The sequence below is a fragment of the Candidatus Pelagibacter sp. PS_37 genome, from assembly GCF_059417825.1.
On the sequence record NZ_CM182067.1, the window covers coordinates 1 to 57671 of the forward strand.

Annotated in this window: 53 protein-coding genes and 3 tRNA genes (1 of these 56 running past the window's edge); 31 read left to right on the top strand and 25 right to left on the bottom strand. The window is 28.8% G+C overall.

Going from position 1 to position 57671, the window contains the following annotated elements; translation table 11 throughout:
- Both dnaA and dnaN read left to right on the top strand, forming a co-directional pair.
- Positions 1–1413, top strand: a complete 1413-nt coding sequence (gene dnaA / locus AC5SL9_RS00005; RefSeq protein ID WP_494574065.1) for a chromosomal replication initiator protein DnaA — start codon at positions 1–3, stop codon at positions 1411–1413.
- On the top strand, positions 1403–2515 hold the full coding sequence (dnaN, locus tag AC5SL9_RS00010; RefSeq protein ID WP_020169004.1) for a DNA polymerase III subunit beta: 1113 nt from the start codon (positions 1403–1405) through the stop codon (positions 2513–2515). Before dnaA ends, dnaN begins: the two co-directional genes overlap by 11 nt.
- On the opposite strand, the gene AC5SL9_RS00015 is transcribed toward dnaN, so the two are convergent.
- The 3 genes from AC5SL9_RS00015 to argH form a co-directional block, all read right to left on the bottom strand.
- Positions 2512–3213 carry a lysophospholipid acyltransferase family protein gene (locus AC5SL9_RS00015; protein WP_011281690.1) on the bottom strand — a complete coding sequence of 234 codons (702 nt, stop codon included), beginning with the start codon at positions 3211–3213 and terminating at the stop codon, positions 2512–2514. The two genes, dnaN and AC5SL9_RS00015, sit on opposite strands and share 4 nt — an antisense overlap.
- Before the next feature lie 12 nt (positions 3214–3225).
- The gene (gene lysA / locus AC5SL9_RS00020) at positions 3226–4440 is read right to left on the bottom strand and encodes a diaminopimelate decarboxylase (RefSeq protein WP_020169006.1); all 1215 of its coding nucleotides are present in this window, start codon (positions 4438–4440) and stop codon (positions 3226–3228) included.
- A 117-nt stretch (positions 4441–4557) separates the two neighbouring features.
- Complete coding sequence (gene argH, locus AC5SL9_RS00025; protein ID WP_020169007.1) at positions 4558–5946, bottom strand: argininosuccinate lyase; 1389 nt, start codon at positions 5944–5946, stop codon at positions 4558–4560.
- 24 nt (positions 5947–5970) lie between these two features.
- Between argH and AC5SL9_RS00030 the strand changes: the two genes are divergently transcribed.
- Positions 5971–6486 (top strand): TlpA family protein disulfide reductase, encoded by a 516-nt coding sequence (locus AC5SL9_RS00030; RefSeq protein WP_006997492.1) that lies wholly within the window; start codon positions 5971–5973, stop codon positions 6484–6486.
- On the opposite strand, the gene AC5SL9_RS00035 is transcribed toward AC5SL9_RS00030, so the two are convergent.
- Entirely contained in the window at positions 6483–6686 is a 204-nt protein-coding gene (locus AC5SL9_RS00035; protein WP_018413748.1) for a twin transmembrane helix small protein, read from the bottom strand. The genes AC5SL9_RS00030 and AC5SL9_RS00035 overlap by 4 nt on opposite strands.
- 50 nt (positions 6687–6736) lie before the next feature.
- Here AC5SL9_RS00035 and AC5SL9_RS00040 point away from each other — a divergent pair, with 50 nt between their 5' ends.
- Together AC5SL9_RS00040 and AC5SL9_RS00045 are read left to right on the top strand one after the other, a co-directional pair.
- Positions 6737–7393: an alpha/beta hydrolase gene (locus AC5SL9_RS00040; RefSeq protein WP_494574066.1), complete on the top strand. Its 657-nt coding sequence runs from the start codon at positions 6737–6739 to the stop codon at positions 7391–7393.
- Positions 7394–7444: 51 nt separating this feature from the next.
- Entirely contained in the window at positions 7445–8011 is a 567-nt protein-coding gene (locus AC5SL9_RS00045; protein ID WP_006997489.1) for an HNH endonuclease, read from the top strand.
- On the opposite strand, the gene AC5SL9_RS00050 is transcribed toward AC5SL9_RS00045, so the two are convergent.
- Genes AC5SL9_RS00050 through AC5SL9_RS00060 form a run of 3 tightly spaced genes read right to left on the bottom strand, consistent with a single transcriptional unit; the run spans position 8012 to position 9612 of the window.
- Complete coding sequence (locus tag AC5SL9_RS00050; RefSeq protein ID WP_006997488.1) at positions 8012–8545, bottom strand: demethoxyubiquinone hydroxylase family protein; 534 nt, start codon at positions 8543–8545, stop codon at positions 8012–8014.
- On the bottom strand, positions 8529–9008 hold the full coding sequence (locus tag AC5SL9_RS00055; RefSeq protein WP_006997487.1) for a disulfide bond formation protein B: 480 nt from the start codon (positions 9006–9008) through the stop codon (positions 8529–8531). Before AC5SL9_RS00055 ends, AC5SL9_RS00050 begins: the two co-directional genes overlap by 17 nt.
- A gap of 7 nt (positions 9009–9015) precedes the next feature.
- Positions 9016–9612 (bottom strand): YqaA family protein, encoded by a 597-nt coding sequence (locus tag AC5SL9_RS00060; RefSeq protein ID WP_006997486.1) that lies wholly within the window; start codon positions 9610–9612, stop codon positions 9016–9018.
- A gap of 68 nt (positions 9613–9680) precedes the next feature.
- Here AC5SL9_RS00060 and AC5SL9_RS00065 point away from each other — a divergent pair.
- Both AC5SL9_RS00065 and AC5SL9_RS00070 read left to right on the top strand, forming a co-directional pair.
- Positions 9681–9765: transfer RNA gene (locus tag AC5SL9_RS00065), tRNA-Leu, on the top strand.
- A 7-nt stretch (positions 9766–9772) separates the two neighbouring features.
- On the top strand, positions 9773–11479 hold the full coding sequence (locus AC5SL9_RS00070; RefSeq protein ID WP_041185772.1) for an AMP-dependent synthetase/ligase: 1707 nt from the start codon (positions 9773–9775) through the stop codon (positions 11477–11479).
- A 356-nt stretch (positions 11480–11835) separates the two neighbouring features.
- Here AC5SL9_RS00070 and AC5SL9_RS00075 read toward each other — a convergent pair whose 3' ends face one another.
- The 6 genes from AC5SL9_RS00075 to AC5SL9_RS00100 form a co-directional block, all read right to left on the bottom strand.
- Entirely contained in the window at positions 11836–12750 is a 915-nt protein-coding gene (locus tag AC5SL9_RS00075) for a CarD family transcriptional regulator (RefSeq protein ID WP_006997483.1), read from the bottom strand.
- Complete coding sequence (gene fdxA / locus AC5SL9_RS00080; RefSeq protein ID WP_006997482.1) at positions 12692–13018, bottom strand: ferredoxin FdxA; 327 nt, start codon at positions 13016–13018, stop codon at positions 12692–12694. Before fdxA ends, AC5SL9_RS00075 begins: the two co-directional genes overlap by 59 nt.
- Positions 13015–13440 carry a tellurite resistance TerB family protein gene (locus tag AC5SL9_RS00085; RefSeq protein WP_006997481.1) on the bottom strand — a complete coding sequence of 142 codons (426 nt, stop codon included), beginning with the start codon at positions 13438–13440 and terminating at the stop codon, positions 13015–13017. The genes fdxA and AC5SL9_RS00085 overlap by 4 nt, the downstream gene beginning before the upstream one ends.
- Positions 13440–15920 carry a helicase-related protein gene (locus AC5SL9_RS00090; RefSeq protein WP_018413755.1) on the bottom strand — a complete coding sequence of 827 codons (2481 nt, stop codon included), beginning with the start codon at positions 15918–15920 and terminating at the stop codon, positions 13440–13442. Before AC5SL9_RS00090 ends, AC5SL9_RS00085 begins: the two co-directional genes overlap by 1 nt.
- A gap of 129 nt (positions 15921–16049) precedes the next feature.
- Positions 16050–16475, bottom strand: a complete 426-nt coding sequence (locus AC5SL9_RS00095; protein WP_026225041.1) for a PaaI family thioesterase — start codon at positions 16473–16475, stop codon at positions 16050–16052.
- 122 nt (positions 16476–16597) lie between these two features.
- Positions 16598–16674 (bottom strand) — tRNA-Arg (locus AC5SL9_RS00100).
- 75 nt (positions 16675–16749) lie between these two features.
- Between AC5SL9_RS00100 and AC5SL9_RS00105 the strand changes: the two genes are divergently transcribed.
- The 4 genes from AC5SL9_RS00105 to AC5SL9_RS00120 all read left to right on the top strand — a co-directional run bounded on the left by AC5SL9_RS00105 (position 16750) and on the right by AC5SL9_RS00120 (position 23273).
- On the top strand, positions 16750–17937 hold the full coding sequence (locus AC5SL9_RS00105) for an acetyl-CoA C-acetyltransferase (RefSeq protein ID WP_494574067.1): 1188 nt from the start codon (positions 16750–16752) through the stop codon (positions 17935–17937).
- A 130-nt stretch (positions 17938–18067) separates the two neighbouring features.
- Positions 18068–21106 carry a pyruvate dehydrogenase (acetyl-transferring), homodimeric type gene (aceE, locus tag AC5SL9_RS00110; protein WP_494574068.1) on the top strand — a complete coding sequence of 1013 codons (3039 nt, stop codon included), beginning with the start codon at positions 18068–18070 and terminating at the stop codon, positions 21104–21106.
- 1 nt (position 21107) lies between these two features.
- Entirely contained in the window at positions 21108–22379 is a 1272-nt protein-coding gene (locus AC5SL9_RS00115) for a 2-oxo acid dehydrogenase subunit E2 (protein ID WP_494574390.1), read from the top strand.
- A 6-nt stretch (positions 22380–22385) separates the two neighbouring features.
- On the top strand, positions 22386–23273 hold the full coding sequence (locus AC5SL9_RS00120; RefSeq protein ID WP_027306820.1) for a DMT family transporter: 888 nt from the start codon (positions 22386–22388) through the stop codon (positions 23271–23273).
- Here AC5SL9_RS00120 and AC5SL9_RS00125 read toward each other — a convergent pair.
- Entirely contained in the window at positions 23270–24040 is a 771-nt protein-coding gene (locus tag AC5SL9_RS00125) for an undecaprenyl-diphosphate phosphatase (protein WP_494574069.1), read from the bottom strand. The two genes, AC5SL9_RS00120 and AC5SL9_RS00125, sit on opposite strands and share 4 nt — an antisense overlap.
- Before the next feature lie 184 nt (positions 24041–24224).
- Here AC5SL9_RS00125 and AC5SL9_RS00130 point away from each other — a divergent pair, with 184 nt between their 5' ends.
- Genes AC5SL9_RS00130 through AC5SL9_RS00140 form a run of 3 tightly spaced genes read left to right on the top strand, consistent with a single transcriptional unit; the run spans position 24225 to position 31046 of the window.
- Entirely contained in the window at positions 24225–25664 is a 1440-nt protein-coding gene (locus AC5SL9_RS00130) for an NAD(P)-dependent oxidoreductase (protein ID WP_494574070.1), read from the top strand.
- Positions 25664–30169: a glutamate synthase large subunit gene (gltB, locus tag AC5SL9_RS00135; protein WP_494574071.1), complete on the top strand. Its 4506-nt coding sequence runs from the start codon at positions 25664–25666 to the stop codon at positions 30167–30169. Before AC5SL9_RS00130 ends, gltB begins: the two co-directional genes overlap by 1 nt.
- Before the next feature lies 1 nt (position 30170).
- Complete coding sequence (locus tag AC5SL9_RS00140) at positions 30171–31046, top strand: Rossmann-fold NAD(P)-binding domain-containing protein (RefSeq protein ID WP_494574072.1); 876 nt, start codon at positions 30171–30173, stop codon at positions 31044–31046.
- Here the strand turns inward: AC5SL9_RS00140 and AC5SL9_RS00145 are convergent.
- The gene (locus AC5SL9_RS00145; RefSeq protein ID WP_041185775.1) at positions 31017–31772 is read right to left on the bottom strand and encodes an alpha/beta hydrolase; all 756 of its coding nucleotides are present in this window, start codon (positions 31770–31772) and stop codon (positions 31017–31019) included. The two genes, AC5SL9_RS00140 and AC5SL9_RS00145, sit on opposite strands and share 30 nt — an antisense overlap.
- A 42-nt stretch (positions 31773–31814) precedes the next feature.
- On the opposite strand from AC5SL9_RS00145, the gene AC5SL9_RS00150 reads away from it, so the two are divergent.
- The 8 genes from AC5SL9_RS00150 to lepA are packed head-to-tail and all read left to right on the top strand — an operon-like array spanning position 31815 to position 41374.
- Entirely contained in the window at positions 31815–32969 is a 1155-nt protein-coding gene (locus AC5SL9_RS00150) for a glycosyltransferase family 4 protein (RefSeq protein ID WP_271625619.1), read from the top strand.
- The gene (gene thrS / locus AC5SL9_RS00155; RefSeq protein WP_494574073.1) at positions 32970–34886 is read left to right on the top strand and encodes a threonine--tRNA ligase; all 1917 of its coding nucleotides are present in this window, start codon (positions 32970–32972) and stop codon (positions 34884–34886) included.
- Positions 34887–35432 carry a translation initiation factor IF-3 gene (infC, locus tag AC5SL9_RS00160; protein ID WP_006997463.1) on the top strand — a complete coding sequence of 182 codons (546 nt, stop codon included), beginning with the start codon at positions 34887–34889 and terminating at the stop codon, positions 35430–35432.
- A 53-nt stretch (positions 35433–35485) separates the two neighbouring features.
- Positions 35486–35692 (top strand): 50S ribosomal protein L35, encoded by a 207-nt coding sequence (rpmI, locus tag AC5SL9_RS00165; RefSeq protein WP_006997462.1) that lies wholly within the window; start codon positions 35486–35488, stop codon positions 35690–35692.
- A gap of 1 nt (position 35693) precedes the next feature.
- Positions 35694–36050, top strand: coding sequence for a 50S ribosomal protein L20 (rplT, locus tag AC5SL9_RS00170; protein ID WP_006997461.1), 357 nt, complete (start codon positions 35694–35696; stop codon positions 36048–36050).
- 43 nt (positions 36051–36093) lie between these two features.
- Positions 36094–37161: a phenylalanine--tRNA ligase subunit alpha gene (gene pheS / locus AC5SL9_RS00175; protein ID WP_494574074.1), complete on the top strand. Its 1068-nt coding sequence runs from the start codon at positions 36094–36096 to the stop codon at positions 37159–37161.
- Positions 37158–39566 carry a phenylalanine--tRNA ligase subunit beta gene (gene pheT / locus AC5SL9_RS00180; protein WP_494574075.1) on the top strand — a complete coding sequence of 803 codons (2409 nt, stop codon included), beginning with the start codon at positions 37158–37160 and terminating at the stop codon, positions 39564–39566. Before pheS ends, pheT begins: the two co-directional genes overlap by 4 nt.
- 2 nt (positions 39567–39568) lie before the next feature.
- A complete protein-coding gene (gene lepA / locus AC5SL9_RS00185) occupies positions 39569–41374 on the top strand; it encodes a translation elongation factor 4 (protein WP_494574076.1) in 1806 nt (601 codons plus the stop codon).
- Positions 41375–41387: 13 nt separating this feature from the next.
- On the opposite strand, the gene AC5SL9_RS00190 is transcribed toward lepA, so the two are convergent.
- Positions 41388–42272: a hypothetical protein gene (locus AC5SL9_RS00190; protein WP_494574077.1), complete on the bottom strand. Its 885-nt coding sequence runs from the start codon at positions 42270–42272 to the stop codon at positions 41388–41390.
- 45 nt (positions 42273–42317) lie between these two features.
- Here AC5SL9_RS00190 and AC5SL9_RS00195 point away from each other — a divergent pair.
- Positions 42318–42407: transfer RNA gene (locus AC5SL9_RS00195), tRNA-Ser, on the top strand.
- 5 nt (positions 42408–42412) lie between these two features.
- Here the strand turns inward: AC5SL9_RS00195 and AC5SL9_RS00200 are convergent.
- Positions 42413–43183, bottom strand: a complete 771-nt coding sequence (locus AC5SL9_RS00200) for an FkbM family methyltransferase (RefSeq protein ID WP_494574078.1) — start codon at positions 43181–43183, stop codon at positions 42413–42415.
- A gap of 151 nt (positions 43184–43334) precedes the next feature.
- On the opposite strand from AC5SL9_RS00200, the gene AC5SL9_RS00205 reads away from it, so the two are divergent.
- Both AC5SL9_RS00205 and AC5SL9_RS00210 read left to right on the top strand, forming a co-directional pair.
- On the top strand, positions 43335–45392 hold the full coding sequence (locus AC5SL9_RS00205) for a DNA gyrase subunit B (RefSeq protein WP_011281715.1): 2058 nt from the start codon (positions 43335–43337) through the stop codon (positions 45390–45392).
- Between the two features lie 2 nt (positions 45393–45394).
- Positions 45395–46675, top strand: coding sequence for an ActS/PrrB/RegB family redox-sensitive histidine kinase (locus AC5SL9_RS00210; RefSeq protein WP_494574079.1), 1281 nt, complete (start codon positions 45395–45397; stop codon positions 46673–46675).
- Here AC5SL9_RS00210 and AC5SL9_RS00215 read toward each other — a convergent pair.
- Genes AC5SL9_RS00215 through AC5SL9_RS00225 form a run of 3 tightly spaced genes read right to left on the bottom strand, consistent with a single transcriptional unit; the run spans position 46672 to position 49972 of the window.
- Entirely contained in the window at positions 46672–48480 is a 1809-nt protein-coding gene (locus AC5SL9_RS00215; protein ID WP_271741896.1) for a cobaltochelatase CobT-related protein, read from the bottom strand. The genes AC5SL9_RS00210 and AC5SL9_RS00215 overlap by 4 nt on opposite strands.
- On the bottom strand, positions 48481–49455 hold the full coding sequence (cobS, locus tag AC5SL9_RS00220) for a cobaltochelatase subunit CobS (RefSeq protein ID WP_494574080.1): 975 nt from the start codon (positions 49453–49455) through the stop codon (positions 48481–48483).
- A complete protein-coding gene (locus tag AC5SL9_RS00225; RefSeq protein ID WP_006997453.1) occupies positions 49445–49972 on the bottom strand; it encodes a J domain-containing protein in 528 nt (175 codons plus the stop codon). The genes cobS and AC5SL9_RS00225 overlap by 11 nt, the downstream gene beginning before the upstream one ends.
- A gap of 25 nt (positions 49973–49997) precedes the next feature.
- Here AC5SL9_RS00225 and AC5SL9_RS00230 point away from each other — a divergent pair, with 25 nt between their 5' ends.
- A complete protein-coding gene (locus AC5SL9_RS00230) occupies positions 49998–50258 on the top strand; it encodes a BolA/IbaG family iron-sulfur metabolism protein (RefSeq protein WP_494574081.1) in 261 nt (86 codons plus the stop codon).
- Here AC5SL9_RS00230 and aroB read toward each other — a convergent pair.
- Entirely contained in the window at positions 50247–51353 is a 1107-nt protein-coding gene (gene aroB, locus AC5SL9_RS00235) for a 3-dehydroquinate synthase (protein WP_494574082.1), read from the bottom strand. The two genes, AC5SL9_RS00230 and aroB, sit on opposite strands and share 12 nt — an antisense overlap.
- The gene (locus tag AC5SL9_RS00240) at positions 51340–51852 is read right to left on the bottom strand and encodes a shikimate kinase (RefSeq protein ID WP_494574083.1); all 513 of its coding nucleotides are present in this window, start codon (positions 51850–51852) and stop codon (positions 51340–51342) included. Before AC5SL9_RS00240 ends, aroB begins: the two co-directional genes overlap by 14 nt.
- Before the next feature lie 58 nt (positions 51853–51910).
- On the opposite strand from AC5SL9_RS00240, the gene AC5SL9_RS00245 reads away from it, so the two are divergent.
- The 5 genes from AC5SL9_RS00245 to truA are packed head-to-tail and all read left to right on the top strand — an operon-like array spanning position 51911 to position 56033.
- Positions 51911–52087, top strand: coding sequence for a hypothetical protein (locus AC5SL9_RS00245; protein ID WP_011281722.1), 177 nt, complete (start codon positions 51911–51913; stop codon positions 52085–52087).
- On the top strand, positions 52062–53822 hold the full coding sequence (locus tag AC5SL9_RS00250; protein WP_494574084.1) for a hypothetical protein: 1761 nt from the start codon (positions 52062–52064) through the stop codon (positions 53820–53822). Before AC5SL9_RS00245 ends, AC5SL9_RS00250 begins: the two co-directional genes overlap by 26 nt.
- 26 nt (positions 53823–53848) lie before the next feature.
- A complete protein-coding gene (gene def, locus AC5SL9_RS00255) occupies positions 53849–54367 on the top strand; it encodes a peptide deformylase (protein ID WP_494574085.1) in 519 nt (172 codons plus the stop codon).
- Positions 54368–55300: a methionyl-tRNA formyltransferase gene (fmt, locus tag AC5SL9_RS00260; protein WP_494574086.1), complete on the top strand. Its 933-nt coding sequence runs from the start codon at positions 54368–54370 to the stop codon at positions 55298–55300. It begins immediately after the preceding gene.
- The gene (gene truA / locus AC5SL9_RS00265; RefSeq protein WP_027306798.1) at positions 55293–56033 is read left to right on the top strand and encodes a tRNA pseudouridine(38-40) synthase TruA; all 741 of its coding nucleotides are present in this window, start codon (positions 55293–55295) and stop codon (positions 56031–56033) included. The genes fmt and truA overlap by 8 nt, the downstream gene beginning before the upstream one ends.
- On the opposite strand, the gene AC5SL9_RS00270 is transcribed toward truA, so the two are convergent.
- The 3 genes in view from AC5SL9_RS00270 to dapE are tightly spaced (at most 31 nt apart) and all read right to left on the bottom strand, a layout consistent with a single transcriptional unit that may run on beyond the window.
- Positions 56023–56502: an SET domain-containing protein gene (locus tag AC5SL9_RS00270; protein ID WP_006997444.1), complete on the bottom strand. Its 480-nt coding sequence runs from the start codon at positions 56500–56502 to the stop codon at positions 56023–56025. The two genes, truA and AC5SL9_RS00270, sit on opposite strands and share 11 nt — an antisense overlap.
- 31 nt (positions 56503–56533) lie before the next feature.
- A complete protein-coding gene (locus tag AC5SL9_RS00275) occupies positions 56534–57463 on the bottom strand; it encodes a histone deacetylase family protein (RefSeq protein WP_494574087.1) in 930 nt (309 codons plus the stop codon).
- On the bottom strand, positions 57460–57671 hold the 3' portion of the coding sequence (gene dapE, locus AC5SL9_RS00280) for a succinyl-diaminopimelate desuccinylase (RefSeq protein ID WP_494574088.1). Its footprint extends 946 nt past the window's final position; only the last 212 of its 1158 coding nucleotides appear in the window; its start codon lies beyond the right edge, outside the window — the gene reads right to left on this strand; its stop codon occupies positions 57460–57462. The genes AC5SL9_RS00275 and dapE overlap by 4 nt, the downstream gene beginning before the upstream one ends.

The window sequence follows — 57671 nt, forward strand, 5'->3', positions numbered from 1 at the left end:
ATGACAAGCAACAACACAACACAAAGTACAAAAGATGTTTCATCTGAAGCTTTAGATTGGGCTTTAATTCAAAAGGATATGAAAAATAAGCTAGGTAGCGATATATATGAAAGCTGGCTTAGAAAGATAGACTTTGTTGAAGAGATGAATAGCTATGTCTTACTTTCGGTTTCTACTAGATTTATTCGAGACTGGATTACTTCAAGATATTTAGACCAAATTTTGCAAATAGTAAAAACGTATAAGAAAGATTTAACAAGAATAGAGTTTAAGATTATTGAAAAAAATTCTGAAAATGAGATAGAAAATAATTTTACTAAAAATGAAAATAATGAAAACGTATCATTCATTAAAGATACATACTTACAATATAACAGAATAGACCCAAATAAAAGATTTGATAATTTTATAACAGGAACAAGTAATAAACTTGCCTATGAAGCATCCATGAAAGTTTCAGAAAATATTTCTCATTATAATCCACTTTATATTTATGGAGGAGTTGGAATGGGAAAAACACATTTATTAAATTCAATTGGTCTTTCATTAAAAGAAAAAAACAAAGTTATGTTTATTTCTGCTGAGAGATTTATGTATCAGTTTGTAAAATCAATCAAATCTAATGATATGGTGAAGTTTAAAGAGTATTTTAGAAATACTGACATATTATTGATAGACGATATTCAATTCATGAATGGTAAAGAAGCAATGCAAGAAGAGTTTTTTCATACGTTTAATGCACTATTAGATAAAGGCTCACAAGTTATAATCTCTGCCGATAGAGCTCCGAACAAATTATCAAGAATCCAAGATAGAATTAAATCAAGATTTGCTGGAGGTCTTGTTGTGGATATACAAAAACCTGACTATGAACTTAGAAGTAAAATTGTTAAACAAAAAACAGAGGAACTAAACATTTTTTACTCAAATCAAGTAAATATTTCAGAAGAAATACAAAAGTTTATAAGCACAGAAATAACCACAAGTATTAGAGAGTTAGTAGGAGCAATTAATAGAGTTGTTTCTTTTTCAAGAATTTACAACAAAGTTTCAAATTTATCAGAGGTTAAAGTAGTTTTAAAAGATCTATTAAATATTGGAGAAAACAAAGTAACAATAGATTTAATACAATCAACCGTATGTAAGTTCTTCAAAATTAGTAAAAGTGAGATGCTTTCTTCAAGAAGATCTAGATATCTTGTAAGACCAAGACAAACAGCAATATATTTAACAAAAATTTTGACATCTAAGTCATTACCTGAAATTGGAAGAGAATTTTCTAATAGAGATCATACAACAATCATTCATTCAGTTAAAACCATTGAAAAATTGAAAGAAAAAGATCCAGAAATGACAAACAATATTAATAATCTAAAAAATCAGATATTGTATAATAAAGAAAATGAAATTTAACGTTAATCAACAAGATCTGCAACAAGCACTTAATTATTGCCAAGGCGTAATTGAAAAAAGAAGCACACTCCCTATTTTGTCAAATGTTTTATTAAATGCGAGTAATTCTAACCTAACAATTACAGCAACAGATTTAGATTTAATATTTATTCATCAAATTAACAATGTAGAAGTTATAGAAGAAGGAAACACAACTACCACGTCATCTATTATGTATGACATCATAAGAAAATTTTCGTCAGGAAAAAAAATTAATTTATCTTTAACAGACGTTAGCAAACTTCAAGTTGAGTCTGAAAAGTCTGTTTTTAATTTAAATTGTATTAGTGCATCTGAGTTTCCACTAACAGATGAAAACTTTAATCAAAATGAATTTTCTATAAAATCAAAACAATTATTGAAATTATTGAATAAATGTAAATTTTCAGTTTCAAATGATGAAACAAGACACTATTTAAGTGGAATTTTTTTTCATCAAACACAAACTGAAGATAAAAATTTTTTAACAGCAGCAGCTACAGACAGTCATAGAATGTCTATTTCAAAAATAAGATTAGACCAGCAAGTAGATTTTGAACCAATAATACTTCCTAAAAAAACAATTTTTCAACTATGCTCATTGTTAGAAAGTTATGATGGTGATGTTAAAATTTCAAATATTAAATCTAAAATAAAATTTGAATTAAATAATAGTATATTAATATCTAAGTTAATTGATGGAAAATTTCCAAATTATATTCAGGTAATACCTAAGAATAATCAAAAGAAGTTAGAAATAGATTTAAAATTATTTTTAGACTCTGTTGATCGAGTTGCTTCAGTTTCATTAGATAAAAAAGATGGAGTTAAATTTAGTTTGTCAAAAGACGTTTTAAACTTATCAGTTAACAACACAAATAGTGGTGATGGAAAAGAAAGTTTAACTGTAAAGTTTGATCATGATCTAGAAATAAGTTTTAATTCTAGATATTTAATTGATGTAGCAGCACAACTTGATGGAGATAAGATTGAAATTTTTTTCAATGATACTGGGTCTCCGGCATTAATTAAAGATCCAGGCGATTTTGACAGTATATTTGTTGTAATGCCTATGAAAGGCTAGCTTAAAGTATCAAGTTCAGTGTAAATAGTTTTTTCCAATTCTTTTGTAAAAATTTCCTTGCTTAGTCCAGGTTCAATAGGTTTTAAAATTGAAACAGTTAGAGTGGTATTAATTTTTTTCCAACCATGTTTTGGCCAGGTATTACCAGAATTGATTGCGATTGGTTGGCATGGAATATTTAATTCTTCATAAATTCTACCAGATCCTTTTTTAAAAGGAGTTCTATCTTCTGCAGAAAGCCTTGTTCCTTGTGGAAAAATTATTAAAGGTCTTTCAGATAATTTCACTTGTTTAGAAATATCATCGAAAAAACCTAAGTTTTCTTTAGAAATTTTATTTCTTTTAATTGAAATTGACCCTATTTTTTTTAAATACCAGCCAAATATAGGAATCATTAGCAATTCTTTTTTTAAAATAAAAACAGGAGAATTAAAGATAGTTTGTAAAAAAAAAGTTTCAAACATTGACTGGTGTGAAGCAGCTATAAAAAATTTTTTTCCTCTAATTATGTTTTCCCTACCTTTAATGATTATCTTTGTTGATAAAAATATTTTTAAACATAAAGAAGTCCAAAAGCCCATAATTTTTCCACCAAATAAAACTATTTTTTTTGGTAGTAAAATTGCTGGCAAGAAAATTATGGAAATTAAAACTATTCCTAAGAAAAAAAATAATGAAAATAAAAAATTTCTTATCATATTAATCAAAAACTAAATCAAATCTTTTAGTTTTTGTCTTTTTTTAATAATATTAATCTTTGATCCTTTAATTATTAATTCTGCTGGCTTTGGTCTTACATTGTAATTTGAGCTTAGTGACATTCCATAAGCTCCAACATCACACATTATCACAAGATCTTTTTCTTTTAATTTCTGAAAACCTTTTATAGTTGTAAATTTGTCTGTACTTTCACAAATTGGTCCTACAAATTCATAAGTTTTGTTTGAAATTCTATTATTTTTTACTACAGGTATAGTTTGGTGATTTGCACCATATAATGCAGGTCTCATAAGATCATTCATTGCAGCATCTAATATGATGAAATCTTTTTTAGTATTTTCTTTTATATAAATAACTTGAGAAATTAAAAATCCAATATTACCAACTATAGATCGACCAGGTTCAAATATTATTTTTGTTTTTTGGCCCTTTAAAAATTTTTGTATAGCAATGTTATATTTTTGATAGTTAAGTTTTTTACTATTTTTCTCATAAGAAATACCCATGCCCCCACCTAGATCAATAAATTCAAAGATATGACCACTTTTTTTTATTATTTTATTCACTACATTGAGCATTTTTTCATATGGTTTGTGATCTAAAATTTGACTACCAATATGAACACTTAAGCATTTAAGGTTAATATTTTTAGAATGATTTGTAAAATTTACTAATTCAAAAAAAGTTTTTTCATCTACACCAAATTTATTTTCTTTTTTTCCAGTTGAAATTTGTTTTAATGTCTTAGCATCTGTATTGGGATTAAGTCTAATACCTATATTAACTATTTTTTTTTTTGATTTTGCAATTTTTTCAATTTCAATAATTTCACTTTTAGACTCAGCATTTATTAATAAAATTTTTTTATCAATTGCATAACTTATTTCTTTTGAAGTTTTACCCACGCCCGAAAAAACAATTTTTTTTGGGTCTATACCTGCTTTTAGAGCCATCATTAACTCACCCATTGAAACAACATCAGCACCTAGCCCTAATTTTCTAATTTCTCTTATCAGATTTACATTAGTATTGGATTTGACAGCAAAACAAATCAATGGAGAAAAAGAGCTAAAATTTTTTTTAAAATTTTTTATATTTTCTGTTAGCCGTTTGTGTGAATAACAATAAGTTGGTGTACCAAACTTTTTTGCTATTTTTTGAACATTAACTTTTTCAATTGTTAAGTTTTTATTTATATATTTCATCAATCTACTGACTTTGGAAAAACCATTTCATTCCCCTCATATTGAGGATCTCCTTTTTTTCCACATGAAAACAAGAAAGAACAAATTATAAAAATTAAAATTAGTTTTTTTATCATTTTACATCTTTTTATATTTCATTATCATTTTTTTGATATTATCAAAAGACGTTCCACCATAAGATTTTTTAGAGTTAACAGAGTTTTTCACATTAAATATCTTTAAAACTTCAATTGTGAGCCTTGGTTCAATTTTCTTTAGTTCGTCAATATTTAATTCATTCAATTTTTTCTTTTTTTTCTCTGCATAATTCACAATAGAAGCTGTAGTTTGATACGCTTTTCTAAATGGCATTGAATGATTTTTAACAAGATAGTCAGCTAAGTCAGTAGCTGTAATATAGCCTGAGTTAGCAAGGTCTAACATTTGTTGTTTATTAGGCTTTAGATTTTTTAAAACCTCATTAAGAATAGCAATACTATTATTGAGGATTTCATTAGATTTGAAGAGTATTTCTTTGTCATCTTGAAGATCTTTAAAATAAGATATGGGAAGTCCTTTAAGAATTGTCAGCATTGAAAATAAATTTCCATAAACCATTCCAGTTTTCCCTCTTAAGTATTCTAACAAATCGGGATTCTTCTTTTGAGGCATTATCGAAGAACCAGTTACCACTTTATCTGAAAGTGCAATTAAGTTGAATCCATCAGAGTTCCAAATAATAAGCTCTTCAGCAATTCTTGAAATATGCATTGAACAAACAGAAGCGCTATATAAAAAATCTAGAACAAAATCTCTATCTGCAACAGTATCAATTGAATTATTTGTTGGTCTTTTAAAGCCTAGTTTTTTTGAAGTAAAATTTCTGTCAATATTAAAAGAAGTACCTGTTAAAGCAGCAACACCCAAAGGATTTTCTGATAAACTTTCTAAATTATAGGTAAATCTTTTTTTGTCCCTATTAAACATTTCTACATAAGACATTAAATAATGCGCAAAAGATACAGCTTGTGCATTTTTTAAATGAGTAAACCCAGGCATTATGGTTTCAATATTTTTTTCTGAAATTTTGAGAATGGTTTTAATAATATTGTCTAAATTCTTATTAATTTCTTTAGTTGCTGAAGTCGTCCACATTTTAAAATCAGTAATTACCTGATCATTTCTAGATCTAGCCGTGTGAACATATCCAGCCTCTTCTCCTATAATTTGAAATAATCTTTTTTCAATATTCATATGAATATCTTCATATTTTTTATTATATTCAAATTTATTTTTTAAAATTTCTTTCTCAATTTTATTAAGTCCAAAAATTATCTTATTCTTAATTTTAAAAGAAATAATTTTTTGTCTAAATAACATCTCAACATGTGCGATTGATCCTAAAATATCTTCTTGAAAAAGCTTTTTATCAATATCTATTGAATTACCAACTTTTTGGAACAAAGTTGAGGCATCTTTCTTTATTCTTGATCCCCATATTGCCATATTGTTTTTATTTTTTACCATGATAATTAATTATACATATTTAGCATGAAATTATTATTAATATTTATCTACCTAATAACTAGCAACATTAGTTATGCACTAGAAAAACCTAATATAAAAAATTTAGTTTTATCAAAAAATACAAAAATATATGAGGGAGTAGTTTTTAAAGACTCAAATAATTATGATGTAAATTTAGATGATTTTAAAGGAAAATTGTTAATATTGAATTTTTGGGCTACTTGGTGTGCTCCTTGCAGAGAGGAGATGCCATCTCTAGATGACTTACAGTCAAATAGTAATTTTGATAACTTAAAAATTTTTCCTATTAATATTGGCCAGGAAAATTTCTCTAAATCAGATTCTTTTTTTAGAGAACTAAATATTCAAAATCTAGAGATATATTTTGATGCGCCAATTACTTTGGCTAAAAAATTTTCTTTAAGGGGAGTTCCTACAACTATTTTATTTAATAAAAAAGGTGAAGAGTTTGGGCGTATTATGGGATCTATTGATTTTAATAATTTGGATTTTATTAATTGGCTAAAACAATACGATTAATCTTTAAAGAAATAAGCAAAACTAACCAATGCTACTATAGCAATGAATTGCAGCAACACTCTTAGCTGCATCAGTTTATTCGAATATTTTTTGCTAGTTTCGCCACCTTTGAACAAAGTTCCAATTCCTAAGATCAAGACGACTGCTACAACTATTAAAAGCACAATACCTAAAATTTTAACTAATGTTCCTGTTATCATGAAACTATTGTAGAATAATTTTTAATAAAAAAAACATAATAAAAACATCTATGACACTTTGTCTATCAACTACAATTATTAAGCCAGAAAAAGATATGCCAATTAAAAATGCTATTATTTTACTGCACGGTTATGGGGGTGATGGGAAAGACATAAGTATGTTGACCTTAAATTGGAAAAGATTTTTGCCTAATACTATTTTTTTATGTCCAGATGGTCATGAAGAATGTAAAATTAACCCAGCAGGTTTTCAATGGTTTGATTTAACTAAAGATGATCCAAGTTATATTCTAGAAGAATCTAAAAAAGCAGAAAATAAACTCCAAAAATATATTGAAGAAGTTAAAAGTGAATATAATCTTAATAATTCTCAAATTTGCTTATCAGGATTTAGTCAAGGATGCATGATGTCTATTAATTTAGGTTTAACTAGCAATCAAAATTATAATTGTATTGTTGGTTTTTCTGGTAAGATAATTAATCAAGATGATCTTAGTATGAGAAAATCTTCTTCTACTAAAATGCTATTGATACATGGTGATCAAGACGCAGTTGTGTCACCAACATTTTTATTAGAGGCAAAAGATTTCCTAATTAGAAATAATATTGAAATTGAAACCAAAATGATAAAGAATTGTGAACATCATATTCCTATTGAGGCATCAAGCGCGGCTTTAAATTATATTAAAAATAACTTTCAAATATAATTAAATTCTATTTATTGATAAATTATTTTTTTTCAGTTAGAGTTTTTTATAATGATTTTTAACGATCAGAATTTGTCTTTAGAAAAATGTCCTGCGCTAGTGTTAAATGCAGATTATAGGCCTTTAAGTTATTATCCATTGTCTTTATGGAGCTGGCAAGATTCTATAAAATCTGTTTTTTTGGATAGAGTTGTTATAGTTAGTAATTATGACAGAGTTATTAGGAGCCCATCGTTTAATATGAGATTACCAAGTGTTATTGCATTAAAAAGTTTTATAAAACCACAGTCTAATCCTAGCTTCACAAGATTTAATGTTTTTTTAAGAGATAAATTTTCATGTCAATACTGTGGAAGTGGTGAAGATCTTACTTTTGATCATTTACTTCCAAGATCCAAAGGTGGACAAACCAACTGGGATAATGTTGTAACTGCTTGTTCTTCATGCAATGTAAAAAAAGGTGGAAGGTTATTAAAAAATTTGGATATGAGCTTAAATCAAAAGCCATATCAGCCATCTACAGAAGACCTACATAAAAATGGTAAAAATTTCCCACCAAATTTCCTACACAAGAGCTGGATGGATTATTTGTATTGGGATGTTGAGTTAGAAGCTTAATTAAATTTTCTCAGAAATATTAATAGCAATTTTTGATCCAGTTTTAATTAATTTATCCAGAATAGAATACATTCCTTTTTTAGTTGCACCTTCTTTATAGGCTATATCTTTATGATGCAGCTCATCTTCTCTAAATTTAATTATTTTTTCTTTTAATTTTTTCTCATCGTTTTCTAACTCATTAATTTGATTTAGATAATGTTCGTCAATTACTTCTTCCACTGAGGCAGTGCATAGCATAGCAGCTTTTTTCCCCAGCATTGTTGAGCCAAAACCAAGTCCTACACCAAGCAAATCCCATAAAGGTAAAAACTTTGTAGGTTTTATATTTCTTTTTTTAATTTCATTTTCAAAATATTCACAGTGTTCTTTTTCGTGAATTTTCATTTCTTCAATTTTCTTTTTAAGGTTTTCATCTTTAACAAATGTATTTAGAGCTAGTAATTGGCCTTCATAAATCTTTATTGCACCTCGTTCACCTGCGTGATCAACTCGAATAAATTCTTTTACTTTTTCTTTATTTGTTTTTTTCATAAGTTAAGAAAAGTTTTATAGTTATAGTTGTGATTATTAAAGAGATAAAAATATTTATTGTAGCAAGAGATAATCCTAAAATTTTAAACGTTGCATCTTTACAGCTAACTGTAACCTCTTTTAGCTGATTTAGAAGAGCTTCTTTAGTCAAATCTGCATTATTAGAATTTAGGTCACAAACTAAAGACTCTTTTATAAAGCCTTGCTCTATTCCAAAATGATAAAACGAAATAGAGAATGCTATAATAAATGTAATACTTAAAATTATTAAAAAAAATCTTTCAAACTTTTGAATAAAAATAAAAAGTAAAATTATAACTATTGAAACAACATAAGGTATTCTTTCAATTAAACAAAGATTGCACGGTTGATGACCCAAAATATGTTCAATAAAATAGGCTGTTAAAAGAGCAAAAATACTGAATAACAATATAAGATGAAGTGTAGTTTTTCGTTTAATCATGTTTGTGTTATTTAATTGCAAAATATATTAGGGTAAAAATTAATACAATTATAATACCTAAAATTGTAAACCATTTTGCAGCATCAGTTTTCATAAACTTGCTAAAAATATCACCAAATTTATATGATAGGTATGAGACGATAAAAAATCTCAACCCTCTAGAAAATAGACAAATAATGAAAAATATAGGCAAATTAAAACCAATCATACCACTTGTTATTGTGAATACTTTAAAGGGCAAAGGCGTAAACCCAGCAAGAAATAATGTAGCAAGCCACACATAAAGACCACTTCCCTCAGATAAGCTATTTTTAAGATTAATTACCTTTTCTTCATAATTATAAAATTCTACTACAATCATTCCAAGATCAAAAAAATAAGATCCAATGAAATATCCAAGGATACCTCCAAGTGAAGAAAACAAAGTAGCTATTAAAAAAATTTTTAAATAATCATTTTTTTTTGCAATAACCATTGGAGCAATCATAACGTCAGGTGGGATTGGAAAAAAAGAACTTTCAGTAAAAGATAAAATTGCAAGATAAGTATTTGACTTCTTGTGGGCAGCAAGTTTTAAAGTTTTTTGATATAATTCATTAAGCATTTTTTTGTTTTTAATATAAATTATGTTCTTATACTATTTAATTTTATAGTTATAATAAGGAAAACAAAGGGCGAGTGGCGGAACTGGTAGACGCGCACGACTCAAAATCGTGTTTCGCAAGAAGTGAGAGTTCGATTCTCTCTTCGCCCACCAATATATTATGGAAATAAACAAAATTAATAATTTATTAGAACTATTTTATAAACAGTATCTTACACAAGATAAAACAAGTGTGTTTTTACAATCCTTAAAAGAAGTTGAAAAAAAATATTCTTGGGAAGATGTATATTCAAATGTCATTAAACTTTCTGAGGAAATATCAAGGTATATAAAAAAAGGTGATAGATGCTTGTTAATATCAGAAAATAGACCAGAGTGGATGATATCAGATTTATCTATTATGCTTTCGGAGGGCATAACAGTTCCGGCTTATACAACTTATGTAGAAAGAGACTATGAGTATATAATTGATGATTGCACTCCGACTGTTTTAATCATTTCTAATAAGACACAGTATTTAAAAGTAAAAAATATTATACCTAAAAAAAAATTTATAAAAAAAATTATTTTTTTTGATGTAATTGAAGAATTTGACCAAGAACTTCATGTAAGTATTAATCAAATTTTTGCTAATAAAAACTTTAATTCCTTAAATTTTTCTGAATTAAAAATTCAAAGAAAAGATATTGCTTGTATAATTTATACATCTGGTACCCAGGGAAATCCAAAAGGAGTTGTATTAAGCCATGGTGGAATTTTAAACAATTGTGAGGGAGCCCTTGGTTTATTAAAAGAGTTTGTCTCAAAAAAACCTAAATTTTTGACATGGCTACCCCTTTCTCATTCATATGAACATACAGTCCAATTTGTTCAAATAGTCGTGGGAGCACAGGTATTCTATGCTGAGAGTATAGAAAAACTTATAAAAAATATGGAAAATTGTTCACCTGAGATAATGACAGCAGTTCCTAGATTTTATCAAAATTTACATCAAAAAATAAATACTAATTTTAGTAAAGCTACAGGAATAAAAAAATTCTTAATCAATCAAACCATCAAACTTGGAAATAAGAAATTAAATAGAGTGCAATTTTCATTAATAGAAAGTTTAATAAATTTTGTTTGTGATCTTTTAGTACGAAAGAAAATCAAAGAACAATTTGGTGGAAATCTAAAGGCATTTATTTCAGGAGGAGGAGCGTTAGACAAAGAAGTGGGTTGCTTTTTAAATGCAATTGGTCTCCCAACGTTACAAGGGTACGGATTAACCGAAACATCTCCTGTAGTAAGCTGTAATTCTATTAATGAAATTAGGGTAGAAACTGTGGGCAAACCATTTAGAGGAAATTTAGTTAAAATTGCAAATGATGGTGAGATTCTGGTTAAAGGAGAAAATGTGATGTTGGGTTACTGGAATAATGAAGAAGAAACAAATAAAGTTTTAAAGAATGGATGGTTATCTACAGGTGACATTGGAGAGTTTGATGGCGAGTTTTTAAAAATAACAGATAGAAAAAAAGATATAATTATAACTCCAGGTGGAGATAATATTTCTCCAATCAAAATAGAGAGTGATTTAAATAAATCTAATTACATAGAGCAAAGTTTAGTTTATGGTGACAACAAACCTTATCTAGTTTGTTTAATTGTTTTAAGCTCAGAATATAAAAATATAAAGAATGAAGAAATTAAAATAGAAATAGAAAAAATAAATAAAAATTTAAGTAAAATAGAAAAAATAAAAAAGTTTTTTGTAATTAAAAATCAATTTACAATTGAAAACAATATGATGACCCCTACTTTAAAATTAAAAAGATATAAAATTATAAAAACTTATCAAAATGAGTTAGAAAAACTTTTTAATTAATTTTTATAAAAGACATTATAAGTCGCATAAACGTTAATGTTTTTTACATAACAAAAATTTTAAATAAAAATTTTTTTTAAAAAATAAATTTATAATTTGCCAATTAATTAATGAATTGACATCACTTGTATAAAAAAATAAAAATAAGTTAACAACGAATCACTTTGATTCGTTTAACTTAAACAGGGAGCTAAAGATGGCTACAAAGAAAAAAGCTAAAAAAGCTAAAAAGAAGACTAAGAAAAAAGCTAAAAAAGCTAAAAAAGCGAAGAAAAGAAAAAGATAGTATCTTAGACTTTTCAAAAAACGCTTCTCATAACGTTATGTGTGAGAGGCGTTTTTTTTTGCCCTAATTTTTAATCCTCAGTATCGGTAATTGGCTCTGAGTCTGTGTCAGATTCTGTGATAGGTTCTTTAATCTTAGTTGGTGCAGCCACAGCTTTTGCTTGGCCCTCCAAATTTCTCTTTAAAGCCTTATCTAATTTTTTCTGGGTATCTTCTAATGATACACCCATCACTATTTGAAATTCAGATAAAATTCTTTCATAAGCTTTTTCAAACAACTGTCTTTCACTGTATGATTGATCAACCATTAAGTCGTCACCTTTATTTAAATCTCTAACAACTTCTGCAAGCTCATAGATTTTGCCTGAAGAAATTTTTGCTTCATATTCCTGTGCTCTTCTACTCCACATAGATCTTTTAATTTTTGGCTTGCTTTTTAAAATAGATATACATTTATTGACCTGATTTATTGTTGCAAGAGGTCTAAGATGAGATTGCTTATTTACAGGAACCATACCATTGGCTTTGTCTTTTTCAAATTTAAGAACATAAGTTTCAACATCAATTCCACCAATGTTAATTTTTTTAAACTCTGTAATTTGGCCAACGCCATGTTTTGGATAAACAACGTAATCTTTAACTTTATATTCTCTTTTTTCTGTTTCTTGTTTTTTTACCTTTTTAATTTCAGGCTTAACTTCATTACTTTTTGAAATTCTTAAATTATCAGTTTTAATTTCTACTTTTTCTGGAACAGCTTTTTTAGAGACTGTTTTTAAATTTTTTTTAATTTTAGTTGGAGTTGCTTTTATTGTTTTAGTTTTTTTTACTGGAATTTTTTTTTTTACAACTTTAGCTTTAGGAAGCGTAGGCTTTTTTGCTACCTTTGCTTTAGTTTTTTTTTTTACTTTTTTCTCAGGAGTTTTTTTAAAGATTTTCGCTAAAATATTTGTCGTACTTGTTTTCTTCATTTTTATATTTTTCATTATCCTCTGGAGGATCTTTTTTAATAGTTATATTTGGCCAAATTTCAGAATACTTTGTATTTAGTTCAAGCCATTTTTCGCTCCCAGACTCAGTATCTGCTACTATCGCATCTACTGGACATTCTGGCTCGCAAACGCCACAATCTATACACTCCTCCGGTTTAATTACAAGCATATTTTTGCCTTCATAAAAGCAATCAACAGGACAGACTTCAACGCAGTCCATTAGTTTACACTTAATACATTTATCATTTACAACGTATGTCATTTTCCCAATTCACTTTTTACTTTTAACTTCAAGTCTCCCATTGTCTTGGCATCCACATATAGTAAACCTGAGAGTCTTCTCATTAAGTTTGTTTCATAAATGTCAGCACTATCGTTTGAATAGATTATTTTCCATAATGACTCAATTATTTTAATTTTATCAGAATCTGGAACATTTTTTACTTCTCTTGTAAAATCTAATATTTGATTTGAGTTATCTTCAACAATTATTGCTTCAGACATAATTTTATCTATCTCAGAGACCGGTGCGCCTAAATCAATAAGCGTTTCTTTAATAATATCTTCTTCTTTTTTTTCATAAGCCTCATCTATTTTTGCTGCATGAATTAGCAAGGCAGCAATTTTAGAATAAGAGTTATCCTGAGGTTCATTTTTTTCTTTATTTTTAAAAAAGCTAATCATTAATTCAAATTTAAGTTTTTCAATACTTTAAATGGGCTGTTTGAAGTATCTATTTTTTTAAAAGTTTTTTTAATTTGTTTTTTTGGATTATATCTAAAATACATATCATTGTCTTTTTCTAAAGTTTTATAATTCATTTTTTCAATCAATTTCTTAAAGTTATCTTTACTACATCCTAATAAATTAAGCATCTCTGGTACTAGTTTAATTTCTTTATCCTTTTCGGGGCTAGCGTTAATAATTAGCATAAATAATCTCTCTAAGATGTCAATTCTAACAAAATAATTATCAAAATTTTCAAATCCACATAAAAGCATAAATTTTTTATTTCTTTTATTTTTGTCATCTAAAAAATTTAAACCAAACGTAGGTGGCGTCAACTCAAAATACTTTTGGTTAAAATTTTTCCATAATAAAGTTCTTAAAGAAACTGCTTCAGGTTTTAATAGTTTGAATAAAAAAATATGATAACGCCCAAACTTCACCCCTAAGTCTCTTAAAATTTTTCTTTCATCTTGCCCAAGTTTTTTTAAGTATTCGGTAACCATTTCTCTTTTAACTACACCATTGCTTTCATACAATTGATAAGCTAAAGCTTTAATGGATGAGTTACTTTCTTTTAAATTTCTTAGATCAATTAAACTTTTTAGTATTAAATTAATTTTTTCATTAACCCATTTTTCAATAAATTCTGATAATTTTTGTTTGTCATTATTTTCTAAAAGATCATCTACTATTAAAAGTATATCTGGATTTAAATAATCTTTTCCGGTTACTAATTTTGCAATAGGAAAATTTTTCCAATAGATTTTAAAATCATCTTTTAATTCAATTAGACCTGTTTCTATGATTAACTGAACTCTTTTTTGAAGCTCGGGCCCCACAGTCTGTCTTGCTGCCTTTTTCAATGATTTAATGTCAGTTTCTAAAGCCCCAACTTTTAAGTCCATTTCAAATTTTAGACCTTTTAAATCACCAATAAACTGCTCATCAATTATTACTTTGTCGTTTTCCATTATTTCAGTTTTAAAATCCATATCTTGGTTTAAGCCTCTTGCAAGTACGCTGGCTCGTTTATCAATAAATGTTTTTGTAAGTTCTTCATGTAGTCTATCTGATAATCTATCTTCTAATAGTTTTGTTTTCTCTATCCAATAATCTTGGTTTTCAACCCAATTAATTTTATTGGAAACATAAGACCAAGTTCTAACATTTGCAATTCTATTTGACAAAGAATCTACATTTCCTTCTAATTTATCTAATTTCATCAACTGTAATCTCATATAATCATTGGTAATTTTACCATAATTACTATTTAAAAAATTGAATACCTTGCCAACAACTTCAATATGATTTCCATATGTTTTTTTCACAAAGTCTGGAATTTGACAACACTCCCAAAGTAATTCAAGTGTTTCTCTGTTGTTTTCAATTTTGTTACCTTCCATATCTTTTAAAAAATATTTTAATACTTTTTCATCTCCGCACTCGTGTATTTTCCTTAACCAATCTTTATTGGGTTTTTCTTCAAGTGATTTAATTAAACTTAAAGCGTTATTAAAATTTAAATTAGAATTTCTCCAAAATAACATTCTAATTTCTTCAAATTTATGATTTTCAAGTAATTCTACTTCCTCAGCTGAAATATCTTTGCAGTCTCCAGTCACTCCAAAACTACCATCATTTAAATATCTGCCTGCTCTTCCAGCAATTTGCCCAATCTCAGACATATTAAGACGTCTTAATTTTTTACCATCAAATTTTTTAAGGTTTGAAAAATATACATTTTCTAAATCCATATTAATTCCCATACCAATTGCATCTGTAGCAACTAGGAAATCAACATCCCCTGATTGATATAATTCAACCTGCGCATTTCTGGTTTTTGGACTTAGAGAGCCCATAACAATAGCTGCTCCACCTTTTTGTCTACGTACAAGTTCAGCAATTGCATAAACTTCTTCAGTTGAAAAAGCTATTATTGCAGTTTTTCTATTTATTCTTGATATTTTTTTATGCCCTACATAAGTAAGTTTTGAAAGTCTTTCTCTATTTATAAACTCAGTGTCTTCATTCAATTTATTAACTATATTTTTAATAGTGCTAGATCCCATAAACATCGTTAGTTTTTCGCCACGAAGATTTAACAATCTATCAGTAAAAATATGACCTCTCTCATGATCTGCACACATTTGTATTTCATCAATACCCACAAAATCTAAATGCTTATTGATTGGCATCGATTCTACTGTGCAAAGAAAATATTTTGCATTAGGAGGAATTATTTTTTCTTCACCCGTGATTAATGCAACTTTATCAGAGCTTATTTTTTTTATAATTTTGTCATATACCTCTCTTGCAAGTAAACGTAATGGAAACCCAATCATTCCCGAATCAAAAGAAAGCATTGTTTCTATTGCAAGATAGGTTTTGCCGGTATTTGTTGGACCAAGAACAGCTGTAATTTTATTTTTAGACATTTCTATTGATGGTACCTTAAATTTTTACTCCACCATATATTGTTGTCCATAAAGAACAAAAATAGGTTAAAACATGACCGAATCATTAGAGAAAAGTTCTCATTTTAAAGTTTATAAAATTATTAAAAATTAACCACCTGGACCTAAGTTAGAAGATTTTATTTTTAAAATTTTCCATATACCTGAAGCAGAGGTTATAATTTTATTGTTACATTTTAGTTCACAAAACAAAAATACTAGTGAATTTGTTTTTTTTAAAATTCTTGTAAAACCGGTGATTTCATCTCCCACTTTAGATGCACCAATAAATTTTAAGTCTAATGAAATAGTAACACAAGGTGCATTTCCAGATGCTCTATGTGCAGCAGTCCCTGCTCCCGCATCAATTAAGGCTGATAAATAACCACCATGAGTTATCCCAGCAGCATTTAAATGATTTTCATTAATTGTAGTTTTAAATTCATATTCTGTTTCAGAAATAGTTCTAAATAAAACACCACCATTGTGTTTCATAAAACCAGGCTTAATACTTATTTGCTCAAATTCATTACTCATAATTTTTATAATATGAAGGTTAAAATTAATAAGATTATAAAAACAATTATAAAAAAATATATAACTGATTTTTGTAGAGATGATTTTAGTAGCCAATCTAACATTTTTTTATTTATCCTTTTTGGTGGACCGCCCAGAACTCGAATCTGGAATCTCCCGGTTCGTAGCCGAGCGCCTTATCCAATTTGGCCAGCGGTCCTTAATTAAATAATTTACTCGGTATATCAAAGTTTTTAATGTAATTTAACTTATAAAATATTATGTTGTATTAGCAATGACCAAAAAACTAGATGATGTAGTTATTACAGCTGCATTAAGAACACCTATAGGCACATATAAAGGATCCTTAAAAGGTTTGAGTGCTGATAAATTAGGTGCATTAGCTATTAAAGAAGCTGTCTATAAATCAAAATTAAAATCAGACGATATTGATGAGGTGATTATGGGACATGTTTTGACTTCTGGATTAGGGCAAAACCCAGCAAGACAAGCTTCTATTCATGCTGGAATTCCAGTTTCAAAACCTGCACATATAATCAATCAAGTATGTGGATCTGGATTAAGATCTGTAATTTCAGGATATCAGTCTATTAAACTAGGTGAAAATAAAATTATAGTTGCTGGTGGACAAGAAAATATGTCTAGAGCACCACATGCTATATTTTATCGAAAAGATAAAAAACTAGATGAAAATAAGTTAGTAGATACGATGATCAATGATGGATTAATAGACTCATTTAACAATTATCACATGGGAATAACTGCTGAAAATGTTGCAGAAAAATATAAAATTTCTAGAGATGAACAAGATTTATTTGCATTAAATTCTCAAGAAAAAACTCAAAAAGCTACAAATGAAAATAGATTCAAAAATGAGCTGATCAAATTAAAGATTGATACAGATAATAAAAATTTTCTTTTTGAAAAAGATGAACATCCAAGAAGCAATTTAAATTTAGAAGATCTAAAAAAACTAAAAACTGTTTTCAAAGAAAATGGAACAGTCACCGCAGGAAATTCATCAGGAATCAATGATGGTGCGGCAGCAACTATATTAATGTCTAGAGATGAAGCAGAACATAGAGATATAGAGCCTTTAGCTAAAGTAGTCTCTTGGGCAGCTTGTGGTGTTGAACCCTCGTTGATGGGGTTAGGTCCAATTCAGGCTGTTAATATAGCTTTAGAAAAAGCTGAATGGAGGAGAGAAGATGTCGATTTATTTGAAATAAATGAAGCATTTGCAGCTCAAAGTATTGCTGTAATTAGAGATCTTAAAATTCCAAAAGAGATTGTAAATGTTAATGGTGGGGCAATTGCATTAGGACATCCAATTGGAGCTTCAGGAACCAGAATTTTAGTAACCCTTATCCATGAGATGATTAGACGAAATAAAAGCAAAGGTTGTGCCACCCTCTGTATTGGTGGTGGAATGGGAATAGCCATGTGCATTGAGAGAAATTAACTTCTTATTTATTTGTTAATTTTAAAGTTTTTTGTTCAATAAAAATACAGGTTTGCACAAAAAGGCTTATTATTGTGCTAAAATAACATGAGATATAGTTTTTTTTAAGTGTATAAATCGATTTAAAATAATGAGTGAAAAATTACTTGTTCCGGACATTGGTGAATTTGAAAAAGTTGAGGTCATTGAACTTTTAGTAAAAGTTGGAGATCAAATAAACTTAAATGATCCTGTTGTTACCATTGAGAGTGACAAATCTAGTGTTGAAATTCCATCAACAGTTTTTGGCAAGATAGAATCTGTAAATATTAAAGTGGGTGATAAAGTTTCTAAAGGAGACGTATTATTAAGTATTGAGTCTTCAAAAGAAAGCCCTTCAGAAAAGCCAATTCCTAAAGATACAGAAAGTATTATTAAACAAGCAGAATCTGTTTTAAAGAATGAAAAAAAAGAAGAAGCTATTCAAAAAAGTCCAGCCCCAGAAAAAAAACAAACAATAATTCAAGTTACAAATGAAAATGATATTGATCCATTAGAGACACAAGATTGGTTAGAGTCTTTATCTGCAGTTGTTGAAAAAGATGGAAATCAAAGAGCTCATTTTTTGATAAAAGAATTAATCAACAAAGCATATCAAGAAGGTGCAAATATTCCTTATACACAACACACTCCTTATATAAATACAATCCCACCAGAGGCAGAAGTCAAGTCCAATGGAGATCAGAACATTGAAAGAAGAATTAGATCTTTAATTAGATGGAATGCAGCAGCCATGGTTGTGAGAGCAAATAAAAAATTTCCTGAATTAGGTGGTCATATAGGAACATTCGCATCTGCAGCAACACTTTATGATGTAGGAATGAATCATTTTTGGAGAGCTAAAAATAATAAATTTGGTGGTGATTTAGTTTATTTTCAAGGTCATAGTGCACCAGGCATCTATGCTAGAGCATTTTTAGAAGGCAGATTAAATGAAAAACAATTAGATAGTTTTAGACAAGAAGTAAAACCAGGGGGACTTTCTTCATATCCACACCCTTGGTTGATGCCAAAGTTTTGGCAGTTTCCAACTGTGTCAATGGGATTAGGACCTATGCTTGCAATTTACCAGGCAAGATATATGAAATATTTAATTAATAGAGGATTAATTAAAGATGAAGGTAGAAAAGTTTGGGCATTTCTTGGTGATGGAGAAATGGATGAGCCTGAGTCTTTAGGTGCTATAGGGTTAGCTTCTAGGGAAAAACTGGATAATTTAATATTTGTTATAAACTGTAATCTTCAAAGATTAGATGGACCTGTTAGAGGTAATGGAAAAATTATTCAAGAGCTAGAAGGAAGTTTTAGAGGAGCTGGTTGGAATGTAATTAAAGTAATTTGGGGTTCTTACTGGGACTCACTGATTGCTAATGATAAAACAGGTCATTTAGTTAAAGCTATGAACGAAACTGTTGATGGTGAGTATCAAGCAATGAAGGCTAGAGATGGAGCTTACGTTAGAGAAAAATTTTTTGGAAAATATCCAGAGACACAAGAGCTAGTTTCTAGTTTGTCAGATAAAGATATTTGGAGATTGAATAGAGGTGGTCATGATCCTCATAAAGTTTATGCAGCATATGATCAGGCATCAAAAAATCAAGGCAGCCCAACGGTTATAATCGCTAAAACCATTAAAGGTTATGGCATGGGAAAAACAGGCGAAAGTGTTAACACAACTCATCAAACTAAGAAATTAGACGTAGACGATTTATTATATTATAGAGATCGTTTTGATGTGCCCTTGACTGACGATCAAGTAAAAAATGTAGAGTATTTTAAGCCAGACGAAAAATCTCCTGAAATTAAATACATCAAAGAAAGAAGAATGAACCTTGGGGGTTCTTTGCCAGAGAGAACAACTTACGCAAAGCCAATTAAAGCACCAGCAAAAGATATTTTTGATTTTATGAAAGTATCAACAGGTGAAAAAGAAATGTCTACAACCATGGCATTAGTTAGAATGTTTACAAATTTGCTAAGAGACAAGAATGTTTCACCGAGGTTAGTCCCAATTATTCCTGATGAAGCAAGAACTTTTGGCATGGAAGGATTTTTTCAAAAAATAGGAATATATGCGCATGAAGGTCAAAAATATGAACCTGAAGATTCTGCGCAGTTAAGTTCTTATAGAGAAGATAAAAGTGGACAAGTATTAGAGGAAGGAATTAATGAAGCTGGAGCAATGTCATCATGGATTGCAGCTGCAACAGCTTACACGAATCATGATATTGAAATGATTCCAATTTATATTTTTTACTCAATGTTTGGTTTTCAAAGAATAGGAGATCTTGCATGGGCTGCTGGAGATAGTCAGGCCAGAGGTTTTTTAATTGGAGCAACAGCTGGAAGAACTACTTTGGCTGGTGAAGGATTACAACACCAAGATGGACATAGTCACTTGATAGCTTCAACGATACCAAATTGTGTAACATATGACCCAACTTTTCATTATGAGTTAGCTGTTATTTTTAGAGAAGGCTTGAGAAGAATGCATGAAAAAAATGAAAATGTTTTTTATTATATCACAACCATGAATGAAAACTATTCACATCCAGGAATGCCAAAAGATAAAAATTGTGAAGAAGGAATTCTTAAAGGAATGTACAAGATTAAAGAATTTAATAGATATGGAAAAACAAAAATTCAACTCTTAGGCTCAGGTACAATATTGAGAGAAATGATGTCTGCAGCAGAAATTCTTCAAAATGAATATCAGATAGATAGTGAAATTTGGAGTGTTACTAGCTTTAATGAGTTGAGAAAAGATGGTATGGAAGTTGAAAGATATAATCTCTTAAACCCTGATAAAGAACAAAAAGTTTCATTTGTAGAGCAGTGTTTAGGAAAAACTGAAGGACCGATTATGGCAGCCTCAGATTATATGAGAATGAATTCTGATCAAATTAGACCTTATACTAATAAAAGTTTTTATTCTTTAGGGACAGATGGTTATGGAAGAAGTGACACTAGAAAAAACCTTAGAAAATTTTTTGAAGTTGATAAAGAGCATATTGTTGCCTATGGACTGAGTGTGTTAGCAAAAGAGCAACTGATAGCTTCTAAATACGCTAAAGAAGCCATAAAGAAGTATAATATTGATGGCAGCAAACCAATGCCAACAAAACTATAAGATGTCAGATAAAGAGATTAAAGTACCAAATATTGGTGAATTTAAAGACGTTGAGGTAATTGAGGTGCTAGTTTCAAATGGCCAGTCAGTTTCTAAAAATGATCCACTTATTACAATTGAGAGTGACAAATCTAGTGTTGAAATACCAGCTTCTTTTGATGGAAAGGTTAAGTCTGTTAAAATTAAAGTGGGAGATAGGGTTTCAGAAGGTGATTTAATATTAACTATAGAACAATCCGGAGAAGAAGAAAAAAAGATAGAACAAAAAACTATTAAAGAAGCAGAACAAGTTACAAATCAAAATCAAGTAGAAAAAATTGCAAAAGTTAATCCAGCACAAAATACAATAAAAAAAGATAATTCAGAAATTTCATCTGCAAGCCCAAAAGTACGTAAATTTGCTAGAGAGCTTGGGGTAAATATTAACGAAATAGTTGGTAGTGAAAGACAGGGAAGAATTGTGGAAGAAGATGTAAAAAATTTTATATCCTCTAAAATTAATAAAGCTCCAGATAAGACCGAAGTTCAATCAAAAAAAATTGTTAGTGAATATTCCCATTCTGATTTTGGTGAAATTGAAGTTAAAGATATGCCTAGGGTTAAAAAATTAGCCTCTACATATTTGGTTAATTCTTGGACAACAATACCTCATGTCACAAATCATGATGAAGCAGATATAACTGAAATGGAAGATTTTAGAACTTCACTTACCGATATGTATACAGGTGAGAGAAAAAAAATTACTCCATTAGCTTTTATTGTTAAAGCTTTAGTTGCATCTTTAAAAAAGTTTCCTAGTTTCAACTCTTCAATAGATGATATTGAAAATGGAAAAATTACAATGAAAAACTATTTTCATGTTGGAATTGCAGTGGATACCTCACATGGTTTAATGGTGCCAAAAATTAGAAATGCTGATAATAAAAACATCTCATATATTAGCAATGAATTGAAAATAGTAAGTGACCAATGTAGAAATTTAAAAATAGATAAGAAAGAATTCTTTGGAGGATCTATGACTATTACGAGTCTTGGAGGAATTGGAGGTTCATTCTTTACACCAATAATAAATTATCCAGAAGTTGCTATATTAGGAGTAGGCAAGGCACAAAAAAAACAAATTTTTATTAATGGGAAATTTGAAACAAGAACAATGCTACCGCTTTCTTTATCATATGATCACAGAATAATTGATGGAGCTGAAGCAGCTAGATTTAATAATGATCTAAAAGAAAATTTAGGCAAAAATTTTGCTTATAAATTAGCTGTATAGATATTAATGTCAAAAACATCATCATTATTTTGTGCATTATTATGTACATTCATATGGGGAACGACTTTTATAGCTCAAGATACTGGAATGGACGACATTGGTCCTTTCACTTTTAATGCTGTCAGGTTTTTTGTTGGTTTTTTAGTAGTAGCTCCTTTAGCTTTTATTTTTGAAAGAAAAAAAATATCAAAATCAGTACAAAAAAATCAAAAAGAATTTATCAACTTGGCTATTTTAATAGGCCTATCTTTATTTTTGGGATCAGCACTTCAACAAGTAGCTTTACTCTATACAGATGTTGCTAATGCTGCATTCTTTACGATTTTTTATGTGCCAATGGTCCCGTTTATAATTTTTTTCATGTATAAAAAGCCAATTCACTGGAGTATTTGGCCTTCTGTTCTTCTTTGTGTGATGGGAGGTTATTTGTTAACTAATTTTTATAGCGCAACAGTTAGAAATGGTGATGCGCTTATAATAATGGGCGCATTTTTCTGGAGTACACACATTATTTTCACTGGTAAAATTATAGAAAAATATAATCTTCCATTAACAATTGGTGCGATTCAAACTTTAATTGTTTCCTCTTTGTCATTATTTATAGGATTGATTTTTGAAGATTTTATTTGGTCCAATATTCTTAAAGAAAAATTTCAAATCTTATATGCTGGAATTTTATCTGGAGGCCTTGCATTTGTTTTACAAATATATGCACAAAAAAATATATCCCCTGCTCCCTCAGCAATAATCTTTTCTTTAGAGGGTGTTTTTGCGACAATTGCTGCTTGGATTTTATTAGATCAAATTTTAGATATAAATAATTTATTTGGATGTTTATTTATTTTATTTGGTGTTTTGTTTTCACAATTAGCACCAATATTAAAAAAAAATTAATTGTATATTATTATAAACAGAATTATTGAAATAATTATTCTGTAAATAACAAAAACATTTAAAGAAAATTTGTTTATATAATCTAGGAAAAACTTAACTGTAAAATAAGAAAATAAAAAAGAAAGAGTGATAGATATTAGCACAAGATAGTTAAGCTCAAAGCTTTGACCAATGACATTTTTTAATTGCAGTACACTTGCTCCAGCTATAGCAGGTATAGCTAGTAAAAAAGAAATTTTACTTGAATCAAATCTATTAAATCTAAAAAGTCTTGCAGCCGTTATTGTAATTCCTGCCCTACTCACACCAGGTATTAAAGCAAGTATTTGGAACAAACCAATATATAGTATTGTTTTAAAATTTAAATTAGATGATATTTTTTTATCAAAATTACTTTTATCTGCGAGATATAAGATAATTCCAAAAATTAATGTTGTCCAAGCGATTATCTTTAAATTGTTTTCTAATAGGTTAACTAGACCTGTGGAGCTGATTACGTAGCCAGCTATTACAATTGGTATTGAGCCAATAATTAATAAAGATAATAACTTCTGATTATTTCTAAGGTCTAATAACTCTCTTCTAAAATAAAAGACTATTGCAAGTAAAGAGCCAAGATGGAGACTAACATCAATCATTAGTGAGTTAGAATTAAACTCAAATATTATCTCAACAATATTCAAGTGAGCTGATGAACTAATTGGTAAAAATTCTGATATTCCCTGAACTATTGATAAGATTATAATTTCAATAATATTTGAGAACATTTAATGCTTCGTAGCTTAAATATTCAATAATTTAAACAATTCCATTTTAACATATTAGATATGCATAAATTAAAATATTATGATTTAATTGGATTTATTTCAAATTTAAGGTCATATATGTTGACCTTGTTTGTCTTTTATTACAAAAAACCTTGATATATGCTAAATTTATTGAGGGTTAAATATGTCAGAAAATATGCTTAAATTTGTTAAAATAGGTCAACAAACTCCACCTAAAAGAGAAGTTGGAAATAGAAAAGAAGACTTTAACGAAATTTATAAGGAATTTATTAACGATAAAGCAAGCGAACAATCTAGCAGGTGTTCTCAATGTGGAGTTCCTTTTTGCCAGGTCCATTGTCCATTAAGTAATAATATTCCAGATTGGCTAAAATTAACCGCAGAAGGACGATTAAAAGAGGCTTACGAATTATCTCAAAGCACTAACAACATGCCAGAGGTGTGTGGAAGAATATGTCCACAAGATAGATTGTGTGAAGGAAATTGTGTAATTGAACAATCAGGACATGGAACTGTAACCATAGGTTCAGTTGAGAAGTATATTACTGATAATGCTTGGGAACAAGGATGGGTAAATCCAATAAAGGTTAGAAATGAAAAGAGTCAAAGTATTGGAATTATAGGAGCAGGCCCAGCTGGTCTAGCTGCTGCGGAGCAGTTACGTAAGTCAGGTTATCAAATTACAGTATACGATCGATATGATAGAGCTGGTGGTTTAATGATTTATGGCATTCCAAATTTTAAATTAGAAAAATTTGTTGTAGAGAGAAGAACCAAATTATTAGAAGAAGGTGGAATTAAATTTGTTCAAAATTTTGAAGTTGGAAAAGATGCTACATTAGAGCAATTAAGAAAAAAACATGATGCTCTTTTAATTGCAACTGGAGTTTATAAAGCTCGAGAAATAGATCTTCCAGGAAAAGATTTAGGAAATATATTTCCAGCCATGGAATTTTTAACAGCTTCAAATAAAAAAGGATTAGGAGACAAGGTAGAATTATTTGATAATGGAACTTTAAATGCCGAAGGAAAAAATATTGTAGTAATTGGAGGAGGTGACACTGCAATGGACTGTGTTAGAACTTCAATTAGACAAAAAGCAAAATCAGTTAAATGCCTTTACAGGAGAGACAAAGAAAATATGCCTGGATCTGCAAGAGAAGTAGCCAATGCAGAAGAAGAGGGAGTAGAGTTTGTATGGCTATCTAGTCCCAAAGAATTTATTGGAACAAATAAAGTTGAAGGTTTGATGGTGGATAAAATCAAACTTGGGGAACCTGATGACAGTGGAAGACGTAAACCAGAAATTCAGAATAATTCTCATTTTAATATTAAGGCAGACATAGTAATTAAGGCTCTTGGTTTTGATCCAGAAAATTTACCAAAACTATTTGGTTCTGAGGATCTACAAGTTACTAAATGGGGAACATTAAAAACTAATTTTGATACTATGGAGACAAATTTACCAGGTGTGTTTGCAGCTGGAGATATTATTAGGGGCGCATCTTTAGTTGTCTGGGCCATAAAAGACGGAAGAGATGTAGCAGTATCAATAAAAAATTTTTTAGAGACCAAAGAACTCAGTAAAGAGAAGGTTGCTTAATGAAAAATTATAAAAAAAATCTTAAAATTCTTGAGGATGGTCATGTTTATTCTAAAGAAATGGAGCATGACGCTTGTGGAGTAGGGTTAATTGCTTCTACAGAAGGTAAAAAATCTAGGAAAGTAGTAGAATATGGAATTAATGCCCTAAAAGCGGTTTGGCATAGAGGAGCAGTTGATGCTGATGGAAAAACAGGTGATGGAGCTGGAATCCATTTAGAAATTCCCTCAGACTTCTTTGCTGAAAAGATAGAAATTACAGGTCACGACCATGATGGTTCTGAAATTTGTGTGGGTATGATTTTTTTACCGAGAAATAATTATCAAGCACAAGAAAATGCAAGAACTTTAGTTGAAAGTGAATTAACAAAAAGTAATTTTAGTATTTATGGATGGAGACAGGTTCCTGTAAATCCAAAAGTTTTAGGTGAAAAAGCAAATCTTACAAGACCAGAAATTACTCAAGTATTATTTAAACATAATAATAAAGATTTAACAGAAAAAGAGTTAGAAAGAAAAATTTATGAATCTAGAAGAAAAATTGAAAAAGAAGCTATTAAAGATGCGATAGAAGGTTTTTATATTTGTTCACTAAGTTCTAAGTCAGTTATTTATAAGGGAATGTTTTTAGCAGAGTCTATTGCAGATTTTTATTTAGATTTAAAAGATGAAAGGTTTATATCTCGATTTGCAATATTTCATCAAAGGTTTTCAACAAACACAGCACCTAGTTGGGATCTGGCACAACCTTTTAGAGCATTAGCTCATAATGGAGAAATAAATACATTCAAAGGAAATACAAACTGGATGAAAGTTCATGAGCAAGAAATGAATAGTCCATTATTTGATAATATGGAAAATTTAAAACCAGTTATACAACCAGGATCATCAGACTCTGCTGCACTAGATAGTGTTTTTGAACTTTTAAATATTTCTGGCCAATCAGCACCCCTTGCAAAATTAATGTTAATTCCAGATGCATGGTCTAAAAAAAGTCAAACATTATCAAAAGATCACCAACAATTATTTAATTTTTTAAATAGCACAATGGAGCCATGGGATGGACCAGCTGCTATTGCAGCTACCGATAATGAATGGGCCATTGTAGCAGCTGATAGAAATGGGTTACGCCCAATGAGATATACTATTTCAAAAGATAAAATATTGTGTGCAGGATCAGAGACGGGAATGGTTGAAATCGATGAGAAGCAAATTCTTAAAAAAGGCAGATTAGGACCTGGAGAAATTCTTGGAGTTAGAATAGCTAAAGGTAAAGTATTCTCTAATGTTGAAATAAAAGACTATCTAGCAAAAGAGTTTAAACATTTTAACAATCAAATAATTGATTTAGAAAAGAAATTCCCAATAAAGAATGAAAAATCTACTTTTTCAGGTGATGAGCTAAAAAAAAGACAACATACATTTGGTTATAGTTTAGAAGATCTGGAGCTCATTCTTCACCCGATGGCAGAAGATGCAAAAGAAGCCATTGGCTCTATGGGTGATGATACTCCACTTGCGGTATTGTCTGACCGTTATAGACCGCTTTACCATTTTTTTAGACAAAATTTTAGTCAAGTTACAAATCCACCAATTGATTCTTTAAGAGAAAACAAGGTTATGAGTTTAAAAACTCGTTTTGGTAATCTTGGAAATATTTTAGATTTTACTAATTTAACAGAAGAAAACATATACGTTTTAGACAGCCCCATATTATCAAATTCTCAATTAGAAAAATTTATTAATTTTTTTGGGGAAAAATCAATAACAATTGATTGTACTTTTGATAAAAGTGAAAATCTTGAAACTTCTATTGAGAGAATTAGAAAAGAGTCTGAAATTGCAGTTCGACAAGGCCTCACGCAATTAGTTTTAAGTGATAAAAATATTTCTGAAAAAAGATTACCAATCCCAATGCTATTATGTGTTGGTGCAATAAATACTTATCTTATTAAAAAAAAATTAAGAGGCTATGCATCAATCAATGCTCAAACTGGAGAAGCATTAGACACGCATTCTTTTGCAACACTTATAGGTGTTGGGGCAACTACTGTTAATCCTTATTTAGCACTGGATAGTTTATATCAAAGGTTTGAAAAAAAATTATTTGGAAAGTTTGAGTACGATGAATGCATAGACAGATATATACAATCAGTAAATTATGGACTTCTGAAAATAATGTCAAAAATGGGAATTTCAGTCATAAGCTCTTATAGAGGTGGATGTAATTTTGAAACAGTTGGTTTGAGTAGAACAGTAGCATCAGAATACTTTCCAGGAATTTTATCAAAAATTTCAGGCATAGGGTTAAATGGAATAGAAAAAAAATTAAGAACTATTCACAAAGAAGCATTTGAAGGAACGGATGCAGTTTTACCAATCGGAGGAATTTATAGATATAGAAAAGATGGTGAAACTCATCAATATCAAGGTAAGCTCATTCATCTTTTGCAAAGTGCAGTTTCATCAAATTCTTTTGAAGCTTATAAAAAATATGCAGAAGGTATTTATAATCTTCCTCCTATACACCTTAGAGACTTGATTGGATTTAAAGATAAAAATTTAAACCCATCCTTAGATATTTCAGAAGTAGAACCAATCGAAAATATTTTAACAAGATTTGGAAGTGGAAGTATGTCTCATGGTGCATTATCGAAAGAAGCACACGAAACATTAGCTATAGGAATGAATAGAATTAAAGGAGCCTCTTGTAGTGGTGAAGGTGGAGAAGATGAAAAAAGATTTATTAAGATGGAAAACGGAGATAGTGCTAATTCTAGAGTTAAGCAAATAGCCTCAGCAAGATTTGGAGTAACACTTAAATATCTAAATAACTGTAACGAAATAGAGATTAAAATTGCACAAGGAGCAAAACCTGGTGAGGGAGGTCAATTACCAGGGTTTAAAGTTACGGAAGAAATTGCTAAATTAAGACATTCAACTCCGGGTGTAACCCTAATATCACCACCACCTCACCATGATATTTATTCTATCGAGGATTTAGCTCAATTAATTTATGATCTTAAACAAGCAAATCCAAAAGCAAGAGTTGGTGTAAAATTAGTAGCATCCTCTGGGATAGGAACAATCGCAGCTGGGGTAGCTAAAGCTAAAGCAGATATAATTTTAATTTCTGGACATAATGGAGGAACAGGAGCTACACCGCAAACAAGTGTTAAATATGTGGGGATACCCTGGGAGATGGGATTAACTGAAGCTAATCAAGTTTTAACTTTAAATAATTTAAGGCATAAAGTTACTCTAAGAACAGATGGTGGAATTAAAACAGGAAGAGATGTTGTTATTGCAGCCATGATGGGAGCAGAAGAATATGGAGTAGCTACTACAGCTTTAGTAGCTATGGGATGTATAATGGTTAGACAGTGTCACTCAAACACATGTCCAGTTGGAGTTTGTACTCAAGATGAAAAACTAAGAGAAAAATTTTCTGGTACGCCAGAAAAGGTAGTCAACTTATTTAAATTTATAGCTGAGGAAGTAAGAGAAATTTTAGCACAAATAGGATTTAAATCATTAAATGAAATAATTGGTAGGACTGATTTATTAAGACAGGTAAGTAAAGCTTCACCAAACTTAGACGATTTAGATCTTAACCCTTTATTTGTTCAAACAGATGCTGGTGAGAACACAAGATACTGTACAGTTCCAGAAATAAATTCTGTTCCAGATACTTTGGATCAAGAAATTTTACCTGAAATTAAAGAACAAATTGGAAAAGTAAAAATTATTGAAAAGGAATATATTATTAAAAATACTCATAGGACAGTTGGAACAAGAATTTCTAATCATCTTTATGAAAAATATGGATCTGAAAAACTAGATGATGGCTTTTTATCTTTAAAGTTTAAAGGATCAGCTGGACAGTCATTTGGTGCATTTGCAATAAAAGGCTTAAAACTTATTTTAAAAGGTGATGCTAATGATTATGTTGGCAAAGGTTTATCAGGCGCAACAGTCGTAGTTAAACTTCCTGACGAAAGTAATCTAGTTTCACATGAGAATACCATAATAGGAAATACAGTTTTGTATGGAGCAACATCCGGAAAACTTTTTGCAGCAGGTCAAGCTGGAGAAAGGTATGCTGTAAGAAATTCAGGATCAATTTCAGTTATTGAAGGATGCGATTCTAATGCTTGTGAATATATGACTGGTGGCACAGTTGTAATTCTAGGCGATGTAGGAGACAATTTTGGAGCTGGAATGACTGGCGGAATGGCGTTTATTTACGATATAAATAAGAAATTTGATAAAAAAGTAAACCCAGAGACTGTAGTATGGCAAACACCTGAAACAGATTATTGGATAACTTATTTAAAAAATTTAGTTCAAGAGCATCACCAGGAGACAAATTCAGATTTTTCTAAAAAGATTATAGAAAATTTTGATAGAGAAATTTCTAATTTTATTCAAGTTTGTCCAAAAGAAATGATTGATAAGCTAAAAAACCCAATAAGTTTAAAATCTATTATAAAAGAAGTTAGTTAAAATGAAGGATATAAATATTTTTTGTTTTGGTTTTGGCCAAGTCGCAAAAAATTTTATAAAGAAGCTTAGTGTTGAGCAGTATAATATTAATTTGTCAGCAACCTCTAGAAATGAGTCTTCAAAAAAATCATTCAACAGTATTAATTATAATAGCTATCTATTTAATAGTGAGAACTTTGATCAAAGTTTAGTTGTAAAATTAAAAGAAGCAGATCATATCTTGGTTTCTATACCACCAGAAAATCAAGAAGATTTAGTTATAAAAAATTTTTCTAAATTTATAGAAAGCTCCAAAGCAAAATGGATAACATACTTATCAGCCACTAGCATTTATGGTGATCATAAAGGAGAGTGGGTTAATGAAAATAGCAAAACAAACCCAATTTCAAATAATGGTATTGCAAGATTGAAAGCTGAAAATGCATGGTTTTCTCTAGAGAAAAATAAGAAAGTACCAATTCAGATATTTAGGTTATCTGGAATTTATTCTAATGAAAAAAATATTTTAATGCGTCTAAAATCAGGAGGCGTGAAAGTGATCAATAAAAAAAATCATTTTTTTTCTAGAATTCATGTAGATGATATTTCAAATATATTATTTAAATCTTTATCAAAATTTAAGTCAGGAGAAATATATAATCTATCTGATGATAAACCGTCTACATCTGAAGAGGTTACTTTATTTGGAGCAAAAATATTAAATATTGAAAATATCGAAAAAATTGAAGTTGACCAAATTAAAGGTGAGATGTTGAAAAATTTTTATAATGAGTCTAAAAAAGTTAGCAACAAAAAGATGAAAAGTTATTTTAATTATAATTTAAAATTTCCAAGCTATATCGAAGGATTAAACCATATTAGCTGTAATTTTATTTAGCTCTAAGAGTATTTTTTTTAAACCTCGTTTACTTGATAAGCTGTGATCACCATTTTTTATTATCACTAATTTTTTATTAGCTTTAGTAAATAACTTAAGAACTTTTCTAGAATAACTTGTTGGAACAACTTCATCTTTACTTCCATGAATCATAGTTACATTGATTTTGGATTTTATGTTTTTATTCAAGATTTTATTTTTTCTACCATCTTTTATTAACTGATAGGTGATTGGATACTCATAATTACCATGTTTTAAGTTATAAATTCCTTTCTTTATAGTTTCATTTTTCATTTTTTTTGTAAATTTTTTCCACATTAGGTTTTGTAAAAACTCTGGAGCCGAACCAATTCCTAAAAAACCTTTAATTTGATCTTTAAAATATTTAAATTGATTTAAGGAGAGCCACGCTCCCATACTTGAACCAACTAAGATAAATTTATTTTTTTTAACTATTTTTTTTATTACTATTTCAACTTCTTTTGACCATTGTGTGATATTTCCCTTGGTAAATTTTCCCGAAGATTTTCCATGACCAGAATATTCAAGAGCAAGAAAACCAAGCTTATTTTTTTTTGCAAATTTTTGTATTGCTTGAGGTTTTTCACCTTCAATGTTTGACATAAAACCATGTAAAAAAACAATATAAAGATTATCTCTATATTCCTTACTTAAGTATCTTATTTGCTTGTTATTAAGGATCTTAATGTATTTAAATTTATTCATATAAGTTTATTAGAATTAATTCTTAATATATAGTTCTATCAAATGTCTTCAGAATTAAAAGTACTGCAAGTAATTCCTAAACTTGGATATGGGGGTGCAGAAACAGGCTGTTACGATCTTGCACACTATTTACCAGAAAATAATTGTGGTTCTTATATAGTAACTAGCGGAGGAGAGTTATTAAAATTTATTGATAAAAAAAAAGTAAAAGTAATAAAACTTCCCGTCCATAGTAAAAATCCATTTTTAATGCTCTTTAATTCAATAGCTTTGATTTTTATTATTTTACTAAATAATATATCTATTGTTCATGCAAGAAGTCGTGCTCCAGCTTGGTCTTGTTTGTTTGCAACAAAAATTACAAGAAGAAAGTTTGTTACAACTTTTCATGGTACTTATAATTTTAAAAACTCAATTAAAAAATTCTATAATTCAGTAATGGTTAGATCAGATTTAATAATAGCAGGATCAAATTTTATTTTTTCACATATTAATCAAAATTATCCAAAATTTTTAGATTTAAAAAAAAAATTCTTAGTAATTTTTAGGGGAATTAATGTCGATTATTTTGAATTATCAACAATTTTAGACAGTGAAGAAAACAGACTTATTTCAGATTGGGAAGTTGATAGAAATAAAAAAACGATCCTAATGCCAGGTCGGTTAACTGCTTGGAAAGGTCAGGAGACATTTATTGAGGCATTAAATCTTGTTAATAAAGAGTTGGGGTATGATTCTTTTAATGCAGTTATTTTGGGTAGCGATCAAGGAAGAGACATTTATACCAAAAAAATTAAAAGATTGGCTGAGCAATATAGGTTAACTAGTCAGTTAAAATTTATAGAACATTGTAAAAATATGCCGTTAGCCTACAAAATATCAGACATTGTTGTTTCAGCCTCAGTAGAACCTGAAGCTTTTGGAAGGGTAGCAGTTGAAGCCCAATCAATGGAAAAACCAATAATTGCAAGTGATATTGGGGGATCTAATGAAACTATTATCGATAACGTGACAGGTTTTTTATTTCAGTCTGGTAATGCAGAAGCTTTGAGTAAAAAAATAATAGAAGTCTTACAATTAGACGAATCTAGATTGAAATCTATTGGTATAGAAGGTAGAAAAAATATAATTAAAAAATTTAATGTTGAAAAAATGTGTTTTTCTACATATTCAGAATACAAAAAATTATTGAATTAAATGCCATTAATAACATTGCCAGATGGAAACACTATTGAATTTCCAAATAAAGTAACAGGACTTGAGGTTGCTGAAAAGATTAGTAAATCTTTATCAAAGCAGGCAACTATTATTAGTGTTAATGAAGAGCTTAAGGATTTAAGTTTTGTTTTAGATAAAGATTGCTCAGTCAAAATTTTTACTTCAAAAGATAAAGAAGGATTAGAAACTATCCGTCATGATACGGCCCATATAACTGCAATGGCTGTTCAAGAACTCTTTCCTGGAACACAAGTTACAATTGGTCCAATTATAGAAAATGGATTTTATTATGATTTTTCAAGAAAAGAACCCTTTACAGAAGATGATTTAAATAAAATTGAAAATAAAATGAAAGAAATTGTTGATAGAGATGTTCCAACTACAAGAGAAGTTTGGAAAAGAGATAAGGCCATATCTCATTTCAAAGATAAAGGAGAAGTATACAAGGCTGAAATTATTGAAAGTATTCCACAGGGTGAAGATGTTTCCATATATTTTCATGGAGACTGGCATGATTTATGCAGAGGCCCTCATCTGTCTTCAACGGGAAAAATTGGTAAGTACTTTAAATTAACAAAGGTATCAGGGGCTTATTGGAGAGGTGACTCAAACAATGAAATGTTGCAAAGAATTTATGGAACAAGTTGGGCATCACAAAAAGATTTAGATGAATATTTAAAAAGAATAGAAGAAGCAGAAAAAAGAGACCACAGAAAACTTGGAAAAGAAATGGATTTATTTCACTTTAGGGAAGAAAGTCCAGGATCAGTATTTTGGCATGAAAAAGGTTGGAAGTTATTTCAAAAATTAGTTGCATATATGAGAGCTAGACAAGAAAAAGCTGGCTACAAAGAAGTGAACACTCCTGAAATTTTAGATAGATCTCTTTGGGAAAAATCTGGCCACTGGGAAAAATATGGAGAGCATATGTATACTTCTCAAACACCAGATGAAAAAATATTTGCAATAAAACCAATGAATTGTCCAGGTCACGTACAAGTTTTTAATCAAGGATTAAAAAGTTACCGAGATCTTCCTTTAAGAATTTCAGAATTTGGAAAAGTACACAGATATGAGCCTTCAGGTGCTTTACATGGACTTTTAAGAGTTAGAGCTTTTACTCAAGATGATGCTCATATTTTTTGCACAGAAGATCAAATTACATCAGAATGTTTGATTGTTACTAATTTAATTTTAGATATCTATAAAGATCTTGGATTTAAAGATGTAATATTAAAATACTCAGATAGACCAGACTTAAGAGTTGGTGATGATAATGTATGGGACAAAGCTGAAAAAGCTTTATTAGATGCAGTTAAAGCTTCAAAGCTTCAATACACAATTAATAAAGGAGAGGGAGCATTCTATGGTCCAAAAATTGAATTTGTTTTACGAGATGCTATTGGTAGGGATTGGCAATGTGGAACTTTACAGGTAGACCTTAATTTACCAGGAAGATTAGATGCTTCTTTTGTTGATAAAGATGGAACTAAAAAAATTCCTGTAATGCTTCATAGGGCGTTATTTGGATCATTAGAAAGATTTATTGGAATTCTTATAGAAAATTATGCAGGTAAGTTTCCATTTTGGATAGCTCCTTTACAAGTTGTTGTAATTCCAATTTCAGAGGAATTTGATTCTTATGCAAAAGAAGTAAATGAAAAAATTAATAATGCAGGCATAAGCTCTGAGGTAGATTTAAAAAACCATAACCTAAATTATAAAATTAGAGAACATTCACTATCAAAAATACCACTTTTATTGATTTGTGGAAAAAAAGAAGTTGACAGTAACTCAGTAACGATTAGAAGATTGGATACTAACAAACAAGAAAATATGGAATTAAATTTATTCTTAGAAACTTTCTCAGCTTTAAACAAAGCATCCTCAAACTAAGTGGCAGATTTTAAACAAAATTATTTTCAAAGAAGAACTAAAGATAAAGGTCCAAGATCTAACAATAGAATTTCTTCACCTGAGGTTCAAGTAATTGGAAGCGATGGTGAAAATATAGGAATCATAAATACAAATGAAGCCATATCAATGGCTAAAGAGCAAGGATTGGATTTAATTGAAATAGCTCCAAACGCAAAACCACCTGTATGTAAAATTATTGATATGGGTAAATTTAAATATGATGCTCAAAAAAAAGCAAATGTTGCTAAAAAGAAACAAAAAATAGTTTTATTAAAAGAAATTAAAATGAGACCAGTTACAGAAACTCATGATTATGATTTTAAAGTTAAAAATGCTAAAAAATTTATTGGAAAAGGTGACAAGGTAAAATTTACAATACGATTTAAGGGTAGAGAGCTACAACACTCACACCTAGGTAGAGAATTAATGGATAAAATAAAAGCTGATATGCAAGATATTGGCAAAGTTGAATTGCACCCAAAGTTTGATGGTAAGCAAATGATCATGGTTATTCAGCCTTTATAAGGCTTAATAGAGGTTGTAAATCCATTCCAATATTTGTATAAGTCCGCAGAATTATGCCAAAATTAAAAACTAAAAGTTCAGCAAAAAAAAGATTTAAAATCTCAGCTACAGGGAAAGTTATGATGGCTCAAGCTGGAAAGAGACATGGTATGATAAAAAGAACAAATTCACAAATTAGAAAATTAAGAGGCACGACTGCTATGTCAAAACAAGATGGCAAAATAGTTAAATCATACATGCCTTACAGTTTAAGAGGATAAAATGGCTAGAGTAAAAAGAGGTGTAACAAGTCACGCAAAACATAAAAAAGTTTTAAAAGCTGTCAAAGGTCAATGGGGCAGAAGAAAAAGCACTATAAGAGTAGCAAAGCAAGCTATGGAAAAAGCTATGCAATATGCATACAGAGACCGTAGAACTAAAAAAAGAGAATTTAAATCTTTATGGATACAAAGAATTAATGCAGGTGTTAGATCTGAAGGAATAACTTATTCAAAATTTATTAATGGTTTAACTAAATGTGGAATTAAGTTAGATAGAAAAATACTAGCTGAAATAGCATACGATAGCCCAGAAGCCTTTAAAACGATCGTTCAAAAAGCTCAATCGGCACTAAATTAATCTTCACTATTGTTTTTCTTCGGTGAAGAAATAATCTCTAAATATGTCTGATATTAAAAAAATAAAAGATGAATTTCTTTTAAAGTTAAAAGAAAATTTGGATTTAAATCAAGTTAATCAAATTAAAACAGAACTATTTGGTAAAACTGGGTTAATCAGCTCGCAATTTAAACAGCTTGGAAAATTAGCAGAAGAAGAAAGAAAAAAATTTGCATCAGATTTAAACTTAGTCAAAAGTGAACTTGAAAATTTAATTACTATAAAAATTGATGATATTGAAAAAAAAGAGATTAACAAAAAATTAGAAAAAGAAAAAATAGATATAACTTTACCAGAGAGACCTTTTGTTCAGGGAAAAATTCATCCTGTATCTCAAGTTATAGATGAAATTTCTTCAATTTTTTCAGAAATTGGTTTTAGTGTAGAAGAGGGACCAGATGTTGAAAATGAATATAATAATTTTACTGCGTTAAATACACCTGATAACCATCCTGCTAGAGATATGCATGATACTTTTTATCTAGATGATGCAAAAGAGCTACTTTTAAGAACACATACTTCACCAGTTCAAATTAGAACAATGCTTAATGATAAACCACCTTTTAAAATAATAGCACCAGGGCGAACATATAGATCTGACAGCGATCAAACTCATACTCCAATGTTTCATCAAGTCGAAGGGCTACATATTGATAAAAATATTAATATGGGGCATTTAAAAGGATGCTTAAATTATTTTATTAAAGAGTTTTTTGAGGTTGATAAAATTAAAATGAGATTTAGACCTAGTCATTTCCCATTTACAGAGCCATCTGCAGAAGTTGATATTGGTTATGAAATAAAAGATGGAAAAATAGTAATTGGGGAAGGTGATAAATGGCTAGAAGTTTTAGGTTGTGGAATGGTTCATCCCAATGTTTTAAAAAATGTTAAAGTAAACCCTGATGAATTCCAAGGTTATGCATTTGGAATAGGAATAGATAGGCTCGCAATGTTGAAATATGGCATTAATGATTTAAGAGCCTTTTTTGATTGTGACTATAGATGGCTAAATCATTTTGGATTTGATCCAATAGATGTCCCAACAAACTATAGGGGCTTAAGCCGATGAAGATTACAACAGCATGGCTCAAAGATCATTTAGATACCAAACTTAATGAAAATCAAATCATCGATAAACTTACAGATATTGGTTTAGAAGTAGAGGGTGTTGATAGTCAATCAGGAGAGCTTGATCAATTTGTAATTGCTAAAATTTTGAAGGCTGAAAAGCATCCTGATGCAGATAGGCTTAGAGTATGTGATGTTGATATAGGTTTAGGCAAACCAGTAAAAGTTGTTTGTGGAGCTCCAAATGCTAAAGAGGGTTTATTAACAATTTATGCTCCTCCTGGCGCTGTAGTGCCAAAAAATAAAATGAAATTGGTGGTAAGTAAAATAAGAGGTGTAACCTCATATGGAATGCTTTGTTCAGAATCTGAACTTAACATATCAAACGAAAGTGATGGCATAACAGAGCTTTTACCAGAAAAATATAACAAAAAAGTAGGAGAAAATTATTTTCCAAAAAAAAATTTAAATGTAATTGATATTTCTATTACACCAAATAGAGCAGATTGCTTAGGGGTTAGAGGGATAGCAAGAGATTTAGCTGCTGCAGGTGCGGGAAGATTAATAAATCAAAAAGAAAAAAAACTTGATAAAAAAAATAAACAAACAATTAGTGTAAAAATTGAAAATGAAAAAAATCAAGCATGTATATCCTTTGGTAGTTGTTTAATTAAAGGAGTAAAAAATACTGAAAGTCCAGAGTGGCTAAAAGACAAAATAATTGCTCTAGGCCAAAAACCTATTTCAGCAATAGTTGATATTACAAATTATGTAATGTTTGATTTAAATAGACCACTTCATGCATATGATGTTGATAAAATAGATAAAGGAATAGTTGTAAGAAATTCTAAAAAAGGTGAATCATTCGAAGCATTAGATAATAAGGAGTATAAATTAGAGGATGAGATGTGTGTCATATCAGATGCGTCAGGTGTATTAGGTCTTGGAGGCATAATAGGAGGCATAAGAACTGGAACTGAACTAGATACAAAGAATGTGTTAATTGAGTCTGCTTACTTTAGTCCACGATCAATCAGAAAATCATCTAAAATCTTGAATATAGATACGGATGCAAAATTTAGATTTGAAAGAGGTATTGATCCATTATCAATTGACCAAGGACTGGAAAGAGCAGCTAATTTAATACAGGAAATATGTGGTGGTGAAGTTAGTGAATTTGATATTCAAAAAATTGAAGATGTTAAAAAAAAATCATTAAAATTTGATCCTTCTTTGTTTGAAAAAATTACTGGATTTAATATTGATATAAAAGAAATGATAAAAATCTTAGATAACCTAGGATTTGAAATTGAAGAAAGTAAGGGAATGCTAGATGTCGTTATACCATCTTGGAGACCAGATATTTCACAAGAAGTTGATGTGGTAGAAGAACTTGTAAGAATTAAGGGCTATGATCAAATTAAAATTATTGATCCTGAAAAAGTTAGAAAAAAACAAACATTAAATTTAAAACAGAAATTATTTCATTTTTTACAAAGATCTATTGCTTCTAAGGGGTATTTTGAAACTATCACATGGTCTTTTACCGACAGTAAAATTAATCAACTATTCATTGAAAATAACAAAGAAATTAAAATAATTAATCCTATAAGTTCTGATTTGAACGTTTTGCGAAGTTCAATTTTTTCTAATTTGATAATTCATTTGAATAAGAATTTAGGAAGAGGATTTAAAGATTTGTCATTTTTTGAAATAGGTCCAACTTTTTTAGGATCTGAGCCAGGTGAGCAACAGACAGTAGCTACTGGATTGAGATCAGGAAAATTGGCTAGGCAGAGCTGGCTGGAAAAAGAAAGATTAATAGATGTGTTTGATGTTAAAAGTGATGTTATCAAAAGTTTAGTTGAAGCAGGTTATAATAAAGATAAGCTCTATATTGATGATGAAACACCAAGCTATTATCACCCTGGAAAATCAGGAAGAATATTTCTTAACAAAGGAAAAGAAAAAGTAGTTGCTTTTTTTGGTGATATTCACCCAGGTATATTAAAAAAATTAGATATTAAAGTTGAATCTTTAGTGGGTTTTGAAATATTTTTAGACAATTTAAAACAGCCAAAAAAATCATTAAAAGATCAAAAAACTCAGTATAAATATTCAGATTTTCAAAAATCAGAAAGAGATTTTGCTTTTGTTTTAGATAAAAATTTTAAAGTTCAAGAATTAATTGAAGCCATCTCTAATGTAGACAAAGAGTTGATAAAATCTGTCAAAGTATTTGATGTTTATGAAGGAGCGAATATTCCTGAAGGTAAAAAATCAATTGCATTAAATGTAATTATTCAATCTTTAGAAAAAACTTTGGCTGAGGATGATTTAAACAAAATTAATCAACTTATTATTTCAGCTGTTGAATCTAAAACTGGTGCTAAGATTAGATCATAATCATGACAAAAATTGATCACATCAGAAACTTTGCAATCATTGCGCATATTGATCACGGTAAATCAACAATTGCAGATAGGATAATTCATAGTTGTGGTGGTCTAACTGAAAGAGAAATGAAGGCACAAGTTCTAGACTCAATGGATATTGAGAGAGAAAGAGGCATAACTATTAAAGCTCAAACAGTTAAACTTAATTATAAAGCAAAAGATGGTAAAGAGTACATTCTAAACATAATTGATACTCCTGGACACGTAGATTTTAGCTATGAAGTTAGTAGATCTTTGTATGCATGCGAGGGATCTATTTTAATTGTTGATAGTACCCAAGGAGTTGAGGCTCAAACATTGGCTAATGTTTATCAAGCTTTAGATACCAAGCACGAGATAGTACCTGTACTAAATAAAGTTGATTTACCTGCATCAGATTTAGAAAAAACAAAGAAGCAAATAGAAGAGGTCATTGGTATTGATACTGAAAATGCCATACCTTGCTCTGGAAAAACAGGTGAGGGTATAGAAGATATTCTAGAACAAATTATTGTGTCACTACCAGCTCCAGAAGGAGAAAAAGATGCTGATTTAAAATGCTTATTAGTTGACAGTTGGTATGACACTTACTTAGGGGTGGTTATTTTAGTTAGAGTTATTAATGGAAAAATTTCAAAAAATATGAAGATTAAAATGATGTCTACTGACCAAGAATATATAATTGAAAAAGTAGGTGTGTTTACTCCAAAAGCAACTGATGTTAATGAGTTAAATGCAGGAGAAATTGGTTTTATAACAACAGGAATAAAAATTTTATCAGAAACAAAAGTGGGAGATACTATTTGTGATGCAACTAAACCACCTCAAGAAGCACTTCCTGGATTTAAACCTAGTAAGCCAGTTGTATTTTGTGGTTTGTTTCCTGTAGATAGCTCTGAATACCAAAAATTAAAAGATGGTTTAGGTAAACTTCAATTAAATGATGCTAGTTTTTCATATGAGGCAGAGTCTTCATCTGCGTTAGGTCTTGGCTTTAGATGTGGTTTTTTAGGTCTCTTGCATTTAGAAATTATAACTGAAAGATTAGAAAGAGAATTTGATATAAATTTATTAACCACAACACCTGGGGTTGTTTATAAAGTTCATATGAACAAAGGAGACATAATAGAGTTACAAAATCCTTCAAGTTTACCAGAACCTACGCTAATCAAATTTATTGAAGAGCCTTGGATCAAAGCAACAATTATTACACCAGATCAATATCTAGGTGCAATTATAAAGGTTTGTCAGGATAAAAGAGGAGTACAAACAAACCTAAGTTATTCGGGTAATAGAGCTGTTTTAAATTATGAAATCCCTCTAAACGAAGTTGTTTTTGATTTTAATGATAGACTTAAATCAATGACTAGTGGCTATGCAAGTTTTGATTATGAGATCATAGGTCATAGAGAGGGGGATTTAGTAAAATTAGGAATACTTGTTAATGCTGAGCCAGTAGACGCTTTATCAATGATGGTTCATAAAGATTTTGCACAAACTATTGGAAGAGAGGTATGTGAAAAATTAAAAGATTTAATCCCACGTCATAATTTTATGATTCCAGTACAGGCTGCTATTGGTGGAAAGATTATAGCAAGAGAAACCATTAAAGGTTTTAAAAAAGATGTTTTAACAAAAATTCATGGTGGTGGCGCTAGAGATAGAAAAAGAAAACTATTAGATAAGCAGAAAAAAGGAAAAGCTAGAGGAAAACAATTTGGAAAAGTTGAAATACCACAAGAGGCATTTATTGGTGTTCTTAAAATTAGCAAAGAGTAAAAAAAATAAATTTTTATTCTAGGCTAATAAAATTTCTTTTAATTAAATTATTGTGAGCTGTATTATATTCGCTAGAGCTAAATTTAGGGTCGTACTTAAAACTTTTTTCAATATCAAGTTCATCAAACTTTATCTTAAACTCTATCTGTCTTACAAAAAAAGCATTATTACCACTACTCTCTATAGCTACTAATTTATAACCTTTTTTGTTTAATAGGTTTTTAAAAGCTTTTAATGAAGCTCCATAAAACATATCAGATTGATAATTAAATTTTTTTTGTTTTGGAATTGCTAATGAACTAAATTTATTTAACCAAGGATTAAATTCAAGACAAATAATTTTAGGATTAAAATTTAATTTTTCAATTATCCAATAATCCATACCATCAGTATCTAGAGAAAAAAAATCAAAATTAGCATCAGTTATTACACTTTTAATAATTTCATTAATATTTTCATAATCAACAAATTCGTTTTTTACTACCACCTTTTTGTTTGAAAAATTCTTATCTAGACATACTTTAAGCTTGTCACATTTTAAAATGTCACCATCAATCAAACCACCAGACCAATTTTGCTTTATAAGATTTAGAGTATTAAATTCATGATAATCAAAACCAATTTCAAAAAATTTTTTATCAGGTTTTATTATATTCTTTGACAAGAAATCAATTATTCCGTCTTCATTATTTTGAGATGTTATTTTAAATTCATATATATTTATAGGATCAAGGTTTTTAGATTTTTGGAGAATTATTTTATTTGCCTGAACATGTTTTAAAAATTTAGTTTTTGCAATTTGGTAAATAATAAAATTATAAACTTTTCTAAATAAATATTTTCTAAAAAAAAGTAAGATCTTTGCTTTGGCTTTTCTAATTTTTCTTCCTAATTTCATTGATGATAGTTATAAATATTATATTAATAATATTCAATTTAAATTGGAGAGATGGCTGAGTGGTTTAAAGCGCACGCTTGGAAAGTGTGTGTACTGTTAAAGGTACCCAGGGTTCGAATCCCTGTCTCTCCGCCATTAATTTATTTATTCATAAAATAATAATCTGCATTTATTTTATTAATTTTTTTAAAGCCAAAATCATTTAACCATCTATTAGTCTTAATAAAATTATTGGGAAGTATTTCAATTTGCAAAAATATTTTATTATTATTAAAAATTTTTTTTAGTCCATTTAAAACAAAAACCTCGTGTCCTTCAACGTCAATTTTTAAACAAATAGTTTTTTTTTTATACTTGAATTTGTCATCAGCCTTTTTAAACACTGCAAACTCAGTATGTAGGTTTTTGAGGTTATCTTTATTATTTACAACACCATACCCACCAGATTGAATAAATTCTTTTTTAAATAATGCCTTCATCTTAAGTTTTGAATTTTTGTCAGATAAACCATAATTATATTTTTTTATATTTTTAAGGTTAGGGTTTAAAGAAATATTTTTTTTTAGTTTTTTAAAAGTAAATTTAACTGGTTCAAAGCATAATGTAGAAATTTTTGGAAATAACTTTGATATTATTAATGAATAAATTCCGCAATTCGCCCCAACATCAAAAAAATAATTAATTTTATTTTCTTTAAATATCTTGCATAAATATTTTATTTGTTTGTCCTCATAAAAATCAAATAAAAGAATAGACCTATCGATTGGGTCTCGTATATCTAAATTAAGATAAACATTTTTGAATTTACTTAGAAAAATATTTTTATTCAAAAGATAAGAAAATTTAAGAAATAAAGATGGATAGATTCGTTTTAAAATTGGTATTGATCTTAATATACTTCTTAATTTCATAAATTTTTAAATGTTAAATCAGATATCTTTTTAGAAGAAATTAGCACTTAAAATAGGCCTTTTTTTTAAAAATTTTAATTAAGAAAAACAACAAAATTCATCAATTTTATTTAAAAAGTGATATAAATAGATAATTTCCAAATATTTAAAAATGAATAATAAAAATACATATCAGGCTGACTCTATCAAAGTTTTAAAAGGTCTTGAAGCTGTTAGAAAAAGACCCGGAATGTATATTGGTGATACCGATGATGGAACAGGTTTGCATCATATGGTTTATGAGGTTGTTGATAACTCAATAGATGAAGCTTTAGCAGGACACTGTAAAAATATAGATGTTAAAATAAACTCTGACGGAACAATTACAGTTAGAGATGATGGTAGAGGAATACCTGTTGATATGCACAAGGGTGAAAAAATGTCTGCTGCAGAAGTTATTATGACTCAGCTTCATGCTGGAGGAAAATTTGATCATGATTCATACAAAGTATCAGGTGGCTTACATGGTGTTGGAGTTTCAGTTGTAAATGCGTTATCAGAAAAATTAAAATTAGAGATAGATAGAGATGGAAATAGATATTTTATAGAATTTAAAGATGGAGCCTCAAAAGCACCTCTTAAAGTTATAGGAAAATCAAAAGAAACTGGAACACAAATAACTTTTTTACCATCAAAAGAAATATTTTCTTCAATTAAATTTACTCCAAGTATAATTATTAAAAGAATGCGTGAACTTGCATTCTTGAATAAGGGAATAAAAATAACTGTTAACGATTTAAATCAAAAAAAAGAAAAAATAATTGTATTTAAGTTTGATGGAGGAGTTTTAGAATTTGTTGATTTTTTAGACGAAAAAAGAGAAAAACTTGTAAATAAAACGGGAAATGATTTATTTAAGAAGCCTATTTATATTGAAGGAAAAAAAGACAATATTGAAATTGAATGTTCTTTAAAGTGGAATGCAAGTTATGGAGAAGACATCTATCCTTATACAAATAACATTTATCAAAAAGATGGTGGAACTCATTTATTAGGATTTAGGAGCGCTCTTACTAGAGTTATCAATAAATACGCTACAGAGCATAATTTATTAAAAAAAAATAAATTAACTATTTCAGGAGATGATATTAAAGAAGGTCTTACATGTGTAATTTCAGCAAAGATACCTGACCCTAAATTTTCTTCTCAAACAAAAGATAAGCTTGTTTCATCAGAAGTTAGAATGATTGTAGAAAGCATTGTTAGTGAAAAACTTTCAATATGGTTTGATCAAAACCCAACTTTATCTAAGATTATTTTAGCTAAAGTAATGCAGGCAGCTCTGGCAAGAGATGTTGCTAGAAAAGCTAGAGAAAATGTTAGACGAAAAGGCGCTTTAGAATTAAGTGGATTACCTGGAAAATTGGCAGATTGTCAAATAGGTAAACAAGAAGGAACTGAATTGTTTATTGTTGAGGGAGATTCTGCGGGTGGTTCTGCTAAACAAGGAAGAAATAGGTCAAATCAAGCTGTTTTACCACTTAGAGGTAAAATTCTTAATACCTATGTGGAAGAGATTGTTCTTAAAAAAAATAGCAATAGAGATGGTAGCGAACATAGAACAAAATCTTTATCAAAAATGATGTCATCTAATGAGGTTGTGACTTTAATTAACGCACTTGGCCTTGATCCAAAAGTTGAAGATATTGATTTGAAAGATTTAAGATATGGAAAAATTATTATCATGACTGATGCTGATGTTGATGGTTCTCATATACGAGCATTATTACTAACATTCTTTAACAATAAGCCATTTAATAAACTAATTGAAAATGGACATGTTTATCTTGCACAGCCACCTTTATTCAAGATCAATAAAGGAACAAAAGGCATTTATATAAAAGATGAAAAAGAGTTAGAAGATTATATTTTAAAGAATAATAAAGAATTACAAAAAATTAAAAAAGGAACAAAAGAATTCACTAAAGCTTATGAAGATGAAAAATCTAGAATGAGTATTCAAAGGTTTAAGGGATTAGGAGAGATGAACCCAGAAGAGCTATGGAATACTACGTTAGATCCTGAAACAAGAAATTTATTACAAGTACAATACTCAAAAGATATAAAAAAAGATCAAGATTTAATACACACATTAATGGGTAATGATGTTGCATTGAGAAAAGATTTTATTGTTTCAAATGCAATTAATGTTCAAAATCTAGATATCTAATAATGAAGTTTTTCGAAACTTCTAAATATTTTTCATTAAAAAAATCGACCTACATCAATTTAAGATGGATTGCTATTATTGGCCAACTTATAACAGTTAATATTATTTATTTTGTTTTTGATTTTAGATTTAATCTAATCTTAGAAAATTTGATAATTTTGATTGGAGCGCTAAGTAATCTTTATTTAATCTATATTAATAAAAACACACAACTGTCAGATAAAATAGCATTTCTTTTTTTATCTATTGATATTTTACAACTGAGTTGTTTGATTTATTTAACAGGTGGAATTATAAATCCTTTTTCAATTTTTTTGATTATCCCGGCTATATTTTCATCATCTAATTTAGGTTTTAGGAGTAATTTATTGTTAGTTAGCTTCACAGTTTTAGTGATTATTTTTCTTACTTTTTTTAATCAACCTTTGCCCTATCCAATTAAAGAACATTTTCACGTAGACAGCTATTATTACTATTCAATTCCAATAGCATTAATTATTGCTTTAATTTTTTTAAATTATTTTGCATTAACCTTCGGATCAGAATCTAGAATAAGGAAAGAGGCACTAAATAAAATGGAAGAAATCATGTCAAAAGAACATGAGCTATTATCATTAGGGGGGCAGGCTGCTGCTGCTGCACATTCATTAGGTACACCGTTTTCAACAATGAAGATAATCTCCACTGATTTATTGAAGCGATTTAAAGATAATGAAGATGTTAAAAAAGATATTGAGTTATTATCCAGTCAATTAGAGAGATGTAGTGAAATTTTAAAAAAATTAACATTAAACCCAATAATAGAAGATAATTTTATTGATCGCGATTTAACAATGGCACAATACGTGAGTGAAATAGTTAAGTCATTCCAAGAAACAAGTAAAAAAGATTTTATTGTAAATTATGATCAAAATTCAAATCCACTAAATATAACTAAATCAATAGAAATTGTTTATGGGCTAAGAAATTTTATCGGTAATGCAAATAAGTTTTCTGAAAATAAGATTTTTATTAACATAAAAAGTGATAATGATTTCACAGAAGTTATGATTGAAGATGATGGTGAGGGGTACCCAAAAGATGTTTTGAGTAAAATTGGAGAGCCTTATATTAAATCTTTTAAGTCTTCAATAAAATCTAAATCTGGATTAGGTCTTGGAATTTTTATAGGCAAAACTTTACTTGAAAAAAATTATGCAAATATTTTATGTAGAAATTCCCAAACAAGAAGTGGGGCTGAAGTAAGTATTAAATGGAAAAATGATGATCTTTTAAAACTTTAATGTAGCTTTTTTTTATTTTCAAATAAGCCACTCAATTGAGAAACCATTACATCTCCAAGTTCATGCACATCTGTTATTTTAATAGCTTTATTGTAATATCTGGAAACATCATGCCCAATACCGATAGCTAAAATTTCAACGTCACTCTTAGTTTCTATAAATTTAACCATTTTTTTTAAATGTTTTTCTAAAAAATCTCCTGAATTAACAGATAAAGTAGAGTCGTCAACTGGGGCACCATCTGAAATAACCATCAGTATTTTCCGTTCTTCTTTTCTTTTTTTAATTCTATTATAGGCCCACGAAATAGCTTCCCCATCAATATTTTCTTTTAATAATCCTTCTTTAAGCATTAAGCCTATATTGTTTTTTGCCTGTCTCCACTGTGTGTCTGCACCTTTATAAATTATATGTCTTAAATCATTTAATCTTCCAGGATTTTTTGGCTTATCATTTTTAGTCCAAGCTTCTCTGCTTTTACCACCTTTCCAATTTTTTGTAGTAAAGCCTAAAACCTCTACTTTTACTGAGCATCTTTCTAAGGTTCTAGATAATATATCTGCACAAAGTGCAGCAATTGTTATTGGCCGACCTCTCATGGAACCAGAATTGTCTATTAACAAGGTTACGATTGTGTCCTTAAAATCAAGATCTTTTTCTTTCATAAAAGATAAAGAATTATAAGGATCCATAATTATTCTAGTTAATTTTGAGCTATCTAATAAACCTTCTTCTAAGTCAAACTCCCATGCTCTATTTTGTTTTGCAAGGAGCTGCCTTTGTAGTTTGTTAGCAAGCTTAGTAATTAAATCTTGAAACCCGACAAGTTGTTGGTCTAAATTTTTTCTTAATTTTTGTGTTTCTTTTATATCTTCTAATATTTCAGCTTTTGCAATTTCATCAAATTCTGTGGTGAATACTTTGTAATCTTGATCAATATTATCAATATTTGTTTTTTGTAAAACACTTTCTGCACTCTCTTTTAAAGAATCCGAGTCTTCTAATTGTTCTTCCATCTGCTGGTCGCTTAGATCAAAGCCAGCATCTAAACTAGTCTGGCTATCATCTTGTTTATTTTCTTCCTCTTTGTCATCAGACTGGCCGTCATTATCGTTCTCTGATTTATTGTCTTGCTCATTTTGTTGTTCATCGTTTTCTTCATTATTTTCCTCATTATTTGAAGCAAAGACATCCATATTCTCTAAAATTTCTGAAAATTTTAAACTATAATTATTTTGATCTTCCAAATTTTTACTTAAAAAATCAAAATGCTTATCAATAGATTTGTCAAATTCTTTTTTCCAAAAATTTAACATTTTTGTAGACACATCATTGAGTTCTAATTTAAAGAATTTGTTTAACATATATAATTCAAAAGCTTCATTAACAGGAACATCTTCTTTATTTTTTAATTGTTCTTTACGATTAGAAAGTATTTTTTGGTTATAATTTTCACTTAAATTTTTTCCAACTCCTTTAAGCATTTTGCCGCCAAGAAGTTCATACCTGATTTTTTCGGCAATATTATATAAAGATTTACAAGAAGGATTATTAGGTAGGTTTTTATTAAATATTTCTTTATTTGAAAATTTTTTCTTTAAGGCACCAGAGTCAGTTTCTGCTCTTAGTTTAACAAAATCATTTTTATTTGATAAATTGGTTATATCAAAAAAATCAGTTTTTTTATTACTTAAATCTTTATCTAATTTTTTTACATCTAATTTATAATCTTCAGAAATTACTTTAGCTGTAGAAATTAATGCTTGTTTAAATTGCTCTTTAAAATTGTTTTCTTTTGAGCTCATTTAGATCTGAATATTAACCATCGACTCTGGTAATTCTTCTCCAAAACATCTCTGATAATATTCAGCTATTATATTTTTTTCTATATCGTCACACTTATTCAAAAAAGTGACCCTAAAAGCATAACCTGTGTCTTTGAAAATTTCAGCATTTTCAGCCCAATGAAGTACCGTCCTTGGACTCATTACAGTTGATATATCTCCAGCTATAAAGCCCTTTCTAGTTAAAGATGCAACTTTAATCATGTTAGAGACTTTTTCTTTACCTTTTGGATTGTTTAAATTTTTATTTTTAGTAAGAACGATTTCCATTTCTCTATCAAGACTAAGATAGTTTAAAGATGTTACAATATTCCATCTATCCATCTGCCCTTGGTTAATTTGTTGAGTACCATGGTACAATCCTGTTGTATCCCCTAGACCAACTGTATTTGAAGTCGCAAATAATCTAAAAAATTTATTTTGTTTTATAACTTTATTTTTATCTAAAAGAGTGAAATTACCTTCGGCTTCCAACACCCTTTGAATAACAAACATCACGTCTGGTCTTCCTGCATCATACTCATCAAAAACAAGTGCAACAGGGTTTTGAATGGACCAAGGTAAAATACCTTCTTTAAACTCAGTAATCTGTTTTCCATCTTTTACAACAATTGCATCTTTTCCAATAAGATCAATTCTACTTACATGACTGTCTAAATTCACTCTAATACAAGGCCAGTTTAATCTAGCTGCGATTTGTTCAATGTGAGTAGACTTTCCTGTACCATGATAACCTTGAACCAAGACACGTTTATTAAAAGCAAAACCTGATAAGATAGCAAGGGTAGTATCTCTATCAAACTTATAATTTTTATCTATTTCGGGAACGTATTCACTTCTTTTAGAGAAAGCGTCAACTTCCATATCTGAATCAATTCCAAAGCTTTGCTTTAAAGACATTTTAATGTCTGGCTGTATGTTTAAATTAGGTGTCAATTTTTTCCTTATAAGTATTTTTTAGCTGAGTATAAGCCAAAGTAATTAATTTAAGTTTTTCTTCGTATTCTTTATTTCCCAAATTAATATCAGGGTGAAATTTTTTGACAAGAGTTTTGAACTGATCTTGTATTTGTTCCCATTTTTGGCCAACTGAAACACCCAGAATACTAAAAGCTTTAATATCATTAGCATCAAATTTGAATTGATTCATATGGTTATATTCACCTCTAAGTTTGGTTTTATCAAACTCATCTTTTAAAGTGTTGTTCCATAGAACTTTAAAAAAATTATCTGAAGAGCTAAAGCTCTGAGTGGGTTTATGCCAGGTCATGTCAGACTTTAAAAAATCAAATACTTGCTCATCATCCATTCCTTTAAAATAATTCCAATTTTTATTGAATTCTTTAACATGAGCTAAGCAAAGCAATCTGTAGCGTTTGCTATTATCTTTCTCAATTGGTGCCTTATATTCACCAGTATCAAAGCAATTATTCCAATCACAAATATTTTTCATGCTATATAGTAATAAATTATTATTTATGAATATAAACGAATTAATTAAAATTGTTAAAAATAAACTTGAAGCAAAAATTGTTATACAAGATCTTAAAATCGAAGATAAAAGTTTTTTACATAAAAATCATAAAGGAAATCAAGAAGGAATGTTCCATCTAAAATTAATTATTAAGTCTGAAGAGCTTAAAAAATTAAATAAGGTAGTATCAACCAAGAAAATCTATAATATTTTAGATCATGAGTTGAAAGAACACATACATTCTATTCAAATACTACTTAGTTAATTCTTTTTTTAAAAAGAGATTAATAGTTTTTTCATTAAACTGTAATTTGTAAACTGGAGAACCTATTCTTTTAAGCAAAACCAGACTAATTTTCTTTGTATTATTTTTTTTATCTTTTTTCATAAAAGATATAATTGTATTTAAATTTTTTATTGAAAACAATTTATTAATATCTCTTGGAAGATTTAGGTCATTTAAGTGACCATCAATTAATTCAAATTCTTTTTTATTTAAAATTTTATTTAATAAACTAAATCTAGCAGCAGTTTTAACACCGAGGATAACTGCTTCACCATGATTTAATTTTGCTGAATAACGCAGTGTTGCTTCAAAGGCATGAGCAAAGGTATGTCCAAAATTTAGTATTTTTCTTATACCTAATTCTTTTTCGTCAGCTTCAACTACTTTTTTTTTAATCAAACAGCTTTGATGAATAGCTGTTTGTATAAAGGGACTTTTTAATTGGAGAATTTTTTCTCCATTTTTATTTAAAAAATAAAAAAATTTTTTTCCATTAATAAGTGAGTGTTTTAAAATTTCACCATATCCACATACAACTTCTCTTTTTGGTAAAGAGTTTAAAAAGTTAGTATCTGATATAACTAGACTAGGTTGATAAAATGAGCCAATTAAGTTTTTACCATATTTGGTGTTTACACCTGTTTTGCCTCCAATTGATGAGTCGACCTGTGAAAGTAGTGTAGTTGGTATATTTACAAACTTTAAGCCTCGCTTAAAAGTGCTCGCTGCAAAGCCTGATACATCACCAGTAATACCACCACCAATAGAAATTAAACAATCATTTCTATTAAAACTTTTTTTTAAAAGAATTGATGTGATTTCATTGACACTTTTTAAATTTTTATTTTTTTCACTTGCATTAAAATAATGAATTGAAACAGATCCTTTTGGTAAAGATTTTAAAGTATCTTTTACTAAATTTTTTGGAATATTTTTATCAATTACCAGAAGACATCGATTAAAATCAATAGAATTTTCTTTCAAAAATTTATTTACTTTTTTTAAAATATTATTTCCAATAATAATTGAATATTGTTGACTGTTGGTGTTAACTTTTAATTTAATTAAGCTCATATTTTTTTATTATTGTCTTAACTATTTCACTTTTTGTTAATTTATTACAGTTTATTTTAAAATTAGCTTTTGAATATACTTTCTTTCTTTTATTAATAATGGCTTTAATTTCAAGATCAGTTGAATTTGAGGCTAAGGGTCTTTTTTTGCTACCTTTAATTCTTTTAATTAAAACTACATCATCCCAATCGAGCCAAAAAGAAAAATGATTTTTTAAAATATCTTTTCTTATCTTGTCATTAATAAAACTACCTCCACCCAAAGAAACAACAACTTTTTTATGTTTTAAAGACTTAATAGTTATTTTTTCCTCTAAATTTCTAAAGTATGCCTCGCCATTTACTTTAAATATTTCTGAGATGGTCATACCAGCATGTTCTTCAATTAAATTGTCTATATCAATGAATGGAATATTTAATTGTTTGGAAACCATAGCTCCGATAGAAGATTTACCTGACCCCATCATACCTAAAAAAACGAGGTTTTTATTTGAATTCATAAGCTTTCTTTATTGAAAAAACACAAATATGTCTTAATTTGAAATTACTAAAGAATATATGCAATTTTCAAAAAACACAAGTAATGGGAGTGGTAAAAGTTTATTAATCAAAATAGTATTTGTGCTAATTATTTTTATTGGAGCCATAGTACTACTTGGTAAAATTGAATTTCCATCTCCAAATAAAGACATTGAAAAAATCATCCCTAATGAAAAACTTAAAATTGTTAAGTAAGAACTATTTTTTAGTTATATTATTTTTCTTATTTTTTGGTTTTGCAACCAACTCACAAGAACCAGTGGATATCTGGGAAGTAGGAGAAAAAAAATCTAAAGAAAACATAATCTTAACCGAAGATGAAGCGGAAAAAAACATTCCACAGAATAGTATTTATAAAATGCAGTCCCAAAAAGAAGGGGAATTAAGTATAGAAGAAACACAAACTTTAATTTCAAAAGAAAAAAAATTAATTGGAATTTATGATCCTGCAGAAAATGGTTTGGATATTAATATGTGGTCTAATTCTAATGGAGATCAAATTTTAAATATCTTTAAAAGAATAGATAAATTGGAACTTTCAAGGGATGCTGCAGAGATTTTGGATGTTTTATTATTAACAAATGCACATTATCCAGAAATGAATATTTCAAAAGAACAATTTTTAGAAATTAAATCAAGGTGGCTTATTAAACGCTCAAACTTTGACTTGATTGAAAAATATTTATTAAATAATGTGATTATTAATGAGCATCCAAAACTTACTAAACATTTAGTTGATCATTATTTGTCTCAATCAGATGTTAAAAAAGCTTGTGAAATTTTTTCTAAAATTAATGAACCGATACAAGATTTATATTTATCTAAATTCAATATTTATTGCTTAATTAATAATAATAAAAGAGATGAAGCTCAATTGCTTATCGATCTTCAATTAGAATTAGGCATTGCAGATAAGTTTTTTAATAAAAAAATTGATTATTTGATGGGGTATAATACAGAACCAGCAACAGAAGTTTCAGAAAAAACAATTTTAGATTTCCATTTATCTCACAGAACGAACCCAGAATTTAAATTTGAACCAAAAAATACTACATCCAGGCAAATATGGAAATATCTATCAACTTCAAATCTATTAGATGATATCAGTGATATTGAGCTTACAGATATAGAGAAAATTACGAGTATTGAAAAAGCAACACATGAAGGAAATTATGCAGAAAAAGAATTATTTGAACTTTATAAGAGATTTCAATTTAATATTAATCAATTATTAAATATTAAAGAGTCAACAAAAGTACTCTCAAGAATAGAGACAAGAGCGCTAATTTATCAAGGAATTTTAATTACTACTGAAATTGAGAATAAGTTACAGTTAATGAATGCCCTCAAAAATTCTTTCAAGAATGACAGTATTGAGAATGCATTTAATATAGAATTAAAAAATTTTTTAAAAAATATAGAAGAGAACAAGGTACCTTCAAATTTTACAACATTTTATCAAGATAATTTAGGTAATGAAGAGACAGAACAAGCAAATATTAAAATAAATAATAAAATTTTACATCAATCAAAATTAATAAATTATTTAAAATTAGAAAAATCTAAAAATGATCCCACAAAAGATATAAATGATTTCTTAAAAAAGATAAAAAAAGATAAAAAATATTTTTTTTCTAAAAAGGATGTAATTTTAGTTGAGACCTTTAAGTCCGATGGGGTCAAGATTTTAGATAAGTATGATGATTTATACCAAATAAACGATTCAGAAATACCTTCTGATATTCAAATATTTGTTAACAGTGGTGATATGGCTGCTGCATTGCTTAGAATTGTTGAGGTTATAGGGCAGGACAGCTTAAATGCTATTGATGAAGATACGTTATACTTTATTATAAGCACACTTAATCAGCTAAATGCGGATCCACTAAGAAATAAAATACTCTTTAAAGTTCTTCCTTTAAAAGTTTAAAATTTATACTAAAATAATCAACCATAATGTCAGTTAAACCAATTTTAACAGAACCAAATAAACTATTAAGGCAGATTTCTAAACCAGTTGAAAATGTTGGTGATGAAGAAAGAAGACTTATGGATGATATGTTGGATACTATGTATGCAGCACCGGGAATAGGTCTTGCAGCAATTCAAATAGGGGTACCAAAAAGAATTATAGTAATGGATATAAGTAGAGATGAAGACAAAAAGGAGCCAAGATATTTTGTTAATCCAGTAATCAAAAATAAAAATGATATAACGTCAAAATATGAAGAGGGTTGTTTGTCAGTTCCTGATCAGTTTGCTGAAATAGAAAGACCAAATGAATGTGAAGTTGAATATTTAGATTACAATGGAAAAAAAAAATTATTAAAAGCAGATGGATTATTGGCTACTTGTATTCAACATGAAATGGATCACTTAGAAGGAGTTTTGTTTATAGATTATTTATCTAAATTAAAAAAATCTATGATAATTAAAAAACTCTCTAAGATTAAGTCGAATAGAATAATCGTTTAAATGACAAAGAAAATTGTCTTCATGGGTACACCATTTTTTGCTGTACCAATTTTAAAATCTTTATATGAAAAAAATTATATAATACCTGCTGTATATACACAGCCACCAAAAAAATCTCAAAGAGGTCAAAAAATAAATAAGTCCCCAATACAAATTGTAGCAGAAGATTATAATATAGATTGTAGAACACCAGACACATTAAAAGCAAATAAAGAAGAATATGAATATTTAAAACAACTAGATTTAGACTTGGTAATTGTTGTGGCCTATGGTCAAATAATACCCAAAGAATATTTAAATCTTGCCAAAAAAGGTTTTATAAACATTCACGCATCCCTTCTGCCAAAGTGGAGAGGTGCTGCACCCATTCAAAGGTCTATTATGAATTTAGAGAAAGAAACAGGAATTAGTATTATGAAAATAGGAGAAAAACTTGATACTGGTCCAGTTGGCAATAGTTATAGAATAAAAATTAAAGATAGTGATAATGCAGAAACAATATCAACTAAACTTTCAATTTTAGCTTCAGAAAAAATCATAGAAAATGTAGAAAATATATTTGAAGATAAATTAACATTTAAAGAACAAGATGATACAAGCGCAACCTATGCTTCTAAAATTGAAAAATCAGAGGGTGAAATTAAGTGGAATGATAATGCAGAAAGTATTATTGGAAAAATAAACGGATTATACCCAAGCCCTGGGGCCTTTTTTATTTTTAAAGATGAAAGATACAAAATTTTAAAAGCAGAATTAGGAAATAAAAGTGGTGAGATAGGTGAAGTAATGTCCAATGATTTAGAAATTAGCTGCGGTAACCAAAAATCTATCAAAATTATTGAAATTCAAAGACAAGGAAAAAAGCCTCAAAATATTAATGAATTTGTTCTTGGTTCTCAAATTACAAAAGGCTCAAGAATAACAAATGTTTAGATATCAAGTCTTAATAGAATATATAGGAACTAATTTTGTTGGTTGGCAAATACAATCTAAAGGAAAATCAATTCAAAAAGAAATACAAGTCAAGTTATCAAAATTTTTAAAAGAAAAAGTGGTTTTGATAGGATCTGGAAGAACAGACGCAGGCGTTCATGCAATAGAGCAGTCAGCCCATTTTGATAGCAAAAAAGAAATTCAAAATTTAGATAAGTTATTAAAATCAATTAATCATTTTATAAATGATAAAGGTATTTCTGTTTTAGCAATTAAAAAAAGAAGTCTAAAATTTCATGCACGACATTCAGCCAAACAAAGAATTTATAAATATATAATTTTTAATAGATTAAGTAAGCCTTCTCTTGAAAAAGAAAGGGGTTGGCACATAATCAAAAAATTAGATATTGAGTTAATGAAAAAAGGGGCAAAAAAACTTTTAGGTACTAAAGATTTTTCTACTTTTAGAGCATCAAGCTGTAATGCAAAAAGTCCAATCAAAACTATGAAATCTGTTAAGATTAAATCAAAAGATGGAAGAATTGAAATACAATTTAAATCACAATCATTTTTACAACAACAAGTACGATCAATGGTAGGTAGTTTAAAATACTTAGCTGAAAATAAATGGGATTTAAAAAAATTTGAATTTGTTATTAAATCAAAAAAAAGAATTCTTTGTGCACCACCAGCACCTGCTGAGGGATTATTCTTAGAAAAAGTTATTTACTAGTTTTTTGTCGGCCAATACTAAATTTTTTATTAATTCTCCATCTAGATTCTGCTCTAACAATATAACCACAACAATTTTTTGACTTACATTTGCATGGAAATTGTTTGTAATCTTCATCATAACCAAAACCATAATCGGCTGTAATTTCTTCACCTTTTTTAATATCTTTTATAGCAACCACCCATAACTTTAAACCTGTCCCGTTATAATCGCAATTATTAGAACATGAGTGATTTATTAAACGTGCTGTGTTCCAAGAAACATCTCCATCCAAGTCATATTTTTTATTTAAATTAAATAAATATATGGGCTTTGCATTATCAAACTTTTGTGATTCTTCTGTTTGTTTCTTAGTGATAATTTTACCCACATAATCAATAATTCTAGTACCTTTTTTGATATCTTTTGCAGCATATAGGCCACGACCTTTTTTATCGATGTCAGATTTTTTAATTTTGTAAAGTTTCATTGTGAGTTCTTTAATGCGTATTGAGAAATTATCAATTAAATTCTAGTAAAGCTTTTACATGCATCTCAGTGCTTTCTTGAAGTGCTTGTAGATCGTATCCACCTTCTAAAATTGACACTACTTTTCCATCACAATATTGTTTTGATAACTCGAGTGCTCTTTTGGTAATACTATAAAAATCTTTTGACTCTAATTGAAGTTGTGCCAATGGATCATCTTTATGAGCATCAAACCCTGCAGAAAGTAAGATAAATTCAGGTTTAAACTCTTTAATTTTATTAAGTACAAATTCATAAGCATTTAAATACTCTTCAGAAGTTGTTCCTGCTGGTAAAGGAATATTTAATATATTGTTATGTTTTCCTTTTTCATCTTTAGTGCCTGAGCCTGGGTAATAAGGGTATTGATGAGTAGAAATATATAAAACTTTTTCATTATCATAAAAAATATCTTGAGTGCCGTTTCCATGATGCACATCAAAATCAATAATTGCTATTTTTTTAAGTTTATATTTATTTATAAGATAATTGGCTCCAACAGCGACATTATTATAAATGCAAAAACCCATAGCTTTATTTTTCTCTGCATGATGCCCTGGAGGTCTAACGGCACAAAAAGCATTTTTAAAATCTTTATTTTGAACACCATCAATAGCTGTTATAATTGAACCTACAGCATCTGAGGTCGCATCCTTACTCCCAGGGGAGACTATTGTATCTCCATCTAAAAAAGATAATCCTTTTTCAGGAAAAGATTTTTCTACAAAATTTATATAATCAGAATTGTGCGTTATTTCTAAAAGTGATCGGTCAAATTTTGAAGGTTTTTTCCAAACTAAATCTTTATTATCTAACTTTTTAAAGTTATCGATAACTACTGTAACTCTATCAATTTTCTCTGGATGACCGTCGCCTGTATTATGATTTTGATAAGTGCCAGAGGTTATTAAACCAGTTTTCATTTAAAATAATTTTCTAAAATATTATAATATATTTTAGTCAATTTTTTTAGATCTGAAATAGATACTGCCTCATCTACTTTGTGCATTGTTTTACCTACTAGACCAAATTCTAAACATGGAGCAATTTTTCTAATAAATCTTGCATCAGAAGTTCCACCGGTTGTAGACAATTGAGGTTTAATTTTTGTAATTTTTTTTATTACATCTT

Bases quoted from the DNA above. Each gene is read 5' to 3' on its own strand.
- dnaA (WP_494574065.1), top strand. From the start codon at position 1: ATGACAAGCAACAACACAACACAAAGTACAAAAGATGTTTCATCTGAA.
- dnaN (WP_020169004.1), top strand. From the start codon at position 1,403: ATGAAATTTAACGTTAATCAACAAGATCTGCAACAAGCACTTAATTAT.
- AC5SL9_RS00015 (WP_011281690.1), bottom strand. From the start codon at position 3,213: ATGATAAGAAATTTTTTATTTTCATTATTTTTTTTCTTAGGAATAGTT.
- lysA (WP_020169006.1), bottom strand. From the start codon at position 4,440: ATGAAATATATAAATAAAAACTTAACAATTGAAAAAGTTAATGTTCAA.
- argH (WP_020169007.1), bottom strand. From the start codon at position 5,946: ATGGTAAAAAATAAAAACAATATGGCAATATGGGGATCAAGAATAAAG.
- AC5SL9_RS00030 (WP_006997492.1), top strand. From the start codon at position 5,971: ATGAAATTATTATTAATATTTATCTACCTAATAACTAGCAACATTAGT.
- AC5SL9_RS00035 (WP_018413748.1), bottom strand. From the start codon at position 6,686: ATGATAACAGGAACATTAGTTAAAATTTTAGGTATTGTGCTTTTAATA.
- AC5SL9_RS00040 (WP_494574066.1), top strand. From the start codon at position 6,737: ATGACACTTTGTCTATCAACTACAATTATTAAGCCAGAAAAAGATATG.
- AC5SL9_RS00045 (WP_006997489.1), top strand. From the start codon at position 7,445: ATGATTTTTAACGATCAGAATTTGTCTTTAGAAAAATGTCCTGCGCTA.
- AC5SL9_RS00050 (WP_006997488.1), bottom strand. From the start codon at position 8,545: ATGAAAAAAACAAATAAAGAAAAAGTAAAAGAATTTATTCGAGTTGAT.
- AC5SL9_RS00055 (WP_006997487.1), bottom strand. From the start codon at position 9,008: ATGATTAAACGAAAAACTACACTTCATCTTATATTGTTATTCAGTATT.
- AC5SL9_RS00060 (WP_006997486.1), bottom strand. From the start codon at position 9,612: ATGCTTAATGAATTATATCAAAAAACTTTAAAACTTGCTGCCCACAAG.
- AC5SL9_RS00070 (WP_041185772.1), top strand. From the start codon at position 9,773: ATGGAAATAAACAAAATTAATAATTTATTAGAACTATTTTATAAACAG.
- AC5SL9_RS00075 (WP_006997483.1), bottom strand. From the start codon at position 12,750: ATGAAAAATATAAAAATGAAGAAAACAAGTACGACAAATATTTTAGCG.
- fdxA (WP_006997482.1), bottom strand. From the start codon at position 13,018: ATGACATACGTTGTAAATGATAAATGTATTAAGTGTAAACTAATGGAC.
- AC5SL9_RS00085 (WP_006997481.1), bottom strand. From the start codon at position 13,440: ATGATTAGCTTTTTTAAAAATAAAGAAAAAAATGAACCTCAGGATAAC.
- AC5SL9_RS00090 (WP_018413755.1), bottom strand. From the start codon at position 15,920: ATGTCTAAAAATAAAATTACAGCTGTTCTTGGTCCAACAAATACCGGC.
- AC5SL9_RS00095 (WP_026225041.1), bottom strand. From the start codon at position 16,475: ATGAGTAATGAATTTGAGCAAATAAGTATTAAGCCTGGTTTTATGAAA.
- AC5SL9_RS00105 (WP_494574067.1), top strand. From the start codon at position 16,750: ATGACCAAAAAACTAGATGATGTAGTTATTACAGCTGCATTAAGAACA.
- aceE (WP_494574068.1), top strand. From the start codon at position 18,068: ATGAGTGAAAAATTACTTGTTCCGGACATTGGTGAATTTGAAAAAGTT.
- AC5SL9_RS00115 (WP_494574390.1), top strand. From the start codon at position 21,108: ATGTCAGATAAAGAGATTAAAGTACCAAATATTGGTGAATTTAAAGAC.
- AC5SL9_RS00120 (WP_027306820.1), top strand. From the start codon at position 22,386: ATGTCAAAAACATCATCATTATTTTGTGCATTATTATGTACATTCATA.
- AC5SL9_RS00125 (WP_494574069.1), bottom strand. From the start codon at position 24,040: ATGTTCTCAAATATTATTGAAATTATAATCTTATCAATAGTTCAGGGA.
- AC5SL9_RS00130 (WP_494574070.1), top strand. From the start codon at position 24,225: ATGTCAGAAAATATGCTTAAATTTGTTAAAATAGGTCAACAAACTCCA.
- gltB (WP_494574071.1), top strand. From the start codon at position 25,664: ATGAAAAATTATAAAAAAAATCTTAAAATTCTTGAGGATGGTCATGTT.
- AC5SL9_RS00140 (WP_494574072.1), top strand. From the start codon at position 30,171: ATGAAGGATATAAATATTTTTTGTTTTGGTTTTGGCCAAGTCGCAAAA.
- AC5SL9_RS00145 (WP_041185775.1), bottom strand. From the start codon at position 31,772: ATGAATAAATTTAAATACATTAAGATCCTTAATAACAAGCAAATAAGA.
- AC5SL9_RS00150 (WP_271625619.1), top strand. From the start codon at position 31,815: ATGTCTTCAGAATTAAAAGTACTGCAAGTAATTCCTAAACTTGGATAT.
- thrS (WP_494574073.1), top strand. From the start codon at position 32,970: ATGCCATTAATAACATTGCCAGATGGAAACACTATTGAATTTCCAAAT.
- rpmI (WP_006997462.1), top strand. From the start codon at position 35,486: ATGCCAAAATTAAAAACTAAAAGTTCAGCAAAAAAAAGATTTAAAATC.
- rplT (WP_006997461.1), top strand. From the start codon at position 35,694: ATGGCTAGAGTAAAAAGAGGTGTAACAAGTCACGCAAAACATAAAAAA.
- pheS (WP_494574074.1), top strand. From the start codon at position 36,094: ATGTCTGATATTAAAAAAATAAAAGATGAATTTCTTTTAAAGTTAAAA.
- pheT (WP_494574075.1), top strand. From the start codon at position 37,158: ATGAAGATTACAACAGCATGGCTCAAAGATCATTTAGATACCAAACTT.
- lepA (WP_494574076.1), top strand. From the start codon at position 39,569: ATGACAAAAATTGATCACATCAGAAACTTTGCAATCATTGCGCATATT.
- AC5SL9_RS00190 (WP_494574077.1), bottom strand. From the start codon at position 42,272: ATGAAATTAGGAAGAAAAATTAGAAAAGCCAAAGCAAAGATCTTACTT.
- AC5SL9_RS00200 (WP_494574078.1), bottom strand. From the start codon at position 43,183: ATGAAATTAAGAAGTATATTAAGATCAATACCAATTTTAAAACGAATC.
- AC5SL9_RS00205 (WP_011281715.1), top strand. From the start codon at position 43,335: ATGAATAATAAAAATACATATCAGGCTGACTCTATCAAAGTTTTAAAA.
- AC5SL9_RS00210 (WP_494574079.1), top strand. From the start codon at position 45,395: ATGAAGTTTTTCGAAACTTCTAAATATTTTTCATTAAAAAAATCGACC.
- AC5SL9_RS00215 (WP_271741896.1), bottom strand. From the start codon at position 48,480: ATGAGCTCAAAAGAAAACAATTTTAAAGAGCAATTTAAACAAGCATTA.
- AC5SL9_RS00225 (WP_006997453.1), bottom strand. From the start codon at position 49,972: ATGAAAAATATTTGTGATTGGAATAATTGCTTTGATACTGGTGAATAT.
- AC5SL9_RS00230 (WP_494574081.1), top strand. From the start codon at position 49,998: ATGAATATAAACGAATTAATTAAAATTGTTAAAAATAAACTTGAAGCA.
- aroB (WP_494574082.1), bottom strand. From the start codon at position 51,353: ATGAGCTTAATTAAATTAAAAGTTAACACCAACAGTCAACAATATTCA.
- AC5SL9_RS00240 (WP_494574083.1), bottom strand. From the start codon at position 51,852: ATGAATTCAAATAAAAACCTCGTTTTTTTAGGTATGATGGGGTCAGGT.
- AC5SL9_RS00245 (WP_011281722.1), top strand. From the start codon at position 51,911: ATGCAATTTTCAAAAAACACAAGTAATGGGAGTGGTAAAAGTTTATTA.
- AC5SL9_RS00250 (WP_494574084.1), top strand. From the start codon at position 52,062: ATGAAAAACTTAAAATTGTTAAGTAAGAACTATTTTTTAGTTATATTA.
- def (WP_494574085.1), top strand. From the start codon at position 53,849: ATGTCAGTTAAACCAATTTTAACAGAACCAAATAAACTATTAAGGCAG.
- fmt (WP_494574086.1), top strand. From the start codon at position 54,368: ATGACAAAGAAAATTGTCTTCATGGGTACACCATTTTTTGCTGTACCA.
- truA (WP_027306798.1), top strand. From the start codon at position 55,293: ATGTTTAGATATCAAGTCTTAATAGAATATATAGGAACTAATTTTGTT.
- AC5SL9_RS00270 (WP_006997444.1), bottom strand. From the start codon at position 56,502: ATGAAACTTTACAAAATTAAAAAATCTGACATCGATAAAAAAGGTCGT.
- AC5SL9_RS00275 (WP_494574087.1), bottom strand. From the start codon at position 57,463: ATGAAAACTGGTTTAATAACCTCTGGCACTTATCAAAATCATAATACA.